Source organism: Caldicellulosiruptor obsidiansis OB47 (genome assembly GCF_000145215.1).
Lineage (GTDB): Bacteria > Bacillota > Thermoanaerobacteria > Caldicellulosiruptorales > Caldicellulosiruptoraceae > Caldicellulosiruptor > Caldicellulosiruptor obsidiansis.
In genome coordinates, this window is sequence record NC_014392.1 from 2,480,343 (window position 1) to 2,532,343 (window position 52,001).

53 protein-coding genes, 1 CRISPR repeat array and 1 riboswitch are annotated in these 52,001 nt (G+C 35.4%); of the genes, 16 read left to right on the forward strand and 37 right to left on the reverse strand.

Features of this window, described 5'->3' with window-relative positions:
- Nucleotides 1-547: 547 nt before the first annotated feature.
- Nucleotides 548-1,603, reverse strand: a complete 1,056-nt coding sequence (locus tag COB47_RS11515) for a DUF1848 domain-containing protein (protein WP_013291513.1) — start codon at nucleotides 1,601-1,603, stop codon at nucleotides 548-550.
- A gap of 1,347 nt (nucleotides 1,604-2,950) precedes the next feature.
- On the opposite strand from COB47_RS11515, the gene COB47_RS11520 reads away from it, so the two are divergent.
- Complete coding sequence (locus COB47_RS11520; protein ID WP_013291514.1) at nucleotides 2,951-3,754, forward strand: TspO/MBR family protein; 804 nt, start codon at nucleotides 2,951-2,953, stop codon at nucleotides 3,752-3,754.
- A gap of 77 nt (nucleotides 3,755-3,831) precedes the next feature.
- On the opposite strand, the gene csx1 is transcribed toward COB47_RS11520, so the two are convergent.
- The 3 genes from csx1 to COB47_RS12725 form a co-directional block, all read right to left on the reverse strand.
- Nucleotides 3,832-5,253 carry a CRISPR-associated CARF protein Csx1 gene (gene csx1 / locus COB47_RS11525; RefSeq protein WP_013291515.1) on the reverse strand — a complete coding sequence of 474 codons (1,422 nt, stop codon included), beginning with the start codon at nucleotides 5,251-5,253 and terminating at the stop codon, nucleotides 3,832-3,834.
- Between the two features lie 128 nt (nucleotides 5,254-5,381).
- Nucleotides 5,382-5,549 carry a DUF1848 domain-containing protein gene (locus COB47_RS12720; RefSeq protein WP_237698917.1) on the reverse strand — a complete coding sequence of 56 codons (168 nt, stop codon included), beginning with the start codon at nucleotides 5,547-5,549 and terminating at the stop codon, nucleotides 5,382-5,384.
- Nucleotides 5,549-5,821, reverse strand: coding sequence for a DUF1848 family protein (locus COB47_RS12725; RefSeq protein WP_041742594.1), 273 nt, complete (start codon nucleotides 5,819-5,821; stop codon nucleotides 5,549-5,551). The genes COB47_RS12720 and COB47_RS12725 overlap by 1 nt, the downstream gene beginning before the upstream one ends.
- Before the next feature lie 312 nt (nucleotides 5,822-6,133).
- A CRISPR array of direct repeats spans nucleotides 6,134-6,565; the repeat unit is 30 nt; unit sequence GTTTGTAGCCTCCCCTTTGGGGATTGAAAC.
- A 139-nt stretch (nucleotides 6,566-6,704) separates the two neighbouring features.
- Between COB47_RS12725 and COB47_RS11535 the strand changes: the two genes are divergently transcribed.
- A complete protein-coding gene (locus COB47_RS11535; protein ID WP_013291516.1) occupies nucleotides 6,705-7,007 on the forward strand; it encodes a hypothetical protein in 303 nt (100 codons plus the stop codon).
- A gap of 506 nt (nucleotides 7,008-7,513) precedes the next feature.
- Here COB47_RS11535 and COB47_RS11540 read toward each other — a convergent pair.
- The 3 genes from COB47_RS11540 to COB47_RS11550 form a co-directional block, all read right to left on the reverse strand.
- Complete coding sequence (locus tag COB47_RS11540) at nucleotides 7,514-8,497, reverse strand: hypothetical protein (protein ID WP_013291517.1); 984 nt, start codon at nucleotides 8,495-8,497, stop codon at nucleotides 7,514-7,516.
- Between the two features lie 66 nt (nucleotides 8,498-8,563).
- Nucleotides 8,564-8,653, reverse strand: a riboswitch (cyclic di-GMP riboswitch).
- Nucleotides 8,654-8,762: 109 nt separating this feature from the next.
- Nucleotides 8,763-9,572 carry an SDH family Clp fold serine proteinase gene (locus COB47_RS11545; protein ID WP_013291518.1) on the reverse strand — a complete coding sequence of 270 codons (810 nt, stop codon included), beginning with the start codon at nucleotides 9,570-9,572 and terminating at the stop codon, nucleotides 8,763-8,765.
- A gap of 24 nt (nucleotides 9,573-9,596) precedes the next feature.
- Entirely contained in the window at nucleotides 9,597-10,325 is a 729-nt protein-coding gene (locus COB47_RS11550) for a rhomboid family intramembrane serine protease (protein WP_013291519.1), read from the reverse strand.
- Between the two features lie 256 nt (nucleotides 10,326-10,581).
- Between COB47_RS11550 and COB47_RS11555 the strand changes: the two genes are divergently transcribed.
- The gene (locus tag COB47_RS11555; RefSeq protein ID WP_013291520.1) at nucleotides 10,582-11,139 is read left to right on the forward strand and encodes a biotin transporter BioY; all 558 of its coding nucleotides are present in this window, start codon (nucleotides 10,582-10,584) and stop codon (nucleotides 11,137-11,139) included.
- Here the strand turns inward: COB47_RS11555 and recD2 are convergent.
- The 5 genes from recD2 to COB47_RS11575 form a co-directional block, all read right to left on the reverse strand.
- Entirely contained in the window at nucleotides 11,069-13,294 is a 2,226-nt protein-coding gene (recD2, locus tag COB47_RS11560) for an SF1B family DNA helicase RecD2 (RefSeq protein WP_013291521.1), read from the reverse strand. The genes COB47_RS11555 and recD2 overlap by 71 nt on opposite strands.
- Nucleotides 13,295-13,343: 49 nt before the next feature.
- On the reverse strand, nucleotides 13,344-13,856 hold the full coding sequence (locus tag COB47_RS11565) for a hypothetical protein (protein ID WP_013291522.1): 513 nt from the start codon (nucleotides 13,854-13,856) through the stop codon (nucleotides 13,344-13,346).
- 84 nt (nucleotides 13,857-13,940) lie between these two features.
- Nucleotides 13,941-14,090: a YvrJ family protein gene (locus tag COB47_RS12050; RefSeq protein WP_013291523.1), complete on the reverse strand. Its 150-nt coding sequence runs from the start codon at nucleotides 14,088-14,090 to the stop codon at nucleotides 13,941-13,943.
- A gap of 112 nt (nucleotides 14,091-14,202) precedes the next feature.
- On the reverse strand, nucleotides 14,203-14,415 hold the full coding sequence (locus COB47_RS11570) for a DUF2922 domain-containing protein (RefSeq protein WP_013291524.1): 213 nt from the start codon (nucleotides 14,413-14,415) through the stop codon (nucleotides 14,203-14,205).
- 58 nt (nucleotides 14,416-14,473) lie between these two features.
- Nucleotides 14,474-14,686 (reverse strand): DUF1659 domain-containing protein, encoded by a 213-nt coding sequence (locus tag COB47_RS11575; protein WP_013291525.1) that lies wholly within the window; start codon nucleotides 14,684-14,686, stop codon nucleotides 14,474-14,476.
- 209 nt (nucleotides 14,687-14,895) lie between these two features.
- Here COB47_RS11575 and spoVAC point away from each other — a divergent pair, with 209 nt between their 5' ends.
- Genes spoVAC through spoVAE form a run of 3 tightly spaced genes read left to right on the forward strand, consistent with a single transcriptional unit; the run spans nucleotide 14,896 to nucleotide 16,786 of the window.
- Nucleotides 14,896-15,354 carry a stage V sporulation protein AC gene (gene spoVAC / locus COB47_RS11580; RefSeq protein WP_041742596.1) on the forward strand — a complete coding sequence of 153 codons (459 nt, stop codon included), beginning with the start codon at nucleotides 14,896-14,898 and terminating at the stop codon, nucleotides 15,352-15,354.
- Between the two features lie 19 nt (nucleotides 15,355-15,373).
- Nucleotides 15,374-16,384, forward strand: coding sequence for a stage V sporulation protein AD (gene spoVAD, locus COB47_RS11585; protein WP_013291527.1), 1,011 nt, complete (start codon nucleotides 15,374-15,376; stop codon nucleotides 16,382-16,384).
- 48 nt (nucleotides 16,385-16,432) lie between these two features.
- Nucleotides 16,433-16,786: a stage V sporulation protein AE gene (gene spoVAE, locus COB47_RS11590; protein WP_013291528.1), complete on the forward strand. Its 354-nt coding sequence runs from the start codon at nucleotides 16,433-16,435 to the stop codon at nucleotides 16,784-16,786.
- Nucleotides 16,787-16,830: 44 nt separating this feature from the next.
- On the opposite strand, the gene csx20 is transcribed toward spoVAE, so the two are convergent.
- Entirely contained in the window at nucleotides 16,831-17,229 is a 399-nt protein-coding gene (csx20, locus tag COB47_RS11595) for a CRISPR-associated protein Csx20 (RefSeq protein WP_013291529.1), read from the reverse strand.
- Nucleotides 17,230-17,723: 494 nt separating this feature from the next.
- Here csx20 and COB47_RS11600 point away from each other — a divergent pair, with 494 nt between their 5' ends.
- Both COB47_RS11600 and COB47_RS11605 read left to right on the forward strand, forming a co-directional pair.
- Entirely contained in the window at nucleotides 17,724-17,906 is a 183-nt protein-coding gene (locus COB47_RS11600) for a type II toxin-antitoxin system HicA family toxin (protein ID WP_013291530.1), read from the forward strand.
- A 133-nt stretch (nucleotides 17,907-18,039) separates the two neighbouring features.
- Nucleotides 18,040-18,456: a type II toxin-antitoxin system HicB family antitoxin gene (locus COB47_RS11605; RefSeq protein WP_013291531.1), complete on the forward strand. Its 417-nt coding sequence runs from the start codon at nucleotides 18,040-18,042 to the stop codon at nucleotides 18,454-18,456.
- A 98-nt stretch (nucleotides 18,457-18,554) separates the two neighbouring features.
- Here COB47_RS11605 and COB47_RS11610 read toward each other — a convergent pair whose 3' ends face one another.
- The 3 genes from COB47_RS11610 to COB47_RS11620 all read right to left on the reverse strand — a co-directional run bounded on the left by COB47_RS11610 (nucleotide 18,555) and on the right by COB47_RS11620 (nucleotide 20,511).
- Nucleotides 18,555-19,400, reverse strand: a complete 846-nt coding sequence (locus COB47_RS11610) for a hypothetical protein (protein ID WP_041742853.1) — start codon at nucleotides 19,398-19,400, stop codon at nucleotides 18,555-18,557.
- Nucleotides 19,401-19,479: 79 nt separating this feature from the next.
- Entirely contained in the window at nucleotides 19,480-19,947 is a 468-nt protein-coding gene (locus COB47_RS11615; RefSeq protein WP_041742598.1) for a hypothetical protein, read from the reverse strand.
- Between the two features lie 69 nt (nucleotides 19,948-20,016).
- On the reverse strand, nucleotides 20,017-20,511 hold the full coding sequence (locus COB47_RS11620) for a hypothetical protein (protein WP_237698918.1): 495 nt from the start codon (nucleotides 20,509-20,511) through the stop codon (nucleotides 20,017-20,019).
- 398 nt (nucleotides 20,512-20,909) lie between these two features.
- Here COB47_RS11620 and COB47_RS11625 point away from each other — a divergent pair, with 398 nt between their 5' ends.
- A complete protein-coding gene (locus COB47_RS11625) occupies nucleotides 20,910-21,170 on the forward strand; it encodes a stage V sporulation protein S (RefSeq protein WP_013291535.1) in 261 nt (86 codons plus the stop codon).
- Between the two features lie 77 nt (nucleotides 21,171-21,247).
- Here COB47_RS11625 and COB47_RS11630 read toward each other — a convergent pair whose 3' ends face one another.
- The 5 genes from COB47_RS11630 to COB47_RS11650 all read right to left on the reverse strand — a co-directional run bounded on the left by COB47_RS11630 (nucleotide 21,248) and on the right by COB47_RS11650 (nucleotide 29,413).
- Nucleotides 21,248-21,643: a hypothetical protein gene (locus tag COB47_RS11630; protein WP_013291536.1), complete on the reverse strand. Its 396-nt coding sequence runs from the start codon at nucleotides 21,641-21,643 to the stop codon at nucleotides 21,248-21,250.
- 158 nt (nucleotides 21,644-21,801) lie between these two features.
- Nucleotides 21,802-24,852: an EAL domain-containing protein gene (locus COB47_RS11635; RefSeq protein WP_013291537.1), complete on the reverse strand. Its 3,051-nt coding sequence runs from the start codon at nucleotides 24,850-24,852 to the stop codon at nucleotides 21,802-21,804.
- Between the two features lie 73 nt (nucleotides 24,853-24,925).
- Nucleotides 24,926-25,930, reverse strand: a complete 1,005-nt coding sequence (locus COB47_RS11640; RefSeq protein WP_013291538.1) for a WYL domain-containing protein — start codon at nucleotides 25,928-25,930, stop codon at nucleotides 24,926-24,928.
- Nucleotides 25,914-27,239: a WYL domain-containing protein gene (locus tag COB47_RS11645; protein ID WP_237698919.1), complete on the reverse strand. Its 1,326-nt coding sequence runs from the start codon at nucleotides 27,237-27,239 to the stop codon at nucleotides 25,914-25,916. The genes COB47_RS11640 and COB47_RS11645 overlap by 17 nt, the downstream gene beginning before the upstream one ends.
- A gap of 164 nt (nucleotides 27,240-27,403) precedes the next feature.
- A complete protein-coding gene (locus tag COB47_RS11650; RefSeq protein ID WP_013291540.1) occupies nucleotides 27,404-29,413 on the reverse strand; it encodes a methyl-accepting chemotaxis protein in 2,010 nt (669 codons plus the stop codon).
- Nucleotides 29,414-29,587: 174 nt separating this feature from the next.
- Between COB47_RS11650 and COB47_RS11655 the strand changes: the two genes are divergently transcribed.
- Nucleotides 29,588-30,586, forward strand: a complete 999-nt coding sequence (locus COB47_RS11655; protein ID WP_013291541.1) for a CAP domain-containing protein — start codon at nucleotides 29,588-29,590, stop codon at nucleotides 30,584-30,586.
- 31 nt (nucleotides 30,587-30,617) lie between these two features.
- On the opposite strand, the gene COB47_RS11660 is transcribed toward COB47_RS11655, so the two are convergent.
- From COB47_RS11660 to COB47_RS11690, 7 genes are all read right to left on the reverse strand, one after another.
- Nucleotides 30,618-31,454, reverse strand: a complete 837-nt coding sequence (locus COB47_RS11660; protein WP_013291542.1) for a fumarate hydratase — start codon at nucleotides 31,452-31,454, stop codon at nucleotides 30,618-30,620.
- A gap of 36 nt (nucleotides 31,455-31,490) precedes the next feature.
- On the reverse strand, nucleotides 31,491-32,120 hold the full coding sequence (locus COB47_RS11665) for a CvpA family protein (RefSeq protein WP_013291543.1): 630 nt from the start codon (nucleotides 32,118-32,120) through the stop codon (nucleotides 31,491-31,493).
- Nucleotides 32,121-32,130: 10 nt separating this feature from the next.
- On the reverse strand, nucleotides 32,131-33,168 hold the full coding sequence (locus tag COB47_RS11670) for a hypothetical protein (protein WP_013291544.1): 1,038 nt from the start codon (nucleotides 33,166-33,168) through the stop codon (nucleotides 32,131-32,133).
- An 18-nt stretch (nucleotides 33,169-33,186) separates the two neighbouring features.
- Nucleotides 33,187-34,284, reverse strand: coding sequence for a SpoIIE family protein phosphatase (locus COB47_RS11675; protein WP_013291545.1), 1,098 nt, complete (start codon nucleotides 34,282-34,284; stop codon nucleotides 33,187-33,189).
- Between the two features lie 72 nt (nucleotides 34,285-34,356).
- A complete protein-coding gene (locus tag COB47_RS11680; RefSeq protein WP_013291546.1) occupies nucleotides 34,357-34,869 on the reverse strand; it encodes a DUF4446 family protein in 513 nt (170 codons plus the stop codon).
- 91 nt (nucleotides 34,870-34,960) lie between these two features.
- Nucleotides 34,961-35,818, reverse strand: a complete 858-nt coding sequence (locus COB47_RS11685; RefSeq protein ID WP_013291547.1) for a ParB/RepB/Spo0J family partition protein — start codon at nucleotides 35,816-35,818, stop codon at nucleotides 34,961-34,963.
- Nucleotides 35,815-36,606, reverse strand: coding sequence for a ParA family protein (locus COB47_RS11690; RefSeq protein WP_013291548.1), 792 nt, complete (start codon nucleotides 36,604-36,606; stop codon nucleotides 35,815-35,817). The genes COB47_RS11685 and COB47_RS11690 overlap by 4 nt, the downstream gene beginning before the upstream one ends.
- A gap of 253 nt (nucleotides 36,607-36,859) precedes the next feature.
- Between COB47_RS11690 and COB47_RS11695 the strand changes: the two genes are divergently transcribed.
- Both COB47_RS11695 and COB47_RS11700 read left to right on the forward strand, forming a co-directional pair.
- Entirely contained in the window at nucleotides 36,860-38,005 is a 1,146-nt protein-coding gene (locus COB47_RS11695) for a phosphate ABC transporter substrate-binding protein PstS family protein (RefSeq protein ID WP_013291549.1), read from the forward strand.
- 44 nt (nucleotides 38,006-38,049) lie between these two features.
- The gene (locus COB47_RS11700; RefSeq protein WP_013291550.1) at nucleotides 38,050-39,690 is read left to right on the forward strand and encodes an alkaline phosphatase; all 1,641 of its coding nucleotides are present in this window, start codon (nucleotides 38,050-38,052) and stop codon (nucleotides 39,688-39,690) included.
- Nucleotides 39,691-39,767: 77 nt separating this feature from the next.
- On the opposite strand, the gene COB47_RS11705 is transcribed toward COB47_RS11700, so the two are convergent.
- The 9 genes from COB47_RS11705 to rpmH form a co-directional block, all read right to left on the reverse strand.
- Nucleotides 39,768-40,610: a ParB/RepB/Spo0J family partition protein gene (locus COB47_RS11705; RefSeq protein ID WP_013291551.1), complete on the reverse strand. Its 843-nt coding sequence runs from the start codon at nucleotides 40,608-40,610 to the stop codon at nucleotides 39,768-39,770.
- 135 nt (nucleotides 40,611-40,745) lie between these two features.
- Entirely contained in the window at nucleotides 40,746-41,462 is a 717-nt protein-coding gene (rsmG, locus tag COB47_RS11710; RefSeq protein ID WP_013291552.1) for a 16S rRNA (guanine(527)-N(7))-methyltransferase RsmG, read from the reverse strand.
- Between the two features lie 42 nt (nucleotides 41,463-41,504).
- Nucleotides 41,505-43,388 (reverse strand): tRNA uridine-5-carboxymethylaminomethyl(34) synthesis enzyme MnmG, encoded by a 1,884-nt coding sequence (gene mnmG, locus COB47_RS11715; RefSeq protein WP_013291553.1) that lies wholly within the window; start codon nucleotides 43,386-43,388, stop codon nucleotides 41,505-41,507.
- A gap of 30 nt (nucleotides 43,389-43,418) precedes the next feature.
- A complete protein-coding gene (gene mnmE, locus COB47_RS11720; RefSeq protein ID WP_013291554.1) occupies nucleotides 43,419-44,786 on the reverse strand; it encodes a tRNA uridine-5-carboxymethylaminomethyl(34) synthesis GTPase MnmE in 1,368 nt (455 codons plus the stop codon).
- 96 nt (nucleotides 44,787-44,882) lie between these two features.
- Complete coding sequence (jag, locus tag COB47_RS11725) at nucleotides 44,883-45,509, reverse strand: RNA-binding cell elongation regulator Jag/EloR (protein WP_013291555.1); 627 nt, start codon at nucleotides 45,507-45,509, stop codon at nucleotides 44,883-44,885.
- Nucleotides 45,510-45,537: 28 nt separating this feature from the next.
- On the reverse strand, nucleotides 45,538-46,563 hold the full coding sequence (locus COB47_RS11730) for a YidC/Oxa1 family membrane protein insertase (protein WP_013291556.1): 1,026 nt from the start codon (nucleotides 46,561-46,563) through the stop codon (nucleotides 45,538-45,540).
- A 56-nt stretch (nucleotides 46,564-46,619) separates the two neighbouring features.
- Nucleotides 46,620-46,847: a membrane protein insertion efficiency factor YidD gene (yidD, locus tag COB47_RS11735; protein WP_013291557.1), complete on the reverse strand. Its 228-nt coding sequence runs from the start codon at nucleotides 46,845-46,847 to the stop codon at nucleotides 46,620-46,622.
- A 3-nt stretch (nucleotides 46,848-46,850) separates the two neighbouring features.
- Entirely contained in the window at nucleotides 46,851-47,210 is a 360-nt protein-coding gene (gene rnpA, locus COB47_RS11740) for a ribonuclease P protein component (protein WP_013291558.1), read from the reverse strand.
- A 91-nt stretch (nucleotides 47,211-47,301) separates the two neighbouring features.
- A complete protein-coding gene (gene rpmH, locus COB47_RS11745) occupies nucleotides 47,302-47,436 on the reverse strand; it encodes a 50S ribosomal protein L34 (RefSeq protein WP_013291559.1) in 135 nt (44 codons plus the stop codon).
- A 264-nt stretch (nucleotides 47,437-47,700) separates the two neighbouring features.
- Between rpmH and COB47_RS11750 the strand changes: the two genes are divergently transcribed.
- The 4 genes from COB47_RS11750 to COB47_RS11765 are packed head-to-tail and all read left to right on the forward strand — an operon-like array spanning nucleotide 47,701 to nucleotide 51,668.
- On the forward strand, nucleotides 47,701-49,173 hold the full coding sequence (locus COB47_RS11750; RefSeq protein ID WP_013291560.1) for a spore germination protein: 1,473 nt from the start codon (nucleotides 47,701-47,703) through the stop codon (nucleotides 49,171-49,173).
- Nucleotides 49,174-49,195: 22 nt separating this feature from the next.
- Nucleotides 49,196-50,302, forward strand: coding sequence for a GerAB/ArcD/ProY family transporter (locus tag COB47_RS11755; protein ID WP_013291561.1), 1,107 nt, complete (start codon nucleotides 49,196-49,198; stop codon nucleotides 50,300-50,302).
- Nucleotides 50,299-51,420, forward strand: coding sequence for a Ger(x)C family spore germination protein (locus COB47_RS11760; RefSeq protein WP_013291562.1), 1,122 nt, complete (start codon nucleotides 50,299-50,301; stop codon nucleotides 51,418-51,420). Before COB47_RS11755 ends, COB47_RS11760 begins: the two co-directional genes overlap by 4 nt.
- Before the next feature lie 26 nt (nucleotides 51,421-51,446).
- Nucleotides 51,447-51,668 carry a hypothetical protein gene (locus COB47_RS11765; RefSeq protein ID WP_013291563.1) on the forward strand — a complete coding sequence of 74 codons (222 nt, stop codon included), beginning with the start codon at nucleotides 51,447-51,449 and terminating at the stop codon, nucleotides 51,666-51,668.
- The last annotated feature ends 333 nt before the right edge of the window (nucleotides 51,669-52,001 follow it).

Sequence of the window (52,001 nt, forward strand, 5' to 3'; positions counted from 1 at the left end):
CAGAATTAGTCCCAAAAACATATCATGGCTCAGTTCAGCATCGGGTGAAATATTGCTCTAAAAATTTTTAAAATCTTCTGGAAGTGAAGTTATTTGCGATGCACATAGTTTATTTTTCGCTTCTTTTTTCTGTTCCTTAGTTAGTTGATGGTTGAAAATTAAAAACAGCTTGTTCACATTTTCTCTCTCCTACAAAATTGTTCTGGCACCAAAATATCAAACCAAAGGGATTGTCGCCTCATTTTGGTTCGGCCATAAAAAGCTATATTAAATCTATCTTATTAAGTCATAAGCTACACAATACAAATTTTCTTTAAAAAAACATTGAATTTTGGAATGTATAGTGTTTTTTATAAACCAAAGACGTGATTATTTGCTTGGCAGTTGAAAATAAGAACTGGTGTTGTGTGTCTTTGGCAGATGAAAGGCAACTTTGAGTATTTGCCTGATGGGAGAAAGCTTGCTGGGAGTAAAAAAATAGATCAAAAGATGGGTAAAAAAAAGAAAAAAGCAACTTCACAGCCTTTTTGTTTATTAAAAGTTTTTCTCAGCTAAAAATTGATCTTTTGAGCTTTGATATAATCCTTTCAAGTTTGCTCTGAGTATCATCTTTATCATCTATAAAACTCCTCTGAAATATTTCATTCTCCGATTTTCTATAATGTAAAATTTCATCAAGTTTAATAGGATATGACTTATCTTCTATTCTAATCCTAATCTCATCCCTTGTTAAATCAAGCCTGCTGCACAGAAGTGGTGAGTTTTCATCAAACATTTCCTTTACATTCTTTTCTATAGCCTTACGGTTATAGTTTGCATAGCAGTATGCGCAAAAGTGCATGCAAGTGTTAAAAATCCCCACATCAACACTCTGAACACATCCGCACGCAAGTCGCTGGTTCTTGTCTTTTTTAAAATCATACTTCTTCCCTCTCAGCTCCTCAATCAGCGCACCATCTATACAGTGGGCTTTTCTGAGACCAATTTTCTCTACATCAACCGCTTCGGCACATGTCTCCACAGAAAGCCCATACTTTTTGGCAATTTGCCCTACATTATAAAAAAGTTCTAACTTTTCGTCATCTGACAAATCAACTGCCTTGATTTTTTCCAAAGAAGGAACGGCACTTTTGTAAAAGTCAACATAACTGATTATGCACTTTGTAGTGAACTTGGATAGTTTTTCGCAAAGCTCTTCGAATTTCTCAAGATGGTACATCATATCCATCCTAGGTGTGATAATAATTGGGTCATATCGCCAGATGACTCTTTTGGGTCCAATTATATCTGATAGCCTTATAAATGTATCTATCAGAACATTCTTATCTGGCAGATTTGGCTCTAAATCTGTGTCGTATGGGTTTAGTGTAAATTGAAAGTAATATGTGTAATCTTTTAAGTATTCCAACTTTTCTAAAAAAGGTTTTGGGTTTTTTGTCCAAAAGACAATTGCATCAACATCTTCAGGAAAAAGTGAGATGGCAAAAACTTGGGTTGGGCGCATAGGATTTCGGAACATTGCAAAGCCTTGCAACAGCCTTTTTACAAACCACTCTCCAAAAAAGGCAGGAATGTCTGTTCTTCTGCTTGCACTAATTATCACAGAGTATCACCGCCTTTGAAATATTTGAGTAAACTTTTCTTTAATTTTTTTACCAGAATATTATAACACAAATTTTTGTTCGTCTCAAAATTTATATAAACCTTTATTTTTTAACATAGCCTTAGCAGATTCTCTTTTAAAATATTCTTTGCAATCTCAGGAGCCCTCTTTTTGAAATCTTCATAGGTTGAGATATCTCTTGCCATGCCAAAAATTTCTCATATAAATTTCGAAATTGATGACTTCAATTTTACAAACACAAAGTTGTATTTTCTATTCAGATTTTATGCGAAGTTTTTAAAAAGATAATTGAAATTTTGTGTATTAAAAATTGCTAATTTGCATCAAAATATTTATAATTAATGCTATAATATTTTCATAAGAACAGGTTGAAGAGGTATTTGGGATGAAAGAGAATCTTCCGAATTGTCCAAAGTGTGGCTCAAAAAAGGTTGTGAGAATTATCTATGGGTTTGTTCTTCTATTGTTAACTATGTTCATTTGAGATTTTTCAAAGACGAAAATATCCCATTTCATCCAAAGGCATATATTGTAGAATATCCCCATTGCAATGAAGACATATTTATGTCACTTACACGCGCTGAAAATTAACCTGAGGATGAGAATTAAACAACCAGCAGTGTCATTTTCATCATGGTGTACTAAGAATCTATTTAATCTATCTGCTCTATTCAAACACTCCTATTTCTCTCCATCCCTGTTCCTGCTGGAATTGATTTGCCTGGGTGGTAAATATGTCTTCACCACGTGCTATATCTGTCAACCTCAGGTGATAAAATTTTAAGGGTTGATTTGTATTCGTTTTCATGTAGATTTGGCATGGTTTTTGTAAAGTTTTTAGCAGTTACTGGATAGACGGAAGAGGTTGAAGTGGTTCTGTAGCTTGATTTTTGTGACTTGATTCGACTTATCCACAGATGTTTTGATATAAAAACATTGAAATAGGTGTTATAATCTTGATATAATAAAATCAAGCTCTTGAACGTGCTTGTAGCCTTCCCTTTGGGGATTGAGGAGAGAGGAAAGCCCCCTTTGGGGATTGAAACTCATAAATGTAACAGTTTAGAAATAGTGATTAGAATTATATTACCTAAAAAAGTAAAGTCGCCTATGAATCGTATATCAATGTAAATTGGATGAGAAAAAAGCCCTCAATGCCTAACGACAAATCAAAAATATCTTTCAATATTTTTTACCCTGTTGCATTTAACTTTACAACAAACAAAATTTTTTATTTTAAATTTTGCATGTTATTTTTCCCTTATTTTTGGGTATTTAAGAATTAGCTATTTTTAAAAACTTAACTTTGTAAAGGAGAATTTCTTCATGGAAAGGAAAAGAAAAGCTATCATAAGCGGTGTTCTTTTGGTAATTACTTTAATTGTAAACGCACTGGGATCAATGGGAATTATAAACGGAAATTCACAAAAGGCTGTGTCTGACAAGTATCAAACTTTGATAACTCCATCTCCGTCAACATTTGGTATATGGGGTTTGATTTATTTGCTTCTTATAATTTCTGTTGTGCTTATGATTTTCAAACACAATGACGATTATTTTGCAAAGGTAATTGACAGCATAACATATCTTTTCTGGCTTTCGTGTGTACTGAATATTATCTGGATTGTATTTTTCTCTTATGAGATGCTTGGGCTTGCAACAATTGTAATTCTGGGGATGTTAATAACACTGACACTTATTGTGAAAAACATTAGCAAAATGCAGACGCAAAGAAGACGTCTTCTACCCTTAACATTTGGACTTTATTCAGGATGGCTTTTGATTGCAACTGTGGTTAATATTTCAGCATGGCTTGTAAAACTTAAGTGGAACGCCTGGGGAATTTCACCTGAAATCTGGGCAATTGTTGTTCTTATTATATCCATAGCTTTATCCACGATTATAGCTCGAAATATAAAAAATGCGGCATTTATTCTTCCGGTTGCATGGGCATATTTTGGAATTTACAACAACCTCATCTCTGCTTCTGGATTCAACAACAAATTTATTGTTTTGCCAAAGATAGCTATAATAGGTTCTGCAGTTTTGATTGCTATATTTGCAATAGAGTTTTATAAAAACAAATATTGTATAACACCAATAGTTGAATCTGAAAAGAAGGTAAAATAATGCTGATTGTGAAATAAAAAGAGGCTATCTAGCTGTTTGCCTTGATAGCCTCTTTTTTTGATTTGTTTATTTATTTTTTATTCTATCCTTGACTTTAGCCAGCAGTTTATAATGTTCATGTTAGTGTTATGTGCGTACCTTACAAATATTTTTCCTTCATTCATTCTCACTTCTGTTACATTCCTTTCAAATCCACTGTGTGCAAAATAATTTCGCTCATCAGGGTCAGTTTGAGAAGATGAAGGACTGATTAATTTATAAAGTCCTGTCCAATTTTTGATATCATCTAATTCATTTAAAAACTTTTCTGTATTGGAAATTTCATTGCCAAGCATGACATAGTTTGTAGGAATTTTGAATATATCGTAAATACCAATAAAATTCTTTTTGATAGTATCAAGTTCAATTCCTCTATCTTGGCAAAACATTGTTATGTTGAACATTTCAAGCACCCTTATAATACCCAAATAAAATCCAAGGCTTAGAAGTGCTTTAAGGTAAGCACCTTTGTCAAGGTAAGCTGAACTTTTAAAATCTTTCAAAAGCTTTTCTTTAGCATTTTCTATGAGCTTTAAAATCTCTTCAATAACCTCTCCTTCACTGTGATAGTGCTGATAGTAAAGATACAGCGGAACATTGTTTTTGATTGCAGAAAATAAATAACAAAACATCTCTACCTTTTCTCTGAGTTTTTTCCTCTTTTCTCTTATTTGTTGTTTTATTTTAGTACCTTCTGCTCCTTTTGGAACATCTTTAGGTTCAGAATATATATTTCTCAAAAACGAAAAATTGTGCTCTGAAGCTTCTTTCCTATTTATAAGTGAAGCAAAAAAAGCTGTAAAATTCTGTTTTTGGATATGTATCTCGTAGCTGGAAGCTGAACTTCCCAGGATAGGATCTGAAAAGCTTATATATATCTCAGGCACATTTTTTTCGTCAACCCAGTGCATAAGATACGAAAAAACTGCAAAATGTCTTGATGCTTCAAGCATAGCTGATATGTATATGTTATGCCCGCTTGATATATCAATGTAAAGTCTTTTAAATGGTTCTTCTAAATACCTTTTGGTAATGTCAAAAAGAACCTCAAGAACAATATCGTCATAGCTTGCATCAAGAGATATTCCCATATATTCACCAAGTGAATGAACAATAAGCTTATCATCTCTTTTATTCTCAAGATTTATTTTGCTGATAAAATCATCTGGATTTTTCAAATACATTGAAGGAGTTTCAAAAATTGATAAAAGCTCAGATTTCATACTATCCGGTGTAATATAATTAACAAACTTATTGTTAAAGACAATGCTCACAGGATAAACAAGAACTGTCTTTGCTTCAAAGCCTTTTTGCAAAAGAAAGTCTTTCAAAAATAATGAAGAAAGTTCTGCCCAATTGCTATAATCCACTTTTTCGCCGTGAAAATCTTTTATAAAAAAATTTTTGACTGAATCTTTCGGATTGTCAAACCTGCCAACTTGATATATCAATGCTTTCAATCCGGTTTACTCCTTTCACAACAAAAAGTTAATACCTTTTTTATCTTAAATTATACCTGAATCTTTTATATATGAAAAGTCAAAGAAAATTTATCTTATAAAATCTAAAAAGTTGCTAACTTATCTTTTTACCTTTTCAAATACTTCTGTACCTTGTTCATTATAGAGACTTTGCTAAAGTTTGCATAGTAGTATGTGCAAAAATGTTTATACGCATTAAAAATCCATATATCTACACTCTGAACACAGCCACATTCTTTTTTTCTGGTTGCTATCTTTTTTGAATTCTTTATCATCAACAAACCATTTTTCTTTTCTCAAATTTTTTTATAAGCTCCCCATCCACACAGCGAGCTTTGCCAAGGCCTATCTCTTCAACCGGAACCTCCTCTGCGCAAGTCTCTATTTTGAAATTATATTTTTTGCCAATATCCCCAATTTGCTTTGAAATATTAAATATTTTTTCTTTTGGCAGAACAAGGACACCATTGCTTTTTGAAGCATTCTCTGCCTTTATGCAAATTGCGCAATTAAAATTCTGTACTGTTTTAGTTTTAGTATTCTCCATATCAACTTGATAGACAATTGCAAGTTTATACTAAAATTTGAGCTTTATTTGTCATATTTATGCTTTTTGACTAAAAGTCATATCTGTCGACCTCCGGTAGCAAAATTTTTAAGCTCATATTGTATTCGGTTTCGAGCTTGCAGTACGTGGACTTGACCAAACTTCTGGCATCTGCTGGATAGACGGAAAGGTTTTATGGTCTTTTGTCCCTTGATTCTTCTGGGCTGATTTAAATTTTCCACAGATGTTTTAATATAAAAATATTTACAGAGGTATATAATCTTGATATAATAAAATCAAGCTCTTGAACGTGTCTGTAGCCTCCCCTTTGGGGATTGAAACTAGTACCATCCACCATACAAATCATAATCATAGTCAGTTTGTAGCCTCCCCTTTGGGGATTGAAACTAGTACCATCCACCATACAAATCATAATCATAGTCAGTTTGTAGCCTCCCCTTTGGGGATTGAAACCCTCCTACTCATTTTTTTAACCAGCCCGATTAGGGCTGGTTTGTAGCCTCCCCTTTGGGGATTGAAACAATATTTTTTTGTTGCTGACACTGTCCCATACTTCTGTGTTTGTAGCCTCCCCTTTGGGGATTGAAACTGCACAGATATACCAGATTCCAAACTGGAATGCGGTGTTTGTAGCCTCCCCTTTGGGGATTGAAACAAAGAAAAATCAAAGTCCAAAGGTGCACTCATACCCAAGTTTGTAGCCTCCCCTTTGGGGATTGAGGAGAGGGAAAGCCTTTTCTTTGGGAATTGAAACTCAGGATTTTTGCACACGACTAATGTTATTTTAATCTAAACTTAACATTTCCTCTAACAAACACTTGCATATTTCTGATTGAAATGTTATATTTTGATTGAGGAGGGGATGAAGATAAGCGATATTAAAATCATCCAAGAGGATATTAAACACGAAGTTGGTATTGACTTGATATGCAGCCTTGCAGGTAAACTTACAAATATAAAAATTAACATTGAAGACTCAAATCTCAACGAAGAAGATAAAAAGCGAAAAATTGAAAAACTTGAAAAACTTATAGCTACTCTCTGGAAAGAAAGAGATGAAGCATACAGAGGAAACAAGGACACCATCGAAAGAGCTTACAACATATATGCTATATTTTCAGATCTAATCTCCAAAAACAAGTCAAGTTTTGTAGAGATCTTGTAAAAAGAGCTGAAGAGGAGTTGAAGAAAACTTAAAAAATCTGAGCAAAAAGAATGTAGATAGATTTTTGGAATGGCGGTATCGCATTATACGACCAAGGCTTTCTGAAGAACAAAAGATTTTAAGGCTGGCAAACTTTAAGGTAAAATCGAAGCTATAATAGAGGTTGCGAAAAGACTAATACAAAAGGGATTTAGCGATGAAGAGGTTGCTGAACTTACAGAACTTCAGATTGAAAAGGTTAAAGAGTTGAGAAAATCCATAGTAAATTGAAAAAAGTAAAATTGATATAGCTATATTTGAGGTGAAATAATGGTCATGGATATAATTAAATATATTAAGATGGAAGCCGAAATTTTAGATAATTTAGAAGAATAAGTAAACTAAATCATAAACAAAAAGGGACTAGTTCCGGTCAAAACGTTAGAACAAGTCCCTTTTTATCTTTATTAAAATACCACTGTCTCAATCTTTTTTGCCACCATATATCTTAACGCGCAAAGATATTTTTACATTTTCATAACACTTGCAAGATGATGAACAGCAAATCCAATATTTGTATATCCTTTGGAATCAAAATAAGCTTTAACACTGCTTAGCTCACTGTACATTGTTGCAAGCCCTTCTTCAAAAAATGTAACATTCTCACCTTCGCTCGATGGCTGTGTTTCTACAGAAATTACAAGTCTTTTACCAAAGTTTTTTGCATAACCTGCTTCATTCTCAGCAATTGCTATAATCTCATGACTGCTGTCTCTGTATGCCATGATGTTTGTCCAGCTTGTTTTTGAAATTACCCACTGTGCAAGATTACCTGAGCCATAGTTATTAGAATAATATATCTCATCAAACCAGAAGGGTATATCAAATACAACCGGAAGATTTAATCTTGCTGCCTGTAAAACTGCCTCATCAACAAAGTTCTGATAGTTTAAAATTACATTATCTCTTGCCGTGTTCCACTCAGCGTTTTGATAAGGCTCAACATCAAGGTGAATACCACAAAACTTTTCGTTCTCTGATACACTCAAATTATAATTCTCAACCCATCTGATGAAATTATAAAACCCTTCTCTTTTGTCCTGCCATATCCATATACTATCCCCAGACAGCGCATATACATTTATCCCATAAGATGTAGCAGAAGATACAAAATCTCTGTAATACCTTAAATCAAGAGTACTATCAATCTGAAGATATAACTCAGAATATCCATTTATCCGCAAATAGTTCAAAATCTCATCTTTGCTGCTTACAATTAACCAAGGGTTCCAAAGCCATGTACCAAAACCTGTGTTATTGCTGGATATAGCCGTTTGAGATGGCTGCTTTGTTTCCTCTTGAGATACAGGAGTCTGCTCTGGCTCAGATATCTCATAAGACTGTGTTTTCTTTAGACCTGCAATCTGTCTTTTCTTTGCTGCAAATGCCATTGCACTTGAAATTGATAAAATTAATAAAATAATAATGAAGACTGAAATCAATTTTTTCATATCAAAATACCTCCTTATATGGAGTTTATTATCATAATTTTTTGCTGGAACTCCATATAAGGAGTTCCTGGCAGCCTGGCAACCATAGGGGGTTTTTCCCCCGACAGGCCCATGGCTTTGCGCCCACAGGTTTCCCTGTGTTTGCCTTTTTCAGGAATATCACTTTAATTTTTTAACAATTTAAATTATACTCTTTTTATTTTCAAAAATCAATTTCAAAATTTCTGAATTGTCTGCTGCATTCAACTCTTTTATCTCTGAGGATTTATTTTCTTGGCACCCACAGATAATCGACAGAAGACTTTTTGTTAACAGGTTGCGGATATAAACACATGAGCTGTTTTATTTCTCTATCCATATCGCATCTTACTTTTAACCCCAGTTCTTTTGCCTTTTCATATGTTATTGGAAAATCATGTGTGTATTTGCCCTCAACAAGCTCTTTTGCTATGTTTTGAGCAACATCTTCAGGGTAGTTATCAGAAAGAAGTTCTAAAACAGCATCTTTTGTCTGCTTTAAAGCCTTTCTTGCAATGTCTGCTAAAATCAATGTTTTGTCATCAACCTCATTCAATGTCTTTTGTTTTACAACCTCAAGGATAGACACTGCCGGAAATTCCCCAATCTGAGGATCAACAGGACCTAAAACCGCATCCTCACACATAACTATCTCATCTGCAGCAAGAGCAATGAGAGTCCCGCCCGACATTGCATAGTGAGGAACATGAACCGTAACCTTCCCTTTATGTCTTTTTATTGCTCTTGCTATCTGGAGCGAAGCTAAAACAAGCCCACCCGGTGTGTGTAGAATTATATCAAGTGGAATTGAGGGGTCAGTCATGTTTATTGCCCTTACGACTTCTTCTGAGTCGTTTATGTCAATGTATCGGTACACCGGAAAACCAAGAAAACTCATTGTCTCTTGCCTGTGAACAAGAAGAATAACTCTTGAACCTCTTTTTTTCTCTATTTTAGCAATAAGCTTTTGTCTTGCAGATTCAAGCATTCTCTGTTTCATAACTGGCTGAAGTGAACTTGCTATGATGAAAAATATCAGCAAATCCCAAAAACTCATGTCATACACTCTCCTTTTTAAATCTTAATAATATCTGTAGTAAAAAATCTCATCATCGAAAAAATTATGATATCTGCGATACTTCTTTTTAAAGAAGTTGACAGTCAGCGCTCCAAATACAAATCCGCCAATGTGAGCCCACCAGGCAATTCCACTTCCAAACACAGGTCCAAACAGCTCAAGAATCCCGGACGACACCTGTGATAAAAACCACAAACCAAGGTAAAACACAGCTGGAATTTCAATAAACAGAGGGATAAATCCTATTGGAATTAGAGTAACAATCCTTGAAAGTGGGAACATCAAAAAGTACGCACCCATAACACCAGATATTGCCCCTGATGCGCCAACAATCGGAACATTTGAGTCTGCATTAAAAAACCAGTGGGTATAGGCTGCAAAGAATCCACTCAGAAGATAAAAAATCAAAAATCTGAAATGACCTACCCTGTCTTCAACATTGTCACCAAAAAGCCACAAAGACCACATGTTAGATATAAGATGCATCCAGCTTCCATGCATGAACATTGAACACATTATTGGAAATATGGAATATACAATCGCAACTATTAAACCATGCGAGAGAGCATGAGAAAAACTGTCAGGAACAAATGCATATTTTAAAACAAACTCAGAAGCTGCTTCAGGTGGAAGTGAAACCTGGTATAAAAAAACAAGAATGTTTACCGCTATCAAAAACCATGTCATAAAAGGTTTTTCCCTGCTCGGGATAGTATCTCTCAAAGGAATCAAGCTTTTTTTCCTCCTTTTCAAATTTAAAATTGATGCTACATTATTAAATACCCATTTTAGAAACATTATTATACATATTATATCAATTTATTTGCCAAAAATAAAAGAAGGCTAACAGAATTTTGCCGAAAATTATCGAGCGTTGCCGAAAATTAAAAATTTGGTCAATTTTAATTGTTGACAAAAGCCTCTTATTTTGCTATTCTATTTGTAAACCTGATTTAATAATATGGTTTACATTGGGGGTAGAAAAATTATGTCGCAAAATGTTGAAATGGTAACTAAAACAAGAATGATTATTTTATCTGCTCTTTTTGCAGCAATAACTGCCATTTGTGCTCAAATTAAGATTCAAATAGGACCAGTACCTTTTACGATGCAGGTTTTTGCAATTTTTCTGGCAAGTTTGATGCTCACTCCAAGGTATGCATTTTTGAGCCTTCTTGTATATGACCTTTTAGGGGCTGTTGGTGTGCCTGTATTTGCCGGCTTTTCCGGCGGGCTATCTAAATTTGTTGGACCCACTGGTGGGTATTTGATAGCATTTCCGATTGCAGCGTTTGTTACAAGTTATATAAATACAAAAAAGCCAATAAAAAATGAGGCAGCAAATGCCTCAGTAGCACTCATTTTAGGGCTTGCAATTATCTACATCTTTGGATTTTTGTATCTCTCGTGGGCTGCACACATGACACTCAAAAAGGCTTTTGCCGTAGGTGTTGCACCGTTTATAATCCCAGATATTATAAAGCTCGCACTTGCATATTTTCTTGCCCGCGCAATAAAAAGTCGCAAAGTGCTGAATATCGCATAGCCTCTTTTTGGTTTGCTATCATGTATTCAAGCGCGCTTTTTTTACCCACCAACACAACAAGTTCTTTTGCTCGTGTTACGGCAGTGTAAAGAAGGTTTCTTGTCATCAAAATGGGGTAGGTCTCAACAACAGGCATCACTATGCACCTGAACTCTGACCCTTGCGATTTGTGAACAGTCATTGCATATGCAAGTTCTAAATCGTCAAGCAGCGAAAAGTCATAATACACAAACTTTTCATCGTCAAACAGGATTTCCAGCACACCTTGCGCCCTGTCAATATCTTTGACAACTCCAATGTCGCCATTGAATATCCCTGTTGAGACTTTGCCCTTCTCCTCTCCTTGTAAAATCTCATATTCAAGTGAATAGTTGTTTTTTACCTGCATGACCTTGTCTCCAACTCTGAACAGGTTTTCTTTATAAGCATACTCTTTTTTAGAAGGATGAGGTGGGTTTAAGTACTGCTGCAGCACACGATTTAAGTTGTACATCCCAACAATCCCTTTTTTTGAAGGACACAGGACCTGGATGTCTGTCATCGGATCGCACGAAAGATAGTTTGGAACCTTTTTTATCACAAGTTCAATTACAGTTTTTAAAATCTCTTCCTGAGAGTTTTTCTGGATAAAATAAAAATCGCTCTCCTTTTGAAGATGTGGAAACTCACCTCTGTTTATCCTGTGTGCATTGAGGACTATAAAGCTATTTTCGCTCTGGCGATACACCTCTGTCAAAGTGGTGCAAGGTACAATTTCGCTTTTTATAAGGTCTTTTAAGACATTCCCTGCACCAACAGATGGAAGCTGGTCTTTGTCTCCAACAAGCACAATTCTTGTTGTCGGTTTTGTTGCAGCAAGAAGATAGTTCATCAGGAAACTGTCTACCATGCTCATTTCATCCACCACTATAGCATCGCATTTTAAGGGATTATTTGGTCCTTTTTGGAAAATAACATGTGTGTCTAAAACTGTCATTTCCAAAAGTCTGTGGATTGTTTTTGATTCTCTTTCGCAGGCTGCCTGCATCCTCTTTGCAGCTCTTCCTGTTGGTGCACAAAGAAAAACCTTTTTGCCTTCACCCTCGAAAATTTGAATAATGCATTTTATTATTGTTGTCTTTCCTGTACCAGGACCTCCTGTGATAATGCTAACGCCTTGAGTCAGTGCCATCTTGATGGCTTTCTTTTGATTTGGCGAAAATGCAATACCGTTTTTTGCTTCAAACTGAGAGATCTTTTCATCTATATCAGCAATGTCATCATATTCTTTTAGCATTGACAGGATTTTATCTGCTATATACTTTTCACACTCATAGTAACCGTACAAAAACACCATCTTTTGAGATTCAACTTCATCTTTTACAATTCTTCTTTCTTGAGCTAAAACTTCAAGCGCATCTTCTATTTTTTCCACTGGAAGGTCAAGAGTTTTTGAACAAACCTGTTTGAGCCTATTTTCTGGCAGGCAGGTATGCCCTTCACTATTTGCTGCCAGTGTCAAAAGATTAAGTATCTTGGCAGATATTCTTCTTCCGTCATCTGGCATAACTCCCATGTCAAGTGCAAGCCTGTCAACCTTTTTAAAGTCAAGCTCTGGGAACACTTCTAAAAGAAAATATGGATTTTCCTGTAAAAGCGACAGAGCAGAAAATCCATAAAGTTTAAAAAGTCTCATTGCATGGTTCTGTGAAAGCCCGTACTGGGAAAAGATTGACATGATATCTTTCAAAAATTTTTGGAATGCAAACATATTCCTTATTCGCTCAACCTTTTCGGGTGTCATGCCGCGAATACTAAGAAGCTTTTCAGGCTCTTCCTGCAAAACTCTTGCAGTGTCATCTCCAAAGGTATCAACAATCTTCTTTGCAGTCTTCTGCCCGATACCTTTTATTACTCCAGAGGAAAGATAAAGATATATCTCATCCTTTGTCTGCGGCAGAAGTTTCTCAAGGTAGCTTACTTTCAGCTGCTGACCGTAAACAGGATGAACATAAAACTCACCGTATACGCTCACCTTTTCACCGATAGCAATGTCTGGAACTATCCCTACTGCTGTGAACACCTCATCGTCGCAGATTATCTCAAACACCGTATAGCTATTTTCCAAATTCCTGTAGATTATATCGCTAACCATACCTTGAATGTTTTGCTGCATATTTTCATTGCTTCTCCTTCAAAAATTGCAATTTACCTGCTACATTATTTTACTCCAATCCAAACACATTCACAAGCTCACACTCTTCTTTTATTTTAAGCGCACCCTGTGACCATACTCCTTGCAAATAATCTGTTATAACAGAAGCAAGAGTAATTCTTTTTTTGAAATACTTTGCAGAACCAAGACAGCTTAAAACTGCACCGCATCGCAAAAGCATCTCAAAGCCCTCGCCTTTATCGTCAATTTTGAATATCTGACTTATGTTAACATAACCAAAGATGGGGTCTGTTTTAACAATTGCTTTTCTTGTTTTTACAGGAATAAAGGTGGCATCCGGAAGAACAATGGGAAGAAGATTTTTCTGACCAATTCGCTGTGAGATAAGTTTTTTGATTGCCTGACAGTCTATTGCATAAAGTGAATATAGCTTTTTAGAAAAACTTCGAATTGACATTGGCACAACCTTCTTTTCGCCACTTAAAAAAAGAATTAGCACACTATCACCATTTTCTGTGTAGTGTGGTACAAAATATATAATATCTTTTGGAATACTGTTCATAATAAATATCACCATCCTGAAAAAGGCTTTATTTTCCATATTTTTAAAAGCACACTTCTATTATACCGAACACTCTTTTGCATGTCAATTGTTTTTCATCTGTAGTATCTTTTCAGAGAGCTTATCAATGCTGTCAGAGAGCTTGTCTATCTTGCTTTCAAACCTTGTGAGAAGATAAATGCAAAGCACAATTGGAAAGCCTATGTTGGCAATATTGGCAATCAAATCCTGCATATTTTTCACCTCCCAGTTTGAGTTTGTTATGTACATTTAAAAGTTTTTTAAAAACATGCCGACCTGCCAAAGTTCAAAAGGTCAGGTCGGCACGCTTTTTTTGAAAGTTTTTTTATTTTCCGATTAAAGTGTTTACCTCTCTGTCAACAATTCTTGCTGAAACTTTTTCAACAATTGGGCTTGATGTTACAAATATGTTCTTTTGCACAATCAAATTCATCACACTGTCAACCTCGGCAGCAGTAAGGTTTGGTTTTGGTTCTGGAATGGAAAGTCTGAATGTCTTGCCGTTTTGAAGCCTAAATGTCAAAACCAGTGTGAGCATTTTTACTTTCACCTCCTTTCTGCTATTTTTTTGAGCTCTCAAAAGCTTGAAACGTCAATTAGTATAAAAGCTCAAAGTTGTTGCTTCTTATAATTGTGTACAGCGGCTTTGACTGAAGGCTTGCAATTGCCTGGCCAACTTGATACACATCCATATCTTGGGCATCTGGCTTGATATCAAAAGAGAGTGTCTTGAACCTTATTTTGCCAGTGGATGTCGTGCCGTTTTCAAGTTTAAGCTGCAGCAAGCCTACAAGTGGTTTTGCTGCCATCTTCGCCTCACCTCCTTTCTGCCTTTATTTTAAACCCATTACAGTAGTGTTTTCAAAAATTATTCGAATGTTTGTTTGTAAAATCTGATTGATATTTTAAACCAAATTTCAATCAGACTATTTCAAATCTCGCTTGGTTGTGAATAAATCTCAAAAAAATTTAAAATAATATCATCTTGAGGTTTTGTTTGCGGGGGGTGCTTTGCAAAGTGAACATCAAAGATAAGAAAGCCTGTGAATACCAGGCACTTGTAAAGGCAAACGAGCCAAAGACAAACTCTTTCAAAAACTGCATCTTGGCATTCTTAGTTGGCGGGGCTATCTGCGATGTGGGTCAGGCGTTTTTGAACCTCTACAGCAGCTTTTTCCCAAATGATGAGGCTCAAGTTCTGACATCCATAACCATGATTTTTCTTGGAGCTTTTCTGACAGGCCTTGGAGTGTATGATAAAATTGGTACTTTTGCCGGAGCAGGTTCTATTGTCCCAATCACTGGTTTTGCAAACTCTATTGTCTCTCCTGCTATTGAGTACAAAAAAGAAGGGTTTGTGTTCGGCGTGGGAAGCAAGATGTTTTTGATAGCAGGACCTGTTCTTGTATATGGAATTTCCACATCCATACTGGTAGGGCTTTTGTACTACCTTGTTAAAGTATTTCCTGGGATATGAAAGTGAGGTTACCATCACAATGAAGCTGGGAAGGTCAACATACAGATTTGAATCAAATGTGACTATCTCCGACTGTTTTACAGTTGTTGGGAAAAAAGAGGGACAGGGACCTCTTTCAATATATTTTGACATGGTCATTGAAGATGAGTATGCAGGACAAAAGTCTTGGGAACTTGCAGAAGGAAAGCTTTTGAATATTGCAATTACAAAGCTTGTGCAAAGAGCAGGGGAAAAGCCTGATAACATAGACCTTATCTTAAGCGGTGACCTTTTAAACCAGCTGTCAAGCTCACACTTTGCTGCAAGAGATTTGGATATTCCTTTCATTGGCATATACGGCGCATGTTCTACCTTTGCCTTGAGCGTTGGACTTGCTTCAATATTTGTAGATGGTGGCTTTGCAAAAAATGTAATTGCCGCAACATCCTCTCACTTTTGCTCTGCCGAAAAACAGTTCAGATACCCCTTAGAGCTTGGCACACAGAGACCTCCAACATCCCAGTGGACTGTAACGGGAGCTGCCGCCTTTTTGATAAAGCCCGAAGATAGCCTCCAAAGCCCCAAAATCACACACTTTACAGTTGGCAGGATACTTGATTTTGGGATAAAAGACCCGAACAACATGGGAGCTGCAATGGCTCCCGCTGCGTTTGACACTATAATGAGGCACTTTTCTGACACAAAGAGAAGTTTTGAATACTATGATATGATAATCACAGGTGATTTGGGGTATGTTGGAAGAAAGCTTCTCGATGAGCTTTTCAAAAAGGAAGGGATAAGATTTTCTTCTGAGCTTTTTGACTGTGGAATTTTGATGTTCGACCCAGAGACTCAAAATACAGGTGCCGGTGCAAGTGGATGTGCTGCCTCTGCCTGTGTATTCGGCGGGTATCTTTATAAACTTTTGCGTGAGCGCACATTTGAGAGGATTTTGATTGTACCAACAGGTGCTTTGATGTCTCAATCAACTGCTTTGCTTGGTGAGAGCATCCCTGTGATTGCCCATGCCCTTGCCATTGAAATGGTGTAGTAAAATTATGTTTGAGTTTAAGATTTTGCATAAAGGAGCGATAGAAAAATGGAGTATTTGAGAGCTTTTTTGGTTGGCGGGCTTATCTGTGTTGTCGGACAAATTCTCATTGACAAAACAAAGCTGACATCTGCAAGAGTGCTTGTTTTGTTTGTAACGCTCGGGGCAATTTTGCAAGGCCTTGGAATATATCAAAAGCTAGTTGAGTTTGCCGGGGCGGGAGCAACAGTGCCCCTGCCCGGCTTTGGATATTCTTTGGCAAAAGGTGCTATCGAAGAGGTATCTAGAGTTGGCCTTGTTGGAGCGTTCACAGGTGGCGTTTCAAGAACAGCTGGTGGCATCTCTGCTGCAGTGTTTTTCGGGTATGTAATTTCGCTTATTTTTAATCCAAGGAGTAAATAGCAAAATTCAGTGCAAATTTGTGTGCATGTTAAATCAGCCTCTTTTTACCTGCACAGAATGTATCTTCTAAACCTCTCATGTTTGAAAACCTTGAGAAGTTCCACAGAACCATCAGGTTTTACAATTTCTTTTGCCACCCTTTTTGTTGTTGCGTAAATTGGCACAAATCCATTTTTAAAACACCAGCTCACAAGGTAAACTGTTGCTCCAAAATCTCCTTGAACAAGGCAAAAGTTCTCCTGTTCACCTTTATTTTGAAGTAAAAAATCTGTTATTTCTTTAAACATTTCTTCCCTCAGCTCTACATCTGGTGGAATGTTGCTCCAAAACTCCTGAAGCTTTAGCGGAAGACTTACAATTTCTTCAACCTGTAAAACTTCTCTTGCCTCTTTTTCTTGCTCTTGAGAAAGCTGGTGATTGAAAATTAAAAACATTTTGTTCAATGTTGTCACTTCCTTTTTCAGATTTTTGCTAAATTCAAATTCCTTTTTTATAATATCACACTTTACTTAGTTACAAAGCTCAAAAAATTTGCGATTTTACATATTTTTATTAACCGCCAGGATATCTTTACTTTATATACCTTTTATGTCATGTTGTTTTTTGGTATTTTAGATTTTGTACCTGGTAAATCAAAGATTTTTTGAATTTTGTATTTTCCAATTGCTGTCGACCTGCAATCCCCCAAAAACCCCTGGGGGTCGACAGCAAAAGGAAATTTTTAGCACATTATGTCCCCATATAACAAAAAAGCCCTGCTATTGCAAAGCTTTTTTATTGTCTTTCTAAGCCCTGTCACCTGCAGTGCGCAAGGCAGCATATCAACACACTGCTATCATCCATATAAAGTGAAAAAACTTTTCACGGAATTTTATTAAAATTTGTTGACATGTGTAATTAACACGTGTTACAATATAACTGTAAGGAGGAGGTGAATTTGAAACCCAAAGAACTAATAAAAATACTTAAAAAAGATGGCTGGTATGAAGTTCGACAGAAAGGCTCTCACAAACAGTTTAAACACCCTATTAAAAAAGGTTTAGTAACAGTCCCATATCACAACAAGGAACTTGACCCAAAAACATTAAATAGTATTCTTAAGCAAGCTGGATTAAAATAAAAACCTGCTGCTTAAGATATTAAAATAGAAGTATACAATTTAGAGGTAGACTTTAATAGCTGTTTGCAAAATGGTTGGTGTTTGAAGTGAATAGATGCTAATAATAACAATAATACTAAAAGGAGGTTAGACAATGGCAGATAAATATATTTTTCCTGCTATTTTTGAACCGGGTGAAAATGGTGGGTATTGTGTCACTTTCCCCGATTTGCCTGGTTGTATAACAGAAGGCAAAACTTTTGAAGAAGCTTTATACATGGCTAAAGAAGCTTTAGAATTGCATCTATATGGTTTAGAAGAAGATAACGAAGAAATACCAGAACCTACTCCACCTGAAAAGTTAGATGTCCCTAAAGGTGCTTTTATTGTTCCAATTATCGTTTATATGCCGCCTGTCAGAGAAGAAATGGCAAACAAAAGCGTAAACAAGACTGTGACACTCCCAAGGTGGTTAAATAAAGCTGCTGAAGAAGCTCATATTAATTTTTCTCAAGTCCTGCAACAAGCCTTAAAAGAAAAGCTTGGTATAAAAGAACGTTTGCAAGCTTAAAATGGGTAGAAAACATCCTCTTTTTTTACTTTAATTATCGAGTATGAAATTAAAAAAAGCTACAGCCGTTTGTTTAGCTGTAGCTTTTTTAACTTTAATTACTTTTCATCAAAATCATCAAACAAGTCTGAGATATCAAACTTTTCCGAGCTGTTTTCATCTTCATCCTCGAACTCTTCAAATAAATTACCTGTTTCAATTTTATCTTCATATTCTATGTTGTAGTACTCACACAAAAAATCGGCAACAGCAATGTTCAGGTCAAGCTCACCTATCTGGTCTGATATTGAAAATGGGTCAAGCATTTTCCATATAGTCTTGACATCTTTTTCCTTCTCGAGATGTTCAATGAAAATTTCAAGCCCTATTTTATCAAGCGCAAGAACAACTGTCTGCCCGGCTTTGACAGGCGATCTTTTGCTTGGCTTTGCAAGAAATACTTTTAGCAAAAACTCAACCGCCATCCTGTCCGCACTGGTTATGAATCTTTTTTTGCAACTCTTGCACTCTAAGTACGCCACATCTGCAAAGTTTATAAGCCCAAGCTTTGCAAGGTAACCTTCGTCCTGCCACTTGAGCTCAAGTTCATCTCCCCCACACTCAGGACAGATGCTTGGCTGCACAGTGGCTTTTACAAGGTTGTGGAAAAATTGATGGTCGCTTACTTCTGAAGATGTGTGTACATCTGAAAGCTTTTCAAGCCAGCATAAATTGGCATCACAAGCTTCATCCTTTTTGCTCTTTTTGTGCGGGCACAGACCAAAGTACAGCGGGCAGAATTTATAGTACAAAAAGTCTCTTATCCCGCCAAAGTTTATATATTCATCTTTCATGAGCTCTCTTATTGCCGCGTTTTCTGAAAGCTTCTTTTCAACAAAGTCAAGAACTGTTTGTCCTTCAGATGACTTTATTAAATTTTTGTTTTTATAATCTTTATTTTTCATAACAATACCAGCCTCTTTTTCAAAAAATAAGCTTTCATAATATTTATACCACTTTATAAAAGTTTTGAACACAGATTTTTCACTCAAAAATAGTCTCAATAGCTTTTTTAACAAACTCTACATCTTTTTCTGTCATACTTTTCAGTGGCTGAATGTCAAGAAGATAATCTCGCAAAAGCTTTGCAGTCTCGTCCTCTTCCTCTTCAATTGGTGAATACAAAACTTCTACGTTTCTTGCTGTCAAGCTCGTACCAATTTTGCTTTTCAAAAACACATTGCACTTTATTTTGCACTCCAAAAACTCTCTTTGAGAAAGTAAAATAAGCTCGCTTAAAGCCTCTGTGACATCTTTTGAAGAGTGTGCATAGTTTACTTTAAACTCTTTTATTTCTATTATTATATCATCTACTATGTCCTTTTGGACATTCAAATTCATGGATTTTAAAGTTTGAACAATTTTGTCAATAAATATCTCAAACACAGGTGACATCTGAGAAAATATGCCAATTTCAACATCATCAAACATGCACTTGAACAAGTTGAGCACCTGCTGAGAATAAAATGTAACTGTTACCTTCCTAATTTTCTATCCTCTCCTTTTAGGTCTATAACAATTCTATTTCTTGTTCAAATTTTCTTGAAAAGACAAAAGCTGTGAGAAATATATTATCTGGTTCTGGAAAAAGTCTTTTAAAATCTCCTTCAGGGGTGCAACAATGTGTTTTTTTTCAATAGGACTTACATATAAATCGTAATAATCAGGTCCTTTGAATACTATCTCAAACTCCTTGAAATTCTTTTTGAACTCTCTTTTCAGCTCATCAATGCTTCTTGCATAGACAATATTCATTGCAACATTATCTTCGTTTTCTAAAAGTTTTCTGTATGCATCGCATATATCAAATGGTACAAAGTCAGACATTGGAAAGTTTATATAAAGATCTTCAAATTGCTGATACAAAGCACATGGAATTATCATCTTTTCTTTATATTTTGCAATAATGCCATAGTAGCCCTCGCCAAGCCATACTATCGGAATCATATCGGTTGTGAGAAGCGCAAATACTTCTAAATTGTTGTTTGCTGCCCAGATTTTCATGGAATTTAGCATGCAAAGCACATCTTGAGCATATACAACGTGCAAAAATTCCTTGTAGAATGAATTTGCAACCTCAAAGCTTTTGAGCTGATTTTGAGAAGGCAGAGGTACTTTTATCTTTTCTAAAAGTTCATGTGTGTATATCCATTTGTTTTCTTGAACAATTGTATTTAAAAATTCTGAAAATGTTAAAATGTTCGAAAACCCCCTTGAACATTTTTCTAAAAAATTCTTATTTGAATTTTATTTTAGCCTAACTTATTCAAAATTACAAACGCTAAATTTAAATTTTATTCAACTTTGACTCTTGCAAAATTATACTTTTTTCCACTAAAATTTATATTGTATTAGTATACTTTTTGAAGTTTTTCTTTGTTACAAATCTAAAATCAATATGGAGGGGTGTTTGTATGGAAGTTTTAAAAGTTGCTGCTACATCAATGCCTCAGAAGGTTGCAAACGCACTTGCTGCAATTGTAAAAGAACAGGGTGAAGCAGAACTTCAAGCTGTTGGTGCATCTGCTGTAAATCAAGCTGTAAAAGCTATTGCTATTGCTCGTGGAAAGGTTGCTCCAAACGGAATTGACCTTTATGTAATTCCGGCATTTGCAGATATCATCATCGATGGTGAAAAGAAAACAGCTATCAAGTTTATTGTAAAGTCAAGATAAAATAAAAAAGGCAAATGGGCTGCTGCATTACTCTTAATTTTTAAATACGGCAGCCCATTTGTTTTATGCATTCACTCTTAATCACAACAAAAATTTATTTCAATTTTGCCATCATTGTTTACCTCAACCTTATTTATCTTTACTCCTTTTAAATTGCCAGTTAAAAGCTTCTGTGGATGTATTTCTAGTCTGTCTTTAAAAAGTTGTATGCCTTCAATCTTTTCTTCTTTCAGCTTTCCGAACAAAAAACCATATATAATTAGACTTTTAGAAGGATCAAAAAGTATTGAAAATCCATTTTGTACTGATGTTATGGTAAACTTTAAAGATATTTCGGGCAAAATGGCAGCGGGTTTTACCTTTACTGTTACCTCGTTTTTGTTGACCTCAACCTTTTTAATAACATCAGGCATATCAACATTTTTAAGAAGAATATCTACAAACTCTTTCACATCAAATACCATAAACCCCACTTGATAAATCCCCTCTTTTCAAAAAAGCTTTTTGCTTTTGTTTAAAGTTATATGTCACACCTATACATATTTTATATACCCACCATGGGAATTTAATAAAGTCAAATTTTTTGCGAAAAAAAAAACTACCTTGTCGGTAGCCTCTCTCGAAACTAAATTTACACAGTAATCTTTTTTGCCAATAAAAGCTTTTCAACTTCGGTTTTTGGCAGGGGTTTTGAAAACAGATACCCTTGTGCAAAGTCACATCCTACTTCCTTTAAAACCTCAAGCTCTTTTTTAGTCTCAACACCTTCTGCCACAACTTTAAGATCAATCTTGTGTGCCATCAAAACAATGCCTTCAACAATTGCTCTACTCTCTTTTGAACTCTCAATCTCCGAAATAAAACTCTTGTCTATTTTCACGCCACCAATAGGAAGTCTTCTCAAATAAATCAATGACGAATATCCCGTTCCAAAATCATCTATCATAAACTTTATCCCCATCTGACAGAGAAAACTCAATATTTTGAGTGATACATCAAAGTTTTCAACAGCACCTGTCTCTGTTATTTCAAATGAAATCTTTTGCGGGTCAACACTATATCGTTCAATGAGCTTTTTAACAACATCTATAAAAAACTTTGTTTTAAATTGTCGAACTGAGAGGTTTATAGCCATATGTAGATAGTCAATTCCTTTTCTCTCCCAATTTTTAAGGTCTGAAAAAGCTTTTTCTATAACCATTTCACCTATCTTTACTATAAGTCCGCTCTCTTCTGCAACAGGAATAAATTCAAGCGGTGATACCATACCTTTTCCTGGCAAGTTCCATCTCAAAAGTGCTTCAACAGAATGAATCTCCATGTCTTTTAAGTTTATAACCGGCTGGTAATAAAGTTCAAACTGGTCTTCTTCAATGGCTTTTTTGAGATTTTTTTCAATTCCAATTTTTTTAAGATTCTTCATAAGTATGAAAGGCATAAAAATCTGAAAGTCGTTCTTGCCATTGTCTTTTGCAGAAGATAATGCCATATCAACATTTCTAAATATTTCTTTGACGTTTTTACCGTCATCTGGATAAAATGATACTCCCATTGATGCTGAAGTAAAAAGATGTCTGTCTATACTTTCAATATAAATCTCGCTTTCAAAGATCTTAAGAAGCTGAGCACAAAACTCAATTACCTGCTCTTTTTTAGCAAGACCGTGCAAAATTACTGCAAATTCGTCACCGCCAACTCTTGCAAAAAATGTTTTAACCTCTAACTTCTTAAGATATTCTAAAACCTTTTCACCTATAGCTTTCAGATACTCATCTCCTGCTTCATGACCGTAAATATCATTTATGTCCTTAAAATTGTCAATATCTATGAGAACAACAGCACCTGTGCTCTTCTCAGTCTCGGTTTTTTTGAGCCAGTCTTCTAAAATTTCTTCAAAAAGCTTTCTGTTCGGAAGACCAGTCAGCGTATCATAGTAGGCAATATGCTCTATTCTGTCTTCATACTCTTTTTTTGCTGTCCAGTCAACACATACTGCAACAATTTTTTCAGGATTTTTTTGCTCATCATAATTTATATGTGCACGAATCGAAAGCCAGCGCCATCTGCCACATTTGTCTTTTACACGAAAATCCAGTTCAACATCCTCATCGCCTAAAAATATAGCATCCTGAAATTTTCTAAAAACCTTTCCCCTGTCATCCTCATGAAGATATTCAAGCCATACAAGTAAACTTTTTGTTGAGCAAATTATATCAACGTCAAAAGAGTCTTTCAGCTTACCATAAAGTTCTATCTTCTTTTGATTTATATCCAATTCAAAGATAAGGTCAGATACATTCTCAACCAGGAATTTATACTTTTCTTTCTCTTCCTGAAGCACTATTGAATTTTTATTTAATGTTTCCAAAGCGCTTATTAACTCTTCATTTGTCTGTTCAATCTCTTCATAGCTTTCTTCTAAAAGCCGCTGTGTCTTTTTTATCTGTGTTATATCAAGCCCTGTTGAAATAATCAACGGTTCATTCAAATACGGACTTTCGATAAGAGCATTGTTCCATAAAATCCACTTTATTTCGCCATCTTTTGTTATAATCTCATTCTCATGGTTATTTAAAATCTTCTCCTCGGCTATTTTCTTAAAAAGATTTTCCATATACTCGCGCTTGTGGGACGGTATAAAAATATCTACCCATTTTTTGCCCACGACCTCTTCACTTTTGTACCCCGTTAGCTGCTGGGCAAAATTGTTAAAGTAAATTATCTCTCCTTTTAAATTTAGCGTCAAAACAATTGCGTTCGCATTGTCAGCCAAAAGCTGGGCATAAATTTCGTAAGCTCTTTTTCCATGCTCAAGTCTTTTATTTATCTTTATCATGACCAATACTGTTATTGATACAGCAAAGAATATAATTGCCAGAATAAACAGGAAAGAGAATATTGTCTCTCTGTTTTTTCTCTCATAGTACTCAGGTGAATAGGTAGAAAAGTAGTTAAAATAAAGCTCGTCAAATATTCCTTTGTTTTCAAGATAATTCAATCTCTTATCGATATATGAAACAAGCTCTGGTCGTTTTTTACTTATACCAAATGCACTTTGGGTTGTGTATATATTCTTTATCTTTATTTCCAAGATATCTGAGAGATTATTCTTTATAATGAAATAATTGGCTATTTCTTGAGCCATTAAAGCAGCCTCAATTTTACCATTTGCAAGTGCAAAAATAAGATCTTCCACTGTCGGATATGTATTGTATATCTTTACATTTAACTTTTCTTTCAAAATATCTTCTGTATAATCTGACTTTAAAACACCTATTTTTAATTTTTTTAGATTTTCAAGTGAAACATTTTTTGAAAAACCTTTCTTTGTATAAAGTCCTACATGTCGTGTCAAGATTGGTTTTGAATAATATATATAATCTTTTCTTTCCTCCAACACAGCAACAGGAACTACCACATCGACTTGCCCTTTAACAAGCTTTTCGTAAACTCTGTGCCATTCGTCGCTCGAAAGTTTTACGTCAAATTTGTCTGGCTCAAACAAAATGTTAGCAAGGTCAATTGAAAATCCATATATACGTCCATCTGAGGTATACGAAAAAGGTGGATAGTTCTTGTCTACTTCCAATTTCACAACAGTTTTGCCGGCATATACAGGGGATATAAAAACCAATAACCACAAAACTGTAAATATAAAAAGGAAATATTTTTTATTTTTCATAAGCTATCTTCCTTCTTGCATGAAAGAATATAGACTTAATTCTAACAGATTATATACCCATTTTAAAGTAAATTTAAACCAAATCATTTTCAGTATATATCTTGAGTACATTTTTGACTCTTGCTACTATATGTTCTCTGATATGCTCCGGGTGTGTTACAACAACATTTTTGCCTAAATATAGTATCCTTGATATTATCTCTGCCTCTTCAAAGTTATAATAAAAGATTTTTATCTCATGTTTGTTTTTTTCTTTCAAAAATCGCGCACTTTTTTCAAAGGCTGAAAAAATGCAAAATGACTTTTCCAGAGCATTTCTGGTATTTTCAACTTCTAAAACTATAGGTTCTTTTGCCCTTGAGTTTTTTAAATATTCTTCATACTCTTTTAAAATCTTTTCTCTATCAAAATTGTCACTGTCATATCTGATGCCCTCAAGATTTTGAATTATACACTTCGAAAAGTTTTTTTGTTCAACAGAGTAAAATATGACATAGAACATATCATCCTTAAGTGAATATTGTATCTTAACAGGAATACCTTTGACTTCTTTAAAAATAATCCCATGTCTAGTTTTATATGTATATATCAATAGTTTTTTCTCAAGAATGCTCTTTATAATCATCTTTATCTTTGGTGATAATTCTTTTATATCTTCTCTGCTCAAAATCTTTGAATAGTTCTTGGGCACAATTATATTTGAATCAATCTGCGGCATAGTACTTTTTAGTCTTTCTATCTTCTTTATTGTATTTTCTTCTAAAAAAAGGCTTGCATATCTGCTTGACATAATAAATTTGAGCCACATTATCTCAAGGTTTGTGACATATGGCAAAATATCAGAGTTTATTCTAAGACTATACACCTTCTCATCTTGCTTTTTTAGTACATAGATATTTTTTTGATACCGCTTATTTTTAGCAAACAACCTTTTTTCAAGTTCAGGAAAATTACAGTTGTGTTTTGTGAGTATATCATATATTTCTTTTTGGGATATTTCCCCTTTTTTATAAGCTATATTTATAATCTCTTCTAAAGCCTTGTAAAAAGTACTCTTTAGTTCAAGAAAGACTTCCATAGTTTTTCAAAATCTCCTTCCACTCATTTATCATTTCTTCTTTAAGCTGTCTTGAAACTTCAGAATCTCCAATTATTACTGCTCTGTCGCCAAAACTTCTAAGCCATCCTTTGATTTCTTTTATGTTTGAAATCTCATATTCCACTTCAAAAAACTGGTTATCTGCCTTTGTTATTTTTGCATTTCTAAGTTCTCTTTTAACACGCGCAAGTACAAAGTTGTATGAAGAATCCTGCGGACTTTTAAACCTGATTTTTATCTTCTGAAATTTATCTTCTCTTTCCGGAATAGATACAAAAAAACATTTTTCTATAACATTTGAAACTTCCTCAATTTGCTGAGGGTCAAACCCTTCAGATAGAATCTCTATCTTTTCTGTTCGCCATGATGGCAGAGCCGATATCTCTTCTTCTTTTAAAACTAAAAAGTAGAACCTTCCAAGCTTTACATCATACACTATTCTTGCAGGTATACAAACAAATTCAATCTTCTGTTTTTTATTTCTTGGACAGTACAATACTTTAATCTTTTTGTTTGTCTGTGCTGCCTCTAAAAATTGCCATACAAGATTTTCTTCAAGGACATGGTGATGTGGAACGTAAGTAAACCAGAACATTCTTGCTACATCCTCTACAAATTCTCTTTCACCAAGTTCTAAAAGGTATTTTTCTAAACTTTCTTTTAAGTACCAGCCAGGTACACTCGGAACATGTGAGTTTATAAAAAATAAAACTGATATGTATATGTCTTTTATCTCATCTATAGAAAAATCTTTGAAGACATCTTTCACACATGAGCATAAAACATATTTCCTTTCAGATTTTAAATATCTGATTATACTTAGCTTTTCCATCTGTTTTAAAATTCTTTTTAAGCTGGATTCAATCTCTGAATCAGCTACTTCACATTCAAGCACTTCAGAAATTCTGTCAAGCAGCTGTGCAAGTAAAACTCCTCTTTCTTTTTCTAAATTAAATATCTGCAGTGTCAAGAAAAACAGGGTTGTCTTTAGAGCTGTTGATGTTTTTGAAAAATATAAGTTTACAAGTGGGTTTTCCACTTCTCTGAAAAAATCTTCAACAATACAGGGCAGTGTTTTTTTCCCTTCTCTTTCAGAAGATAAGTACTTGTCTTCTCCTAAAAATATTCTCATTCTTCTAAGTTCGTCATCAAACGTTCTTTTAGCTATGTTAAAGTTTTCTGCATCCTCTCTTGAATAACATCCATAAAGATAAACTATCCTTGAAAATCTTCTGAGTTTGTTAAAATCACTTACAAATGGATTGAACATAGCCACTTTGATATACACCTTCTTTATAACCTTTATCTACTGAAGAAAAATAAGCAATATAATTATATTATAACAAAAAAGCCCAGACAGTACAGACTGCCTGCGCTTTTGAATTCAGTATTATTTTTCGTGTGAAAATTTTGGACATCCCCATTCTTGACCCTTTCTTTTAAAAAATTTTTCTAATTTTTTCCCGGACCCATTGTTATTGAGGCAAGCTTCACAATTTCTTGATGTACATCTGAGAACTGATCAATTAACTTATCAACAGCTTTCTTCTGATTTTGGAAGATATCCCTTATAGACACGAGAGTTTTAAAGTATTGCGAAACATTTTGTGTCTGGACTTTGAGCACATTGTTTATTGTAAAAATCTTTTCCTGTTGACTTGTTACCTTGTCTATTACATTTTCTATTTTTGTTTTTATCTGCTGATTTGTTGTCTCAATTCTTGAAAGTGATTCTGCCGATTGTTTTGCAACCTTTACACCTTCCTTTACAATACCAAGAACATTTTCAAGTTTTCGGCTTGTTTTGTCAAATGCACAAAGCCCTGTTTCAATACTTTCTAAAGACCTTTTTGCAAGTTCGTTTGCTGACTGTGACAGTCTTGTAATCTCTGATGCTATTACTTCAAAGGCAGGAATGTCTCTTTTAGCTGCTTCGATTGATGCATTAAGAGCAATTATTTTTATCTTCTCAGCAAGACCTGAAATGTTTTGAGAAGTTCTTGCAATTTCTTTAAAATCATTTATTGCATTTTTTAAATCTTTTTCAACTTCCTTGATGGCTGAATTTACACTGTACATTTGATTTATAAGCATCTTTATAGCCTCTTGTTCTTTCAAAGTGGTAGTATACACTGTTGAAACTTCATTCTGTATCATCTTAAAAATGTCAAACATCTTTTGAATCTGATTTTCAAGTTCAGAAATCATATGTGTTGTTTGCTCAAATACCATCTTTTGATTTTCTGCAAGTGCTATTATCTCTTTTATCTGCTCACCTGTAATTTGACTTGTCCTTGCTGAATCTGAAGCTATTTTGTTTAATTTATCAATGTATTGCTGGGTTGTGCTTAGCGTCTGTTCAATATTTGTGGCATATGTGTTAACATTTTTTACCATTTTCATAAATTCGGTTGTCAAAAGTAAAATCTCATTGCTTGTGTTTTCATTCACACTTAACTGAATATCAAAGCTACCTTTTGAAACCTTCTTGGCACTTTCTGCAAGTTCCATGATAGGTTTTGTTATCCTGTTTGATACAAAAAGGCTTACCACGACAACAAGTATGAATGTCCCAAGTAAAAGCAGGACTGAAAACAACATAGACGCTTTTATAAAATTAGATGCAACCAAATTTTTGCTAATTATTGCTAAAACTCCAGCTGGTGTCATTTTCTCAGATCTTCTGATTGGCAATAACACATAATGATAATCACCTTTCGGTGTGCCAGACAGCATATATTCGTATTGACCAGATAGTATCGTTTTTAGTTTATCTCTGTCCAGTATTTGTTGACTTTTTGAAGACGAAATTGTTTTTTTAAAATCCTGTGAAAATACTGCAATATCCATTTTAGTAAGCTGCGATAGGTTATTGACAAATTTCTCATTTAGTTTATAAGCAACAATTATTGTACCAATAACTCTCATATTGTTTGCTGACATCTGTGTAACTATGTCAGAAACAGATTTTATATACACTGTAGCATTTTCACTTGTGACAGATGTGTATTTTAATCGTGCAAGCCCGCATTTTACTAAAAAGTCTTCTTTCATATCTTCCCCAAAATTAGAAAGCACATCGCTTCGACCAATAACTATCCCTTTTTCGTCTGTTACAATAATCTGATCTATCGAAAGCTCACTTGCAAGAGGCGAAATTATCTGAACAACTTTAAGATGATCTTTTCTGGCAACAGCTTCTCTCAACTGGGGATTGCTTGATATTAATATACTGTAGTCTTGTGACAGTTTGCAAAGCCGATTTATCTCTTGCAATGCAACCTTTTTTGCACTTTCTAATCTTGTTAGCATCTCCTTTTTTGCATCTTTTTGAATAAGCGATAAGGAAAATATGAGAAATGTTACAATAGGTATCAGAGAAATTATTATAAACCATGACATAATTCGAGTCTTTAAAGACCTCTTTGACAATCTGTTGAAGCTTTCTTTTATAAATTTCATCTTTTTTGCTAACCTCCCTTTACTCTTTTCTGCTTAGAATTTTACTTTATCTGTGTTAAAAAATAGTTTTAAATGTGTTAAATTGTTGTTAAAACCTTAAAATTTTCATTGAGATGCTCCTTTTCATGTGGTATTATTAAAATATCTTTTTATTTTCGGGGGTGTTTGATAAAAATGACAAATAAAAGGTTTTTCCTTTTGCGGTGGCTCTCTTTATTTATACTTGCAGCTTTTATAGTAAACCTTTCATTTTCTACTCACAGCAGCAAGGTTTTTGCTTTAAGTCAAAAGAATAAAAAAATTTATATGTTTTGTTCAAAAGCATATTTTGACAAAATATATAAAGATGTTAAAAAGTTAAATTTAAAAAGCCCTTTTAACTTTCCATTTTATGTGTCAGAAAATCCTTCTGATTTTTTCATAGCAGGTTTTGAAAAAGATAAACTTGTGTTTTACTACACAAATTCAAAGTGGATTAATTCAGTTTTTGGTATCAAAATTGGCTCTGCAGCTGACGCTGTAAAAAAATCCGGACTTTCTTTTATAAATAAGTTTGTAATTATAGATGGTAACACCACAACTACATATTTTGATGATGGTCTAAAATCGCTATATGATGTTTCAGTTATTAATAACTCATACTACCTTTTTATCATTTATGATAGGATTGTAAAACCTAATGTTGTATGCGGGATTTTTATGGTAAAAAAAAGTTTGTGGGATGAGTTTTTGTTAAAAAAACATTCCTTGACTTTCGATAAAAGCTCTGAACAAGATATTCTTTCATCATTTGAAAAACTTATGTTTATGCATTTAAACTCTATGAGAGCTTATCTGCAAAAACCATATTTTTCTTTTTCAAATGATATTGCAAAGATAGCAAAAACTCATTCACAAAACATGTCACAGTATAACTTTTTTTCTCATACTGATAACTCTGGAAAAACATTTTCTGATAGATTTTTATCTGCAGGAATTTTGTATAAAAAAATAGGTGAAAATATAGTAATGGGGACAAAACTTCTTCCCTTTTTTGCAAACCATCTGCTTTTCAATTCAGAAGGACACCGCAAAAATATTGAAGAGAACTTCGAAGTGGTTGGCATTGGATGTGCTATTGAAAAAAACTTCGATAATGTCTATTACACCCAGGACTTTGCTGTACTAAGATAAAAAAAGGGGCAGCTTTTGAAGTAGCCCCTTTTTATATTTGCACTGATACATGTCTTGCAACATGGCAGCATATATTCACAGCAACTGGAAGACCCGCAATGTGAGTTGGATACTCTTCTACAAACACATCCAGCACTGTTGTTTTTCCACCAAATCCCTCCGGACCTATCCCAAGCGCATTTATCTTATCAATTAACCTTTCTTCAAGCTGCGCTACATATCCTTTGCTATGTCTTTGTCCTATCTTTCTCAAAAGAGCTTTTTTAGATAAAAGAGCAGCAAGCTCAAATGTTCCTCCTATCCCGACACCTACTAAAATTGGCGGGCACGGGTCAGACCCGGCTTTTTTGACTGTCTCAACAACAAATCTTTCGATTCCTTCCACACCATCTGCTGGCGTGAGCATACAAAGTGCACTTTTGTTTTCGCTGCCAAAACCTTTTGGCATAAAATGTATTGTGATTTTATCTCCCGGCACTATGTCAAAGTGAATGATTGCGGGTGTGTTGTCGCCTGTGTTCTCTCTTTCGATTGGACTTTTCACCATTGACTTTCGAAGATAAAAATCTGTATATGCTCTTGAGACCGCTCTGTTTATTGCGCTTTTTATTGAACCTTGGACAAAAACATCTTCTCCAATGTCAACAAAAAACACTGCTGCACCTGTGTCCTGGCAGACAGGTCGCATCTTTTGCTGTGCCAAGGAGATGTTTTTTATAAGATTTTCAAGAGTATATCTTGCAATGCCGTGTTCCTTTTGATATGCATCTTTCAAGGCATTGACAACATCTTCTGGAAGAATACATACTGCTTTCTCAATAGCCTCATATACTTTTTGTTCTATGATATCCTCAGAGATTATTCGCATTTTTCATTTCTCCTTTTCTGAACTTAAAGTCATCAATCATAGCTTCAAATATTGCCTCATCAGCATCACTATAATGTTGTTTTCGTACAAAAACTCAGCAAACATAGAGGTTTTTATAACCTTCTGGGCTGATTTGAAGACTTCTGCATTTGGAAAGAAATATAAAATAGAAAAGGCTACATAGATTATTATAAGCGAAACGGCTGCACCTGCTGCAAATCCCAGAAAACCGTCTATCTGCCCAATCACAGGAACCTTTCTCATAAGTCCAAGCGCAGTTTTTATAAGGGTTATCACAATCTTTGTGACAATAAATATTAAAATCATCGCGATAAAATTTGCAAGCACAACTGCCGCTGCATCTTGCAAAGTCTTGTTTATGGCCTGGTTTGCCTCAAGTATCGCCCCTTTGAAAAACTCTGGCACGCTCGGCAAAATATCTTCTCTTATCACAACCTTCTGCCTCACAAAATTGTATATTGCTTCTTTCAAAGGGGGTGATGAGAGGATTGCTACGCTTATGTACTTGTATCCCCACACTGCAACAAACCATGATATTATGTAAGACCCGATGTCAAAGACCATTCTAAGTATCCCCTTTTTGTAACCAATCCAGCTACCAGCCAAGATTACAATCAAAACCACCAAGTCTGCTGTGTTTGGCATGTGAACTCCACTACCACCTTTCTTGATAGCATTCTATTCTATCACTAAATATATAGTACAACTTGTCTTGGCTTAGAACAGCTTTCACAAAACCAAATGATGAAACCTTAAGCAGCTTTATTTTGTTTAGATTCAAAGAATAAAGTATAACGTCGTTGCCTTTTGATAATACTATCTTATCGCTTGATGCGTATATCCAGTCGAAAGGCTCTATGTTTTTTAGCAAAAACCTTTTTGTAAGCTTGTTGTAAACAAGAATCTCATCTTTGCCAACCAGAATGTCTGGATTCCCAACAGCTGGTTTTGGCTGTGTACCAAACTTGAATGTCCTTTGCTTTTTCTTGAGATCCAAATCATATACATCGATAACCCGTCCATTCCATATCAGAATGTGATTATCTATTATAAAAAACCTTTTGCTATTTGAAAAGCTTGGTGGTAGCACCTTTGACATATAAACTCCTCTTTTGTCTATGTATGAGATTGCAATATCGTTTGTATCTGTACTTTTTAAAAGAGCTGCTGCAAAATTATCCGTCAGGTCGTAGTCTATAACCTTTTCTTTGAACTTTGCTGAGAAGATGATGTTTTGATTTTTGTCATAGCATATCAAATAATTATCATCATTATCTGCAATATGTACCAATACCCTGCTGTTTTTCACCTTCACGCTTTTTATGGGCACAGGATAGAGTATGTCCTTTTGCCCCGAATTTGTTATTATATGCAGGTATTTGCCTTCTTCAACATATGCAACAGCTATATTGCCGTCAGAAAATCCTTTGTGGTTCTGATACGCGATATTTACCCATTTTATAGCACTTTTGCTGACAATTCCAATTTTGCCTCGATATATGACTGCAAGGCCGTCTTGCAACGGAAGAACATCCTCATAAAATTTTATGTTCGGATATGTTTTTACATATTCAAACTTCAAAAATATATATGGATTTACAAATTCAATCCCATAAACATTTAAGCTGAGTATTACTGAAATTATCAGGACAAGTATAATCAAAAATTTATATAAGAATCGTATCAGCTTCATCTTCATTTCCCACTCTTTTTACATCTTTTCAATCATCAAAACTGCAATGTCATCGTCTATGTCAGAGACAAAATTTCTCACGTCTCTTATCAAAAGCTCTGTGTTGATGTTCTTAATGCTCAGTATTCTTTTTATGAGCCTCTTTTTGCCATACATTTCGCCCTGCTTGTTTTTGCTCTCAATAAGTCCATCAGAATAAAATATGAGTTTGTCGTGTTTCTCCAGCACCACCTCTTTCATCTCAAACCCCTGTTCAAGGTCAATTGAGGCAATGGGCTGACCTCTCATAGAAAACATTTTGACCTTCTTGTTTGCCTTGACCAAAATTGGTTCTGTTACATGCCCGGCACTTATCATTGTAACCCTGCCACTTTGTTTTTCTAAGATACCAAGCACTATTGTAATATATATCTCATTTGGAAAGTTCATCTCTATAAAATCTAAAAGAACACCCTTCATTATCTCCTGGGCACTTGAGTTTATGTAAGTATGAGCATTTTTAATGATGCTTTGCTTGACAAATATTGTTACCATTGAAGCCAAAAGTCCATGCCCTGCAACATCTGCAACATAGAAAACTATTCTGTCGTCTATGCTAATGACATCCAAAAAATCTCCGCCAAGCCTTTCGCATGGCTTGTAAGTGTATGTAATTCTGTATCCTTCAATCCTTGGTATAACCGGAAGAAGTGACTGCTGAAGCCTCTTTGCAAACTCCAAGTCGCGCTTTAAGAACTCGTTTTGCCGCCTGAGCCTTTCTTCAATCTTTCGCTGCTCTGTAATATCTCTGAAGACCTCAACAGTGCCAATCACTTTGCCATCCTCGCTGTGAACTGGCGAGCTTATGACATAGTAGAACTTGTCCTTGTGCTGCGCATACTTCATAAATCTTGTGTTTTCTCTCATCGCTCTTACTGCTATGCAGTCATCGCACCGCGAATCTTTGCAAAAAAGTTCATAGCATTTTTTGCCTGTCTGATCTCCAAATTCTTCTTTCATCTTTGTGTTGCAAAACACAACAACCCCATCTATATCAATGACCCTGACAAGGTCAAGCATTCCATTTAAAATGCTCTCATAAAAACTTTTGGTAAACTCAATTTTATTGTTCTCCACTTCTCTTTCCTGCCAATGAAAGCTTCTTTAAAGCATCACTGGCAGGTGCCCTCCCTTCTTTTGTGATGAGCTTTACTCTTTAATCTCCTTTGAAATATAGTTTTTTCTTGCAATGTCAATTGCCTGCATCTCTTCAGCAGAAAGCGGGTACTTAGAAAGTCCATTTTCAATGGGTTTTGCATATACACTACATCCCTCTCTTGAATATATACTGTTTATCACAACCCCAGTATCAAACTCGTCAAGAAGCGCCAAAGCAAAGCTGAGCTTGCTACCAACATTCTCAAATGCATCATACCTGACAATACCAACCTTTTTTATGCACAGCTTTGCATTTTCGCTCAATACCCTGTGACTCTTTGTTAAGGCTTTGAGTACCTCTTCAAAGTATTCAACTTTTTCATTTGTCAGCTTTATGATCTCCTCCAAGCTTTTGAAATCCTGGTTTGATGTAAGGTCAAGAAACCTTCTTTTAAGACTCCTATTCTTTGCAAGTTCTATTAAAAGTGCAAGAAAAAGCACCATGTTGAGAACAAGAAAAAAAATGACTATCTCAGATGCATATGTAGTGATATAACTTCTCATATATTTTCCCCCTCGACATTTTACTATTTGCTACTGTTCAAAATGTTCCACGTGGAACATTCCGATGATGAATTTTTGATATCAAAGCACTTTATGGCATGAGAATAGAGACTATCTTTTCAAGCTCTTCATCTGATGAAAATTCTATTTCGATTTTTCCTCTATTTTTCTTTTTCTGAATCTTAACTCTCAAGCCAAACAGTTTCATAAGGTTTTCTTCAATCTCTCGAATTATCTCACTTTCAAGCTCAAATTCCTTTTTATCTTCTCTTGATTTTACTATCTGCTCAAGCTCGCGTACGCTCAAATTTTTTTCAACAACTAGCTGGGCAAGCTTATTCCTTTGCTCCTCATCCTCAACCGAAAGCAATACCTTTGCATGCCCCTCAGAAATTTTACCTTTTATTATAAGATCAATGATCTGCTCGCCAAGGTTTAAAATGCGAAGAGTGTTTGCAACCTTTGAGCGTGAAATACCAAGCCTTCTTGCAAGCTCCTCTTGGGTATACCCAAACTCATCCATAAGCCTTTTGAAAGCAAGAGCCTTTTCGTACGGATTTAGGTCTTTTCTCTGGATATTCTCTATAAGAGCTATCTCAAGAGGATTTTCGTACTCCTTTATAATACACTTTACCTTTTCAATACCAGCTATCTTGCAAGCTCTCAGTCTTCTCTCACCGGCAATTAAAACATATTTATCTCCCTTTTTTTGCACAACAAGAGGCTGTATAAGCCCAACACTTTTAATTGAGCTTGCAAGCTCCTCTATTTCCTCTTCATTGAATACCTTTCTTGGCTGATTTTCTGAAAGCTCTATCAACTCAATATTAATCTCTTCAATCTTCTCAATATTTTCCTTGTCGTCAAAGCCTGCCTCAAACTCTTTTTCAGAGCTACTTATCTCATCCCCAAACAGGGCGTCAAGCCCTCTTCCAAGCCTCTTTTTCATTTATTTGCACCTCTTGACAAACTATTTTCTATCCTATTTATGTATTCTTCGGCAAGCTCTATGTAGGCCTTTGCACCTTTTGAGTCAGGGTCATAAATTATCCCTGGAAGACCAAATGAAGGTGCTTCCGATAGCCTTACATTTCGTGGTATTACGCTCAAAAAGACCTTTTGTCCAAAATACCTTTTTACTTCCTCAACAACCTCTAAAGAAAGGTTTGTTCTTGAATCAAACATGGTAAGAACAACACCATCAATCTCTAAGCGTTTGTTCAGGTGTTTTCTTACAAGTGATATTGTATTAGAAAGCTGAGAAAGCCCTTCCAAAGCATAGTATTCGCACTGGATGGGAATTATAACAGAGTCAGCAGCCACCAAAGCATTTAAAGTCAAAAGCCCCAGAGAAGGTGGACAGTCAATAAAGATGTAATCATATTCAACCTTTATTTTTTCGATAGCATCTTTCAATCTTAACTCTCTTGCAATCATAGATACAAGCTCAATCTCAGCACCTGCAAGGTTCACATTAGCAGGAAGAACGCTCAAGTTTTCAAATTTGTTTTTTATAACAGCTTCTTCAGCTGAGCAGCTGCCAATCAAAACATCATATGTAGTTCTTGTAAGAGATTTCTTGTCAATTCCAAAACCACTTGTGAGATTGCCCTGTGGGTCACAGTCAACTGCTAAAACCTTTTTTCCTATCTTGCTAATTGCTGCAGATAAATTTACACAGGTTGTTGTTTTCCCAACACCACCTTTTTGGTTGACAATCGCAACAATTCTTGCCATCTTCAACTTCCCGCTTTGAGTTTTTTAATTAAATTATATCACAAGAATGTTCCACGTGGAACATTTGATTAACATTTTATTTTATCAATATAATTTTCCATTATCTTTTTTAACATATTTAACACACATTTAACATCTTCTTTATCTAAATTTAACACATAATAAACAAACTTTTAACATGATTTTAAAAAAAACTAAACATTTATGGACTATATTAAAAGGTGAAAAATAAGTTTTAGGAGGGGTAACAAACATGAAAAAGAATTTTTTCAAAACTATTTTCGCTATTGCGCTTTTGGTTTCTTTATTTTTAGTCTTCAACCTTTCAGCCACTATTTCTTATTCCCAAAGTTTGATGGTAAAGTCAAAATCGCTTCCAGAAACAATCACACAAAAACAGATTGTAATTACATTTTCAAATGATATCACAAAAGGGTCAAATTTTGATAAGATAACTCTTGTTAAAAACAAAAAATCCAAGGTACAATTTTCTGCACAAATTTTTAACAATAAACTTGTAATATCGATTAAAGAAAATCTTTCTCCAAAAGCACAATATATTCTGAGCATTCCCCAAAATGCCGTAAAGTCTTCAAATGGTCAGGCAAACTCATCTCTTAAGTTTACATTTGTTCCTCAGAGCTATTCATCAAATCTATCAGGAAGAATTATGATTGCTGGTTCAACATCTGTTCAACCGCTTGCTGATGAACTTGCAAGATATTTTATGCAAATTTATCCAAAAGTATCAATTGAAGTCCAGGGTGGAGGTTCATCTGTTGGAATCAAGTCTGCAATCCAAGGAATAGTTGACATAGGTACATCATCAAGAGAACTGACAGAAGATGAATCAAAACAGCTAAGTTCTAAAGGCTGGCAGGAAGTTAAAATTGCAGAAGACGGAATTGCAGTGATTGTTCATAAGTCAAACCCAGTTTCTAATTTGACAATTGACCAAATTAGAGATATATTCTCCGGTAAAATTAAAAACTGGAAAGAAGTTGGTGGAAAAGATGCAAAGATTGTTGTTGTCACAAGAGAAGAAGGTTCAGGCACAAGAGGAGCTTTTGAAGAGATTGTTATGGGAAAATCTACAAAGATAACAGACTCAGCGATTGTTCAGCCTTCAACAGGTGCAGTCAAAACAACAGTAAGTCAGGATGAAAATGCAATAGGTTTTATATCCATAGGTGTGCTTGACAACACAGTCAAAGGTATAAAGGTTGATGGGGTTGAACCAACAGAAAAGAATGTTAAACTTGGAAAATATAAAATTAAAAGACCTTTCCTGTTCCTGCTTTCCAAAAACCCAAGCAAAGTTACAAAGGCATTTGTTGATTTTGTTCTCTCTGATGAGGGTCAGGCAATAGTTGCTAAAAATTATATATCTGTGAAGTAAGTGTTATAGTTAAATAATTTGTCATGAGGAGGTTTTATAAAGATATGAAAAGATTTTTAATGCATAGAAAAAACATAATTGTCTCTTTTCTTTTGATACTTTGCCTAATTTTATCAACCTTAGCATTTGCACAGCAGGATGAGCCAAATAGTCAAAAGGTTAAAAATGTTATTTTAATGATTCCAGATGGTATGACAATTTCTCACACAAGTCTTGCACGCTGGTACCAGGATGGAGAACCTCTCTCAATGGATGAAATTGCATGTGGACTGATAAGAACACATTCAGCAAACAACCCAATTACAGACTCAGCACCAGCTGCAACAGCTTATGCAACAGGGTTTAAAACTCAAAACAGATACCTTTCAATATATCCTGAAATGGTTTCAATGCCTGGTGTAGGTCAGGTTGATGAAAAAGATTTTTATAAACCAATTGTGACTATCTTAGAAGCTGCCAAGAAGGTTGGAAAGGCAACAGGGCTTGTTTTCACATGCCAGTTCCCACACGCAACACCTGCTGCGTTTGCATCACATTCAGATAACAGAAATGATTATGAGAATATAGCCGAGCAGATGGTTTACAATCAGGTTGATGTGGTGTTTGGCGGTGGTTATAGATACATTGATAAAAATCAGAGAAAAGACAATGAAGATTTAGCAGGATACCTAAAAGAAAACGGCTTTTTTGTAACACCAAGCTGGCATGAAGCAAAAAACTTTTATGGACAGAAAATCTGGGGGCTTTTTGCGCAGGATGCAATGCACTACGATTTTGACAGAAACGGGTCAGGTGAGCCGTCTTTGGCTGAAATGACTCAAAAAGCTATTCAACTTCTTTCTAAAAATAGAAACGGATTTTTCTTGATGGTGGAAGGCAGTGAAATTGACTGGGCATCACACGCAAACGACCCTGTTGGAGTCATTTCAGATGTTCTTGCATTTGACAGGGCTGTGAAAGTTACACTTGAATTTGCAAAATCAAGAAATGATACAGCAGTGATAATTGCACCTGATCATAGCAATGGTGGTATGAGCATAGGAAATTATTCAACAAAGTATGATACAGCAATGCTAAATGATTTTTTGAAATATATCAAAAAAGCAAAAAGAACAGGGGCTGGAATAGAAGAACTTTTGGGTAACAACAAAACAGATGAGAATATTAAAAAAATAGTGTCTGAATATTATGGAGTAGATAATCTGACACAAGATGAAATAAACGCTATTAAAAATGCAAAGACAGGAGAACTCAACTATGTGCTCGGACCAATTATCAGCAAAAGGTCAAACCTCGGCTGGACAACAAACGGTCATACAGGTGACGATGTAGTGTTATATGCATATCATCCAAACAACTATATACCAAAAGGAGCAATTGACAATACAGAGATTTGTGATTATATGGCAGAAATCCTTGGCATCGATCTTGGAAACTTTAATGAAAACGCATATATCTCAAACATTGACTTAGAGGAAAAAGGGTATAATGTCTCTATTGATACAAGCAATCCTTCAAATGTCCAGTTTGTGATAAGTAAAGGAAATAAGACATACATTATTCCACAAAATAAAAATGTGGTATTAGAAGGTTCTAATCAGTACAGGGTAAAATACGTAAGCGTGTATATTCCAACAGCTAAAAGGTTTTTTGTATCAAGTGAGGTTGAAAATTTGATTAAATAACTAATTTCTTGCAATTTAAAATATAGCCGCTCAAGAACTTGAGCGGCTTTTACCTTGAAAAAAAGTACCTCCTCTTTTTATGAGGAGGTCTGCGGGGATTTTTTATTTATTCTAACGATTATTTCGTAGTATGCGTCAGTTGTAATTTCTTTTATATCATAATTTATATCAGTTTTTTGAAATAATTTCAAGGCTTTTTTTATGGTATTATATACCACCCTACAATCATTCATTGAAACCTTTATAACTTTTCCTGTTTTCAAGCTTTTTTTGTTATTCAAATACTCTGTTATAAGCCTTTCTGTTTGCGAGACTGTAAGCCCACCCTCAATTATTCTTGATAGAACGTTTCTCATATCCTCTTCTGACTCAAGTCTCAGAAGCGCCCTTGCATGACGTTCAGAAAGACCATGTTCACGCACAGTCCATCTTACATCAGCTGGAAGCTGGAGTAGCCTTATCTTGTTAGCAATTGCAGACTGGGTTTTACCTACTCTTTTTGCAATTTCAACCTGAGTAAGTCCAAACTCATCAGCAAGCTGTTTATATCCTTGAGCCTCTTCAAAAAAGTCAAGGTCCTGCCGCTGGATATTTTCTATTAGTGCTAAAATTGCACTTTCAATATCAGTCACATTTATAATAATAGCCTTTATTTTGCTATACCCTAAATGCTTGAACGCTCTCAGTCTTCTCTCTCCGGCAATAAGATAATAAAACTCTCCTTTTTTTCTCACAATGATTGGTTGCAATAGCCCGTAAGTTTTAATAGACAGTGCCAGCTCTTCAATAAGCTTTTCATCAAAATTACTTCTTGGCTGATACGGATTTGGCAAAACCTTTTCAACCGGAATATCCTCAATAGAATACAATTCCTTTTCAATATCAGCCTTGTTTGTCTGGCGTATCAAAAGCGAAAACAATTTTTTCCCCTTCCTTTATATTACATTTATTAACTAAATCTATTTATTATATTCTATCCTCCTTTTAAAACTCCTTCTTTTTATTTCAATATTTTTCAGACATTTTCATGCAGAATATTACAAATTCTTATATTCTCAAAGTGGTTTTTTTATAATCTGCTTTGTATTTCTGGGGAAATTAGATGGTGTTTGTCGTATTTTTTTTATCATAACAATGCTTCTTTTCTCATCAGAAAATGGAAGTACAAATTTTTCTACGCGATAAATTTTCCCCCCCAGAAGTTCAACAGCATTTGAAGCTGAATTTATTTCATCCTCACACTCATACCCTTTTTGAGCCAAAAATACACCACCTGTTTTCAGTAGCGGCAGTGCATATTCACACAGGACATTTAAGCTGTCAACCGCTCGTGCAAACACAAAATCAAACCTTTCTCTGAATTCTTCTTTCTTACCCAAAACCTCTGCTCTTTCACAAACAACATTTACACTCGAAATTCCCAGCATCTTTACTGCCTCAGTCATGAAATTGCATTTTTTCTTGTTTGAGTCATTAAGAAACATATTCATGTTTGGCATTGCAATTTTTATGAAAATTCCTGGTGCACCAAACCCAGAACCAATATCAATGGCAACAGGGTTTTGGTTTGAGCATTCCTCTTCAACAAACTTAATCAAAGATAACGAGTCAGCAATATGCTTTAGAACAAACTCTTCTTCATCCTCTATAGCTGTAAGATTAAAAAGCTTGTTTTTTTCAAGTACAAAATTCATAAACTTAATAAAAAGTTGTTTAACAACCAGAGGATTTTTTATTCCATAATATTCTACTACTCTATCTAAAAGATCCATCTTGCAATTCCCCTCTTAAAATTAAGGTTTCCCAAGAACAAATCATTTTGTATCCCTTTTTACAGATTCAAGCCAGATAAGAAGAACAGAGATATCTGCGGGCGACACACCAGAAATTCTTGACGCTTGGCCAATTGAAGCTGGTCTTATTTGTGAGAGTTTTTGTTTTGCCTCTGTTGAAAGACCAAGTATTTGGCTATAGTCAACCCAGTCAGGTATCTTTTTATTTTCAAGTTTTTTGAACTGTTCAACCTGAGCAAGCTGTTTTTTGATATATCCTTCATATTTTATCTCAATCTCAACCTCATCTTTTACATACCATGGAAGGTCCGGTCTTGCAGGGTCAATATCTTTCAGGTCTTCATATGAAAGTTCGGGTCTTTTTAAAAGATCAGAAAGTTTAACACCTGTTGTAATAGGCGATGAACCTTTTCCCAGCAAAAGCTTATTTACTTTCTCGCTTGGTGCTATCACAGTATTTTTTACCCTGTTTATCTCATCTTCTATCATCTTTTTCTTTTGCAAAAACTTTTCGTACCTTTGCGAAGATACAAGGCCAATTTTATATCCTATCTCAGTAAGGCGCAGATCTGCGTTGTCCTGTCTTAAAATCAGTCTGTACTCGGCTCTTGATGTCATGATTCGGTATGGCTCGTTTGTCCCTTTTGTCACAAGGTCGTCTATCAACACTCCAATGTAAGCTTGTGACCTGTCCAAGACAAGCATTTCTTTACCCTTGACATACATTGCAGCGTTAATTCCGGCAATTATTCCCTGAGCAGCTGCTTCTTCATAGCCTGATGTTCCATTTATTTGACCTGCAGAAAAAAGACCTTTTATCTTCTTAAACTGTAGCGTAGGTTCAAGCTGAAGCGGGTTTATGCAGTCATACTCTATAGCATATGCTGGTCGCATTATCTTGACATTTTCAAGTCCTATCACACTTCTGTACATCTTGATCTGCACATCTTCGGGCAATGATGTTGACATCCCCTGAACATACATCTCATCAGTGTCAAGACCTGTAGGTTCAATAAACACCTGGTGTCTTGGCTTGTCTGCAAACCTCACAATTTTATCTTCAATCGAAGGACAGTATCGCGGTCCAACACCAGAAATAAGTCCTGTAAAAAGCGGTGCCCTGTGAAGGTTTTCCCTTATTATCCTATGAGTCTCTTCTGTAGTGTATGTCAGATAGCAAGGCACTTGCTCAATATTGAAACTATCTTCATTTTCAAACGAAAACGGCAAAGGTCTTAAATCTCCCGGCTGAATTTGCATCTTTGAAAAGTCCAAAGACTTTCTGTGAACACGCGCAGGTGTTCCTGTTTTGAACCTCATCATCTCAATGCCAAGCTTTTTGAGGTTTTCTGTGAGATACCTTGCTGGATGCATACCGTCCGGCCCACCATCGTAAACCGTCTCGCCTATGATAATCCTTCCACCAAGGAAAGTGCCTGTTGCAAGCACCACCGCTTTTGCCAGAAAAATTGCACCTGTTGTTATCTTTACACCCTTTACCCTTCCATCTCTAACTAAAACCTCGCACACCTCGCCCTGGCGAACATCAAGGTTTTCTTGACTTTCAAGCACTCTTTTCATATAGAGCCTGTAGCGGCTTCTATCACACTGGGCTCTTAAAGAATACACCGCAGGACCTTTTGCTCTATTTAAAATTCTTACCTGGATGGCTGTTGCATCAGCAGCTTTTCCCATCTCACCGCCAAGCGCGTCTATCTCACGTACCAAGTGCCCTTTGCCAGTTCCGCCAATGCTCGGGTTGCACGGCATGTTGCCAATCGAGTCCAAGTTTATTGCAAATATTATGGTTTTAAGACCAAGCCGAGCAGATGCAAGAGCAGCTTCAATCCCAGCATGACCTGCACCCACCACCGCAACGTCGTACTCACCTGCAACAAATTCCATAATCTTAAGCCCTACCCCCTTTTTAAAATCTCATTTTCCTATGCAAAACATTGAAAATATCCTGTCCACCATGTCCTCTGTGACGTTTTTACCGGTAATCTGATACAAGTTCTCAAGCGCGTTTTTGATGTCAATTGAAAGAATGTCAAGAGGCACGCTGAAAATGTTCGCCTTTGCTGAGAGTAAAAACTCCTTTGCCTTTAAAAGAAGCTCTTTGTGGCGAAGGTTTGTTATAAGAACGCTATCAAACGCTTCAATGTTTTGACTTAAAACCTCATGTGCTATAGCTTTTTCAACAAGCTCTAAGTTCTTGTCATGTTCAACAGAGATGAAAATCCCTTCCTTGCCAAAAATTCTTTTGATGTCATCCTGCGAAACTTTTACTTCCCTATCTATCTTGTTTACAAGAACAACAAACCTCTTGTCCTTTATTGTCTCAAAAATTTCTAAGTCTTCCTGCAAAATACCGCTTGACTCCACCATGAATAGCACAAGGTCAGCTCTTTCAATGCTCTTTAAAGTCCTCTCAACACCAATTTTTTCAACAACATCTTCTGTTCTTCTCACTCCTGCAGTATCAGCAAGGATTATCGGAAGCCCTTCAATGTCTAAAACTTCTTCAATCACATCGCGTGTTGTGCCAGGTATATCTGTCACAATCGCCTTTTCTTCTTTCAACAGCCTGTTGAGAAGAGAAGACTTGCCAACGTTCGGTCTTCCAACTATTACAGTGTATATTCCGCTCTTTATTGCTTTTCCTGTTTCATACGATTTTATAAGTTTTTCTATCTTCGCCAGCGCATCATCTATTGTGCTCAAAATTTCATCGTGCGAAACCTCGTCAACCTCATGTTCTGAAAAATCTATTGACGCTTCAATGGTTGCAACCAGATTCAAAAGAAGCTGAGAAATCTCTTCAATTCTCTGGCTTAGCATCCCTTTTAACTGCTTTGCAGCGTTTTGTTGCAAAAGCTTTGTCTTTGAATTTATTATATCTATCACAGCTTCAGCTTGAGACAGGTCAATCTTGCCGTTTAAAAAGGCTCGTTTTGTAAACTCTCCCGGCATGGCATGGCGTGCACCATTTTTGATTGCAGCCTCTAAAATTCTTTTTAAAACAACCATGCCACCATGACTTTGAATCTCAACAACATCTTCGCCTGTATATGAGCGGGGGGACTTAAATTTAATCAAAATAGCTTCATCCACAAACTCATCGCCATCATACACATCAACAAGTGCAGCATACCTTACAGGGATATCATGGATGCTTTTGTATTTTCTGCTCTTTACAAGCTTTCCTGCAACATCGTATGCGTCTTTCCCTGATATTCTTACAATTCCTATCCCGCCTGTACCAACAGGTGTTGAAATTGCAACAATTGTGTCAAACTCCATCTTTTACTTTCCCCTCTTTTATTATAAAACTTTACAAAATACAAACAAAGCAGGGCAAAAGTGTTTTTACCCTGCTTTTCAAAGCTTTTAACACATCTATTTTAATGTAATGACAACCTTTCTGTACGGCTCCTCACCCTCTGAGTATGTTGTGACAAACTTGTGGTTTTGCAAAGTGGTGTGTATAATTCTTCTCTCATATGGAGTCATGGGTCTGAGCTTAATACTCTTTTTACTTCTTGCCACTTTATCCGCAAGCGACAGTGCAAGCTTCTTAAGCCGTTCCTCTTTTCTTTTTCTGAAATTCTGACAGTCAAGAAGAATTCTCACAGTCTCCTCCTCTGACACTCCTCTGTTAACAACAACACCTGTCAAAAACTGAAGAGCATCAAGCACCTCGCCATCCTTGCCAATAAGCTTAAACGTATTTTTCCCAAAAAGATTTACTTTTATGAACTCTCCATCTCTTACCATATTCATCCTGTCAATTTTGACGTCCATATTAGCAAACACACTTTTCAAAAACTCTTCAATCTTCTCTTCTGGCGTCTGCTTTGCAATCACTTTTACCCTTGCTGGCCGAGCGCCAATTATTCCCAGAATTCCTTTCGACCCCTCATCAATTACCACAATTTCAGCTTTATCGCGGGTAATTCCAAGCTCTTTTAAAGCAAGGTCAACTGCCTCATCCACCGTCTTTGCAGTTTTTTCTACCCATTTCATAAAAATTTCTCCTCCGCACAAGAAATTTTTACTTCTTCTTTTTCTTACCAGTTCTGTGCTGGCCAGAAATTTGTTGTTTAAGTTTCTCAAGCTCTCTTTTTCTCTCCCTCTCCCGCTCATCTTTTTCAGAATTTTCAGCTTTTAACTCATCACTGCTACTCTCATCTTCTGAACCTATGCTTTCTTCCTTTGGCTCAATCTCCTGCATTTTTTGTGCCTGTTTTTCGAGCTGTTTTTTCTTCTCTTCTTCCTCTTTCTTGTGTTTCAGTTTTTTGTACACAACCTCATTTGCTACAAACTGCTGCAGGATTGTAAAAAGGTTTGTAACAGTCCAGTAAAGCACAAGACCAGATGGAACTTGAAGCGCAATAAAATAAGACATAAGAGGGCTGATTATCATAAAACTTCTGTTCATGCTTTCAGCCATAGCATTTGACTGCGATTGAGAATACTGTGGATTGAACTTTTTCTGACTGTTTGATGAAAACCATACTGAAAGAAGCATAGTTGCAGCACTCAAAATTGGAAGAACTAACAGCTCTTTTTTTGCAAGGTTTATCCCCAAAAAATGCATGTCAAGTCCGAGCTTCTGTGCTTCATCAACTATTCTTTGCGTAATACCATACCCTGTTGCTCCTGTTACAAGATCTCTTACATATTGATGTGATTTGCCAAGCACATAAACAAGTGGATTTTGGAAAACATAATACAGCGAAAAAAGTATAGGCATCTGAATCAAAAGAGGCCAGCACCCAGCTGCAGGATTGTAACCTGTTTCCTGGTACAGTTTTAGCATTTCTTCCTGAAGCTTTTTCTGGTCATTTTTATACTTTTGCTGTATCTCCTGAAGTCTTGGAGCAACTTCTGCCATCTTAGACATAGAGTGAATTTGTTTTATATACAAAGGAAGAAGAAGCCCTCTTACTATCAATGTAAGAAGTATTACAGCAATACCGTAACTTCCTGGAATGTGTGCACCATGCAAAAAATCATATATTAACTTCAACAGTCTTCCAAGAGGAATTGCCAAAAAGTCAAGCCATGTCGGGTTCAAAATTACTTTCCTCCTCTAATTTTCTAACTTTTTATTTCAATTTCAAATTATTATCTCTACTTCACAGGATCATATCCACCGGGATGAAATGGATGGCACTTTACAATCCTCTTCAATCCCATCCACAGCCCGTAAAACCCATACTTTTCAATTGCCTGTAGTGTGTACTCTGAACATGTCGGGTAAAACCTGCAGCTTGGCACAACCTTTAGCGGTGATATAAACTTCTGATAAAATCTTATCAAAAATTTTAATGTTAGTAAAATATATTTTTTTACTCTCATCTTTCATTCCTCTTTCAAAAGCCTCAGTCTTTTAAAAGCCCTTTCAAGGTCATCCCTGTAGTCTTTCAAATGTATCTCTCTTGCTTTTATTTTATCATCTTTTATCTTTCTTGCAATCACTACAATGTCAAATCCCTGCTTGATTTTATCCATGTTTTCTAAAATCCATGCCCGCACAATCCTTTTAAACCGATTTCGTGCCGTTGCCTTACCAAGTTTTGCAGACATCGAAATCCCAAACCTGCTAATTGAAAGCCCGTTTTTCAATGAATACACAACAACCTTCTCCTGCGCCGCAAACCTTCCTCTTCTTATACATGCTTCAAACTCCTCGTTTTTTTTGAGAGTTACATACCTGTTCATTCACTTCTTTCCTCGTTACTATATTTTCTTATTATAACCTCTTCTTTTTTTAAGCAAAAAGACCACTTTTTAGCTCTAAAGTGGTCTTCCTCTACACTGCAAGTCTCTTTCTACCTTTCAGTCTTCTTCTTTTTAAAACCTTTCTTCCGCCTTTTGTTCTCATTCTTACCAAAAATCCGTGAGTTCTTTTTCTTCTCTTGTTATGAGGCTGGTATGTTCTTTTCATATTCTGCCCTCCTCCCTACAAAAAAGTTTCTGCCGCATACTATTTTTACCCTTCAGTATACCAGTAAAACAAATTTTATTATACTCCAAATCATGCAAAAAAGTCAAAGGGTTGTTTTTGCTGTTTATTAATTTTCTTTTCATTACCATTATATTTTTTCAGTCTCTTGTTAAAGAATTATATCACTTTTCAAAGTTACTTGCATATTATTTTTCCCTGTTGAGCAAAATTAGTATCAGAAAAAGCATCTTGCTGGAGAAAAAGATGAAAAAATCTTCTGGTTCGAACTCAATCACATCATCCTATGACCAGAACATTCAAAACATCAGGGATGAGTTTGGAAATTTCAGCGACCTCATAATAAGAGAGTTCAAAATAGGCCCAAGCAACATAAGAGCTTTTCTTGTCATGATAGATGGGCTTGTTGACAAGATGGTGATAAACGAGCATATCTTAAAACCTCTTATGAGGGATATTAACATTTACAAAAAGGACCAACCTACTTGTCAAGAGGTTTACACGCTCATCAAAGAAAACATTCTATACAGCCACTGCATAACAGAAGAGAAAGACTGGGCAAAGACAGTACATTGTATATTGTGTGGGGATGTTGCACTTTTCATTGACGGCATAGACAGATGTCTTTTGATATCTGTGCGCGGGTGGGAATCCCGTGGAATTGAGGAGCCAAATACAGAAGTTGTTGTAAGAGGACCAAGGGAAGGTTTTACCGAAAACTTAAGAACAAACACAGCACTAATCAGAAGGAAGATACGCGACCCAAAACTTAAGATTGAGTCAATTAAGATTGGAAAAATATCAAAAACAGATGTGGCGATATGCTATATCGAATCAATTGCAAAAAAAGAACTTGTAGATGAGGTAAAAAGACGCCTCGAAAAGATTGATATGGAATACATCCTCGAATCAGGATATATAGAATCTTTTATAGAAGACGGCAAGTATTCAATCTTTCCAACTGTCGGAAACTCAGAAAAACCTGACGTGGTTGTGGGAAAACTTATGGAAGGAAGGGTTGCAATACTTGTTGACGGAACACCTTTTGCTCTAACCGCCCCATACCTTTTTGTTGAAGCTTTCCAGACAAGTGAGGATTACTATTCAAGACCATACTACTACAGCATTGTCAGGCTCTTGAGATACTTTTCATTCTTTGTATCAACAACCCTGCCGGCACTATACATTGCAGTGACAACATTTCACCAGGAACTTTTGCCAACATCGCTTTTAATCAGCATTGCAAGTGCTCAGGCAGGAATACCTTTTCCATCGTTTGTAGAAACATTTACAATGCTTACAATTTATGAAATATTAAAAGAAGCAGGTGTGAGACTTCCAAGACCAGTCGGTCAGGCAATCTCTATTGTTGGTGCTCTTGTGATTGGTGAGGCAGCAGTATCAGCTGGACTCATCGGTGCTCCGATGGTTGTAACTGTTGCTTTAACTGCGATATCTACTTTTATGATCCCTGCAATCTCGGATACAGCTACAATTATAAGGTTTGCGTGTGTTGTTATGTCTGCCATATGTGGGCTTTACGGAATAATGCTTGTGTGGATTTTATTATTTATTCACCTTTGCAGTTTAAAATCATTTGGAGTAAACTACCTTGCACCTATAGCTCCAACTGTTGTACATGATCTCAAAGACGTGTTTATAAGACTTCCATGGAAAATCCTAAAAAAACGACCTATTACTTTAAACAAAAATTTTTAAAGTTAGGTGGTAGAAAACTAAAATGTCAAATTCCAGGATTTCATATTCACAGTTTTTGTGTCTATTTTTTGTCAATAGAATAGTAATGGTTCTAACATTTTTGCCAATATTTAATGCACCGCCAAAAAATCAAGATGTCTGGCTTTCGGTTGTGTTCATGTATCCTTTTTCCATTTTAGCATCACTGCCCCTGATCTATCTTTGCTCAATGTTCCCGAACCAGACCTTTACAAGCATTTTGAACATCATCTTTGGAAGAGCATCAACAATTTTCACGGTGCTTTACATCTGGTTTTTCTTTCACATCACAGCAATCCAGCTTGCACAGTTTGTTGAATTCATGGCAACAGCTGTTTTGCCTGAAACACCAATTCTCTTTTTTATAGTGACAATGCTGATTGTCTGTATATATGCACTTCAAAAAGGAATAGAGCCTTTGGCAAGATTTTCTCAGATAACAACATTTATAACTTTGTTCAGCTTTGCAATTATCATGATAATCTCCATCAGGTTTTTTGACTTTTCAAGCTTAAAACCAATTTTTGAAAAAAATATTTCACATCCAATAGTTGGCGGCATATACCTATGTTCTCTGAGCTCTGAAATAATTACGATTGGAATGATAAACCCGTATATTGTAAAAAATAAAAACAGCATATTAAAGGACATGACAAAAACAATTGCGCTGGCTTTCTTGCTGGTTGATATATTTTATCTTGCAATTACAGTACTTGTACTTTCCCTTTTTGGCTATACTCAGGCAAGCAGGCTCTCGTTTCCATTTTATTCTGCCATTAAGGTGTTGAGCGTAGCAGAGTTTCTTGAAAGGTTTGAATCACTTCACATGGCTGTATGGATAATGGGTATATTTCTTAAAACAACATATTTTATGTATATTCTTTTGATAGTCATCCAGGAGCTGAGAAATACAGCAGACAATTTTGCATATGCAATTCCTTTTGCCTGCGTGCTTGCACCTTTTGTTTTCTATATAATCCCTGACTTTTTATCTCTTGACAGGTTCATGAGCTACAGGTATTTTACTCTGTACTCATACCTTTTCATATTTTTCATACCGCTTTTTACTCTCATATTTGCAAAAATAAAGTTGAGGTTGAAAAAGAGATGAAAAAGTTTGCAGCTGCTTTAGTACTACTTTTAATACCAGTTTTTCTGACAGGTTGCTGGAACAGGAAAGAACTAAATGATATTTTGATTGTCCAAGCAGTTGGAATTGACAAAAACAAAAGTGGAGATTTTAAGCTCACTTATCAGGTATTAAAACCAAAGGTGCTTAAAAATCCGACAAACTTGCCATCCAGTTCTCAGCAAAAAGGAGTGTGGTGTTTTTCATCAACAGGCAAAACTATATTTGATTCTATTAGAAATGCAACACTTTCATCAAACAAAAAACTTTTCTTTTCTCATAATAAAATAATAGTTATTAGCAGCAAAATAGCTACTAATGGAATTAAAGATATTCTTGATATGTTTCTCCGTGATCAGGAAATGAGATCAGATGCTTACCTTATAGTTACGTCGCAGGATATAGAAAAGTTTTTAGATACCACTTCTCCTATAGAATCAATACCTGCAAAAGAACTCGAAAATGTAATAAAGAACTACTTTGCAAACGCCAAAACATTCCCTGTAAAGCTATATGAATTTCAAAAGATGTCAATGTCAAAGTCAAAAACTGCAGTTGTTCCTTTTGTCACCACAAAATCACCTCTCAAACAATTTTCTCAAACACAAATGTTTTATGTAGAAAAAATGGCCATTTTCAATAATTACAAGCTTGTAGGGTATCTTACACATGAGGAGATGAGAGGACTTTTATGGGTATTTGACAAGGTAAGAAGCGGAATATATCCTATAAAATTACGCGAGGGACTATTTTCCCTTGAGCTTATACAAAGTAGCACCATCATCGATGTCAAAAGAAAAGACGGCAAAGCTTTTTTTACTCTGCAGATAATTACCGAGTCAAACTTGGGAGAAAAACATTTAAATTCTTCTATCTCAAGTTCTTTAATGGTAAAAATAAAAAAAGAGCTCAGCAGATCTATCAAAAACGACATTCAGAAGACAGTGAAAAAATCGTTTGAACTCAAATGCGACATTCTGCACCTTGGCGATATTTATTATTCTTCATACAAAGAACATTTAAAGTTCGACAAAAACTCTATTTCAGTTTCGATTGTGGTAAAACCATTTATAAGGCGATTTGGCATGATGAAGGAATAAAATATTGAAAAAGGAGATGAAACAGGATGATGAACATTGTATTTATAGTTTTTGTATATTCAATCCTTTTTGCAATTGAATACTATATCTTAAAAAGAAGATATCTTCAAAAAGAGATGTTTTTTACAAGTTTTTTGATTCTTACAGGATTCATTCTCAGTCTCATCTTGAACATCAAGAAAAATGTTCCAAACCCCCACGTGCTGATTGAAAAAATCTTTGACAAACTATTTCCTTTATTTATGTAAACATCAGATTAAAAAACTCTTCACATCACTCCATAAAATTATCCACAGCACAAACATTATGTTTACCTGACTATCTAAAACCCTTTTTTTCTGCAATTCTTTTTAAACAGCAAAACTTCAAATAGTCAACCATCGTTAATCAAGATATCCACATGTGAAAATCTGATTTCAATAAATTTAATTCACAAAAATAATCCACATATCCACAATTTTTATCCACAGATTTTTAACAGGGTGTAGACAAACTATTCGCTGTGGAAAATTTGATTCTCAAAATATATTTTCTTATTGATGTGGATAATTTTTTTGGTATATTTAATAGTGCTTTTGAAA

Excerpts from the sequence above, each read along its gene's own strand:
- COB47_RS11680 (WP_013291546.1), bottom strand. The coding sequence starts at position 34,869 with ATGAGAAGTTATATCACTACATATGCATCTGAGATAGTCATTTTTTTT.
- COB47_RS11750 (WP_013291560.1), top strand. The coding sequence starts at position 47,701 with ATGAAAAAATCTTCTGGTTCGAACTCAATCACATCATCCTATGACCAG.
- COB47_RS11690 (WP_013291548.1), bottom strand. The coding sequence starts at position 36,606 with ATGGCAAGAATTGTTGCGATTGTCAACCAAAAAGGTGGTGTTGGGAAA.
- rnpA (WP_013291558.1), bottom strand. The coding sequence starts at position 47,210 with ATGAACAGGTATGTAACTCTCAAAAAAAACGAGGAGTTTGAAGCATGT.
- COB47_RS11620 (WP_237698918.1), bottom strand. The coding sequence starts at position 20,511 with ATGCTAAATTCCATGAAAATCTGGGCAGCAAACAACAATTTAGAAGTA.
- COB47_RS11610 (WP_041742853.1), bottom strand. The coding sequence starts at position 19,400 with ATGAAAAATAAAGATTATAAAAACAAAAATTTAATAAAGTCATCTGAA.
- COB47_RS11660 (WP_013291542.1), bottom strand. The coding sequence starts at position 31,454 with ATGCGAATAATCTCTGAGGATATCATAGAACAAAAAGTATATGAGGCT.
- COB47_RS11665 (WP_013291543.1), bottom strand. The coding sequence starts at position 32,120 with ATGCCAAACACAGCAGACTTGGTGGTTTTGATTGTAATCTTGGCTGGT.
- COB47_RS11565 (WP_013291522.1), bottom strand. The coding sequence starts at position 13,856 with ATGAACAGTATTCCAAAAGATATTATATATTTTGTACCACACTACACA.
- spoVAD (WP_013291527.1), top strand. The coding sequence starts at position 15,374 with ATGAAGCTGGGAAGGTCAACATACAGATTTGAATCAAATGTGACTATC.
- COB47_RS12725 (WP_041742594.1), bottom strand. The coding sequence starts at position 5,821 with ATGGAGAATACTAAAACTAAAACAGTACAGAATTTTAATTGCGCAATT.
- COB47_RS11625 (WP_013291535.1), top strand. The coding sequence starts at position 20,910 with ATGGAAGTTTTAAAAGTTGCTGCTACATCAATGCCTCAGAAGGTTGCA.
- recD2 (WP_013291521.1), bottom strand. The coding sequence starts at position 13,294 with ATGCAGCAAAACATTCAAGGTATGGTTAGCGATATAATCTACAGGAAT.
- COB47_RS11575 (WP_013291525.1), bottom strand. The coding sequence starts at position 14,686 with ATGGCAGCAAAACCACTTGTAGGCTTGCTGCAGCTTAAACTTGAAAAC.
- COB47_RS11535 (WP_013291516.1), top strand. The coding sequence starts at position 6,705 with ATGAAGATAAGCGATATTAAAATCATCCAAGAGGATATTAAACACGAA.
- mnmE (WP_013291554.1), bottom strand. The coding sequence starts at position 44,786 with ATGGAGTTTGACACAATTGTTGCAATTTCAACACCTGTTGGTACAGGC.
- COB47_RS11545 (WP_013291518.1), bottom strand. The coding sequence starts at position 9,572 with ATGAGTTTTTGGGATTTGCTGATATTTTTCATCATAGCAAGTTCACTT.
- COB47_RS11605 (WP_013291531.1), top strand. The coding sequence starts at position 18,040 with ATGGCAGATAAATATATTTTTCCTGCTATTTTTGAACCGGGTGAAAAT.
- COB47_RS12720 (WP_237698917.1), bottom strand. The coding sequence starts at position 5,549 with ATGATAAAGAATTCAAAAAAGATAGCAACCAGAAAAAAAGAATGTGGC.
- COB47_RS11695 (WP_013291549.1), top strand. The coding sequence starts at position 36,860 with ATGAAAAAGAATTTTTTCAAAACTATTTTCGCTATTGCGCTTTTGGTT.
- COB47_RS11540 (WP_013291517.1), bottom strand. The coding sequence starts at position 8,497 with ATGAAAAAATTGATTTCAGTCTTCATTATTATTTTATTAATTTTATCA.
- COB47_RS11650 (WP_013291540.1), bottom strand. The coding sequence starts at position 29,413 with ATGAAATTTATAAAAGAAAGCTTCAACAGATTGTCAAAGAGGTCTTTA.
- mnmG (WP_013291553.1), bottom strand. The coding sequence starts at position 43,388 with ATGGAATTTGTTGCAGGTGAGTACGACGTTGCGGTGGTGGGTGCAGGT.
- COB47_RS11655 (WP_013291541.1), top strand. The coding sequence starts at position 29,588 with ATGACAAATAAAAGGTTTTTCCTTTTGCGGTGGCTCTCTTTATTTATA.
- spoVAE (WP_013291528.1), top strand. The coding sequence starts at position 16,433 with ATGGAGTATTTGAGAGCTTTTTTGGTTGGCGGGCTTATCTGTGTTGTC.
- COB47_RS11670 (WP_013291544.1), bottom strand. The coding sequence starts at position 33,168 with ATGAAGCTGATACGATTCTTATATAAATTTTTGATTATACTTGTCCTG.
- rpmH (WP_013291559.1), bottom strand. The coding sequence starts at position 47,436 with ATGAAAAGAACATACCAGCCTCATAACAAGAGAAGAAAAAGAACTCAC.
- COB47_RS11555 (WP_013291520.1), top strand. The coding sequence starts at position 10,582 with ATGTCGCAAAATGTTGAAATGGTAACTAAAACAAGAATGATTATTTTA.
- COB47_RS11760 (WP_013291562.1), top strand. The coding sequence starts at position 50,299 with ATGAAAAAGTTTGCAGCTGCTTTAGTACTACTTTTAATACCAGTTTTT.
- COB47_RS11635 (WP_013291537.1), bottom strand. The coding sequence starts at position 24,852 with ATGAAAAATAAAAAATATTTCCTTTTTATATTTACAGTTTTGTGGTTA.
- COB47_RS11570 (WP_013291524.1), bottom strand. The coding sequence starts at position 14,415 with ATGCTCACACTGGTTTTGACATTTAGGCTTCAAAACGGCAAGACATTC.
- COB47_RS12050 (WP_013291523.1), bottom strand. The coding sequence starts at position 14,090 with ATGCAGGATTTGATTGCCAATATTGCCAACATAGGCTTTCCAATTGTG.
- jag (WP_013291555.1), bottom strand. The coding sequence starts at position 45,509 with ATGAAATGGGTAGAAAAAACTGCAAAGACGGTGGATGAGGCAGTTGAC.
- COB47_RS11685 (WP_013291547.1), bottom strand. The coding sequence starts at position 35,818 with ATGAAAAAGAGGCTTGGAAGAGGGCTTGACGCCCTGTTTGGGGATGAG.
- COB47_RS11700 (WP_013291550.1), top strand. The coding sequence starts at position 38,050 with ATGAAAAGATTTTTAATGCATAGAAAAAACATAATTGTCTCTTTTCTT.
- rsmG (WP_013291552.1), bottom strand. The coding sequence starts at position 41,462 with ATGGATCTTTTAGATAGAGTAGTAGAATATTATGGAATAAAAAATCCT.
- COB47_RS11520 (WP_013291514.1), top strand. The coding sequence starts at position 2,951 with ATGGAAAGGAAAAGAAAAGCTATCATAAGCGGTGTTCTTTTGGTAATT.
- yidD (WP_013291557.1), bottom strand. The coding sequence starts at position 46,847 with ATGAGAGTAAAAAAATATATTTTACTAACATTAAAATTTTTGATAAGA.
- COB47_RS11755 (WP_013291561.1), top strand. The coding sequence starts at position 49,196 with ATGTCAAATTCCAGGATTTCATATTCACAGTTTTTGTGTCTATTTTTT.
- COB47_RS11765 (WP_013291563.1), top strand. The coding sequence starts at position 51,447 with ATGATGAACATTGTATTTATAGTTTTTGTATATTCAATCCTTTTTGCA.
- COB47_RS11640 (WP_013291538.1), bottom strand. The coding sequence starts at position 25,930 with ATGGAAGTCTTTCTTGAACTAAAGAGTACTTTTTACAAGGCTTTAGAA.